General features: G+C 69.0%; 46 protein-coding genes and 2 pseudogenes. 22 read left to right on the top strand and 26 right to left on the bottom strand.

Annotated elements, in window-relative coordinates:
* Window positions 1-99 precede the first annotated feature (99 nt).
* Window positions 100-846: an IS5 family transposase gene (locus tag ACWDZ4_RS28335; RefSeq protein ID WP_451511227.1), complete on the bottom strand. Its 747-nt coding sequence runs from the start codon at window positions 844-846 to the stop codon at window positions 100-102.
* A 664-nt stretch (window positions 847-1,510) separates the two neighbouring features.
* Between ACWDZ4_RS28335 and ACWDZ4_RS28340 the strand changes: the two genes are divergently transcribed.
* Window positions 1,511-2,230 (top strand): IS6 family transposase, encoded by a 720-nt coding sequence (locus ACWDZ4_RS28340; RefSeq protein ID WP_451511228.1) that lies wholly within the window; start codon window positions 1,511-1,513, stop codon window positions 2,228-2,230.
* 40 nt (window positions 2,231-2,270) lie between these two features.
* Here the strand turns inward: ACWDZ4_RS28340 and ACWDZ4_RS28345 are convergent, their stop codons facing one another.
* Window positions 2,271-2,474, bottom strand: a complete 204-nt coding sequence (locus ACWDZ4_RS28345) for a helix-turn-helix domain-containing protein (protein WP_451511229.1) — start codon at window positions 2,472-2,474, stop codon at window positions 2,271-2,273.
* Window positions 2,475-2,801: 327 nt separating this feature from the next.
* Complete coding sequence (locus ACWDZ4_RS28350) at window positions 2,802-3,077, bottom strand: hypothetical protein (protein WP_451511230.1); 276 nt, start codon at window positions 3,075-3,077, stop codon at window positions 2,802-2,804.
* A gap of 462 nt (window positions 3,078-3,539) precedes the next feature.
* On the opposite strand from ACWDZ4_RS28350, the gene ACWDZ4_RS28355 reads away from it, so the two are divergent.
* The gene (locus tag ACWDZ4_RS28355; protein ID WP_451511231.1) at window positions 3,540-4,202 is read left to right on the top strand and encodes a transposase; all 663 of its coding nucleotides are present in this window, start codon (window positions 3,540-3,542) and stop codon (window positions 4,200-4,202) included.
* A 34-nt stretch (window positions 4,203-4,236) separates the two neighbouring features.
* Window positions 4,237-4,665 (top strand): DUF4259 domain-containing protein, encoded by a 429-nt coding sequence (locus tag ACWDZ4_RS28360; protein ID WP_451511232.1) that lies wholly within the window; start codon window positions 4,237-4,239, stop codon window positions 4,663-4,665.
* Between the two features lie 302 nt (window positions 4,666-4,967).
* On the opposite strand, the gene ACWDZ4_RS28365 is transcribed toward ACWDZ4_RS28360, so the two are convergent.
* From ACWDZ4_RS28365 to ACWDZ4_RS28375, 3 genes and pseudogenes are all read right to left on the bottom strand, one after another.
* Window positions 4,968-5,819 carry a hypothetical protein gene (locus ACWDZ4_RS28365; protein WP_451511271.1) on the bottom strand — a complete coding sequence of 284 codons (852 nt, stop codon included), beginning with the start codon at window positions 5,817-5,819 and terminating at the stop codon, window positions 4,968-4,970.
* A 178-nt stretch (window positions 5,820-5,997) separates the two neighbouring features.
* Window positions 5,998-6,168 (bottom strand): annotated as a pseudogene (locus tag ACWDZ4_RS28370) (helicase associated domain-containing protein); the annotation flags it as partial.
* Complete coding sequence (locus ACWDZ4_RS28375) at window positions 6,161-6,493, bottom strand: hypothetical protein (protein WP_451511233.1); 333 nt, start codon at window positions 6,491-6,493, stop codon at window positions 6,161-6,163. The gene ACWDZ4_RS28375 and the pseudogene ACWDZ4_RS28370, both read right to left, overlap by 8 nt.
* Before the next feature lie 55 nt (window positions 6,494-6,548).
* Here ACWDZ4_RS28375 and ACWDZ4_RS28380 point away from each other — a divergent pair, with 55 nt between their 5' ends.
* A complete protein-coding gene (locus ACWDZ4_RS28380) occupies window positions 6,549-6,821 on the top strand; it encodes a hypothetical protein (RefSeq protein ID WP_451511234.1) in 273 nt (90 codons plus the stop codon).
* Here ACWDZ4_RS28380 and ACWDZ4_RS28385 read toward each other — a convergent pair.
* Window positions 6,797-7,045, bottom strand: a complete 249-nt coding sequence (locus ACWDZ4_RS28385) for a DUF6207 family protein (protein ID WP_451511235.1) — start codon at window positions 7,043-7,045, stop codon at window positions 6,797-6,799. The genes ACWDZ4_RS28380 and ACWDZ4_RS28385 overlap by 25 nt on opposite strands.
* Window positions 7,046-7,361: 316 nt before the next feature.
* Between ACWDZ4_RS28385 and ACWDZ4_RS28390 the strand changes: the two genes are divergently transcribed.
* On the top strand, window positions 7,362-7,547 hold the full coding sequence (locus ACWDZ4_RS28390) for a DUF1737 domain-containing protein (RefSeq protein WP_451511236.1): 186 nt from the start codon (window positions 7,362-7,364) through the stop codon (window positions 7,545-7,547).
* A 172-nt stretch (window positions 7,548-7,719) separates the two neighbouring features.
* On the opposite strand, the pseudogene ACWDZ4_RS28395 reads toward ACWDZ4_RS28390, so the two are convergent.
* Window positions 7,720-9,306 (bottom strand): annotated as a pseudogene (locus ACWDZ4_RS28395) (Helicase associated domain protein); the annotation flags it as partial.
* Between the two features lie 972 nt (window positions 9,307-10,278).
* Here ACWDZ4_RS28395 and ACWDZ4_RS28400 point away from each other — a divergent pair.
* Window positions 10,279-13,026, top strand: a complete 2,748-nt coding sequence (locus ACWDZ4_RS28400; RefSeq protein ID WP_451511237.1) for a Helicase associated domain protein — start codon at window positions 10,279-10,281, stop codon at window positions 13,024-13,026.
* 29 nt (window positions 13,027-13,055) lie between these two features.
* Here ACWDZ4_RS28400 and ACWDZ4_RS28405 read toward each other — a convergent pair whose 3' ends face one another.
* Entirely contained in the window at window positions 13,056-14,198 is a 1,143-nt protein-coding gene (locus ACWDZ4_RS28405; RefSeq protein WP_451511238.1) for a hypothetical protein, read from the bottom strand.
* Between the two features lie 272 nt (window positions 14,199-14,470).
* On the opposite strand from ACWDZ4_RS28405, the gene ACWDZ4_RS28410 reads away from it, so the two are divergent.
* Window positions 14,471-16,816 carry a Helicase associated domain protein gene (locus ACWDZ4_RS28410; protein WP_451511239.1) on the top strand — a complete coding sequence of 782 codons (2,346 nt, stop codon included), beginning with the start codon at window positions 14,471-14,473 and terminating at the stop codon, window positions 16,814-16,816.
* Window positions 16,817-16,888: 72 nt separating this feature from the next.
* On the opposite strand, the gene ACWDZ4_RS28415 is transcribed toward ACWDZ4_RS28410, so the two are convergent.
* The 4 genes from ACWDZ4_RS28415 to ACWDZ4_RS28430 all read right to left on the bottom strand — a co-directional run bounded on the left by ACWDZ4_RS28415 (window position 16,889) and on the right by ACWDZ4_RS28430 (window position 22,403).
* Window positions 16,889-17,932 (bottom strand): ATP-binding protein, encoded by a 1,044-nt coding sequence (locus tag ACWDZ4_RS28415; protein ID WP_451511265.1) that lies wholly within the window; start codon window positions 17,930-17,932, stop codon window positions 16,889-16,891.
* 28 nt (window positions 17,933-17,960) lie between these two features.
* Complete coding sequence (locus ACWDZ4_RS28420; RefSeq protein WP_451511240.1) at window positions 17,961-20,360, bottom strand: integrase; 2,400 nt, start codon at window positions 20,358-20,360, stop codon at window positions 17,961-17,963.
* A gap of 20 nt (window positions 20,361-20,380) precedes the next feature.
* Window positions 20,381-21,139 carry a TnsA-like heteromeric transposase endonuclease subunit gene (locus tag ACWDZ4_RS28425; protein WP_451511241.1) on the bottom strand — a complete coding sequence of 253 codons (759 nt, stop codon included), beginning with the start codon at window positions 21,137-21,139 and terminating at the stop codon, window positions 20,381-20,383.
* A 379-nt stretch (window positions 21,140-21,518) separates the two neighbouring features.
* Window positions 21,519-22,403, bottom strand: a complete 885-nt coding sequence (locus ACWDZ4_RS28430; RefSeq protein WP_451511242.1) for a hypothetical protein — start codon at window positions 22,401-22,403, stop codon at window positions 21,519-21,521.
* A 319-nt stretch (window positions 22,404-22,722) separates the two neighbouring features.
* Between ACWDZ4_RS28430 and ACWDZ4_RS28435 the strand changes: the two genes are divergently transcribed.
* The 3 genes from ACWDZ4_RS28435 to ACWDZ4_RS28445 all read left to right on the top strand — a co-directional run bounded on the left by ACWDZ4_RS28435 (window position 22,723) and on the right by ACWDZ4_RS28445 (window position 25,541).
* Window positions 22,723-22,986, top strand: coding sequence for a helix-turn-helix transcriptional regulator (locus ACWDZ4_RS28435; RefSeq protein ID WP_451511243.1), 264 nt, complete (start codon window positions 22,723-22,725; stop codon window positions 22,984-22,986).
* A 156-nt stretch (window positions 22,987-23,142) separates the two neighbouring features.
* The gene (locus ACWDZ4_RS28440; RefSeq protein ID WP_451511266.1) at window positions 23,143-24,069 is read left to right on the top strand and encodes a DUF6083 domain-containing protein; all 927 of its coding nucleotides are present in this window, start codon (window positions 23,143-23,145) and stop codon (window positions 24,067-24,069) included.
* Window positions 24,066-25,541: a UvrD-helicase domain-containing protein gene (locus ACWDZ4_RS28445; RefSeq protein WP_451511267.1), complete on the top strand. Its 1,476-nt coding sequence runs from the start codon at window positions 24,066-24,068 to the stop codon at window positions 25,539-25,541. Before ACWDZ4_RS28440 ends, ACWDZ4_RS28445 begins: the two co-directional genes overlap by 4 nt.
* A 228-nt stretch (window positions 25,542-25,769) precedes the next feature.
* On the opposite strand, the gene ACWDZ4_RS28450 is transcribed toward ACWDZ4_RS28445, so the two are convergent.
* Genes ACWDZ4_RS28450 through ACWDZ4_RS28460 form a run of 3 tightly spaced genes read right to left on the bottom strand, consistent with a single transcriptional unit; the run spans window position 25,770 to window position 29,222 of the window.
* Complete coding sequence (locus ACWDZ4_RS28450; protein ID WP_451511244.1) at window positions 25,770-27,629, bottom strand: hypothetical protein; 1,860 nt, start codon at window positions 27,627-27,629, stop codon at window positions 25,770-25,772.
* Window positions 27,622-28,098, bottom strand: a complete 477-nt coding sequence (locus tag ACWDZ4_RS28455; protein WP_329538623.1) for an ABC-three component system middle component 2 — start codon at window positions 28,096-28,098, stop codon at window positions 27,622-27,624. Before ACWDZ4_RS28455 ends, ACWDZ4_RS28450 begins: the two co-directional genes overlap by 8 nt.
* Window positions 28,095-29,222 (bottom strand): ABC-three component system protein, encoded by a 1,128-nt coding sequence (locus tag ACWDZ4_RS28460; RefSeq protein ID WP_451511245.1) that lies wholly within the window; start codon window positions 29,220-29,222, stop codon window positions 28,095-28,097. The genes ACWDZ4_RS28455 and ACWDZ4_RS28460 overlap by 4 nt, the downstream gene beginning before the upstream one ends.
* A 521-nt stretch (window positions 29,223-29,743) precedes the next feature.
* Between ACWDZ4_RS28460 and ACWDZ4_RS28465 the strand changes: the two genes are divergently transcribed.
* Window positions 29,744-30,085, top strand: a complete 342-nt coding sequence (locus tag ACWDZ4_RS28465; RefSeq protein WP_451511268.1) for an effector-associated constant component EACC1 — start codon at window positions 29,744-29,746, stop codon at window positions 30,083-30,085.
* Window positions 30,082-31,230, top strand: a complete 1,149-nt coding sequence (locus tag ACWDZ4_RS28470; RefSeq protein WP_451511246.1) for a caspase, EACC1-associated type — start codon at window positions 30,082-30,084, stop codon at window positions 31,228-31,230. The genes ACWDZ4_RS28465 and ACWDZ4_RS28470 overlap by 4 nt, the downstream gene beginning before the upstream one ends.
* On the opposite strand, the gene ACWDZ4_RS28475 is transcribed toward ACWDZ4_RS28470, so the two are convergent.
* Window positions 31,224-31,445 (bottom strand): hypothetical protein, encoded by a 222-nt coding sequence (locus ACWDZ4_RS28475; protein WP_451511247.1) that lies wholly within the window; start codon window positions 31,443-31,445, stop codon window positions 31,224-31,226. The genes ACWDZ4_RS28470 and ACWDZ4_RS28475 overlap by 7 nt on opposite strands.
* A 213-nt stretch (window positions 31,446-31,658) precedes the next feature.
* On the opposite strand from ACWDZ4_RS28475, the gene ACWDZ4_RS28480 reads away from it, so the two are divergent.
* Window positions 31,659-34,079 carry a Helicase associated domain protein gene (locus tag ACWDZ4_RS28480; RefSeq protein ID WP_451511248.1) on the top strand — a complete coding sequence of 807 codons (2,421 nt, stop codon included), beginning with the start codon at window positions 31,659-31,661 and terminating at the stop codon, window positions 34,077-34,079.
* A 346-nt stretch (window positions 34,080-34,425) separates the two neighbouring features.
* On the opposite strand, the gene ACWDZ4_RS28485 is transcribed toward ACWDZ4_RS28480, so the two are convergent.
* From ACWDZ4_RS28485 to ACWDZ4_RS28495, 3 genes are all read right to left on the bottom strand, one after another.
* A complete protein-coding gene (locus ACWDZ4_RS28485) occupies window positions 34,426-35,781 on the bottom strand; it encodes a tetratricopeptide repeat protein (protein WP_451511249.1) in 1,356 nt (451 codons plus the stop codon).
* A 195-nt stretch (window positions 35,782-35,976) separates the two neighbouring features.
* A complete protein-coding gene (locus ACWDZ4_RS28490) occupies window positions 35,977-36,399 on the bottom strand; it encodes a hypothetical protein (RefSeq protein ID WP_451511250.1) in 423 nt (140 codons plus the stop codon).
* 585 nt (window positions 36,400-36,984) lie between these two features.
* Window positions 36,985-39,498: a hypothetical protein gene (locus ACWDZ4_RS28495; RefSeq protein WP_451511251.1), complete on the bottom strand. Its 2,514-nt coding sequence runs from the start codon at window positions 39,496-39,498 to the stop codon at window positions 36,985-36,987.
* 703 nt (window positions 39,499-40,201) lie between these two features.
* Between ACWDZ4_RS28495 and ACWDZ4_RS28500 the strand changes: the two genes are divergently transcribed.
* Window positions 40,202-40,678 carry a GNAT family N-acetyltransferase gene (locus tag ACWDZ4_RS28500; RefSeq protein ID WP_451511252.1) on the top strand — a complete coding sequence of 159 codons (477 nt, stop codon included), beginning with the start codon at window positions 40,202-40,204 and terminating at the stop codon, window positions 40,676-40,678.
* Between the two features lie 32 nt (window positions 40,679-40,710).
* Window positions 40,711-41,037, top strand: coding sequence for an HIRAN domain-containing protein (locus tag ACWDZ4_RS28505; protein WP_451511253.1), 327 nt, complete (start codon window positions 40,711-40,713; stop codon window positions 41,035-41,037).
* On the opposite strand, the gene ACWDZ4_RS28510 is transcribed toward ACWDZ4_RS28505, so the two are convergent.
* Complete coding sequence (locus tag ACWDZ4_RS28510) at window positions 40,994-41,185, bottom strand: hypothetical protein (RefSeq protein ID WP_451511254.1); 192 nt, start codon at window positions 41,183-41,185, stop codon at window positions 40,994-40,996. The two genes, ACWDZ4_RS28505 and ACWDZ4_RS28510, sit on opposite strands and share 44 nt — an antisense overlap.
* Before the next feature lie 275 nt (window positions 41,186-41,460).
* On the opposite strand from ACWDZ4_RS28510, the gene ACWDZ4_RS28515 reads away from it, so the two are divergent.
* From ACWDZ4_RS28515 to ACWDZ4_RS28530, 4 genes are all read left to right on the top strand, one after another.
* Window positions 41,461-42,543 (top strand): zinc-ribbon domain-containing protein, encoded by a 1,083-nt coding sequence (locus ACWDZ4_RS28515; RefSeq protein ID WP_451511255.1) that lies wholly within the window; start codon window positions 41,461-41,463, stop codon window positions 42,541-42,543.
* Window positions 42,544-42,740: 197 nt separating this feature from the next.
* Window positions 42,741-42,908 carry a hypothetical protein gene (locus ACWDZ4_RS28520; RefSeq protein ID WP_451511256.1) on the top strand — a complete coding sequence of 56 codons (168 nt, stop codon included), beginning with the start codon at window positions 42,741-42,743 and terminating at the stop codon, window positions 42,906-42,908.
* Window positions 42,909-42,942: 34 nt separating this feature from the next.
* Window positions 42,943-45,252 carry a hypothetical protein gene (locus ACWDZ4_RS28525; protein WP_451511257.1) on the top strand — a complete coding sequence of 770 codons (2,310 nt, stop codon included), beginning with the start codon at window positions 42,943-42,945 and terminating at the stop codon, window positions 45,250-45,252.
* A 1-nt stretch (window position 45,253) separates the two neighbouring features.
* Window positions 45,254-45,949, top strand: a complete 696-nt coding sequence (locus ACWDZ4_RS28530; RefSeq protein ID WP_451511258.1) for a DUF6308 family protein — start codon at window positions 45,254-45,256, stop codon at window positions 45,947-45,949.
* A 133-nt stretch (window positions 45,950-46,082) separates the two neighbouring features.
* Here ACWDZ4_RS28530 and ACWDZ4_RS28535 read toward each other — a convergent pair whose 3' ends face one another.
* The 3 genes from ACWDZ4_RS28535 to ACWDZ4_RS28545 form a co-directional block, all read right to left on the bottom strand.
* Window positions 46,083-47,765, bottom strand: coding sequence for a hypothetical protein (locus ACWDZ4_RS28535; protein WP_451511259.1), 1,683 nt, complete (start codon window positions 47,763-47,765; stop codon window positions 46,083-46,085).
* Window positions 47,766-48,212: 447 nt separating this feature from the next.
* The gene (locus tag ACWDZ4_RS28540) at window positions 48,213-49,235 is read right to left on the bottom strand and encodes a helix-turn-helix domain-containing protein (RefSeq protein ID WP_451511260.1); all 1,023 of its coding nucleotides are present in this window, start codon (window positions 49,233-49,235) and stop codon (window positions 48,213-48,215) included.
* On the bottom strand, window positions 49,232-49,546 hold the full coding sequence (locus tag ACWDZ4_RS28545; RefSeq protein ID WP_451511261.1) for a hypothetical protein: 315 nt from the start codon (window positions 49,544-49,546) through the stop codon (window positions 49,232-49,234). The genes ACWDZ4_RS28540 and ACWDZ4_RS28545 overlap by 4 nt, the downstream gene beginning before the upstream one ends.
* Before the next feature lie 739 nt (window positions 49,547-50,285).
* On the opposite strand from ACWDZ4_RS28545, the gene ACWDZ4_RS28550 reads away from it, so the two are divergent.
* Window positions 50,286-53,903 (top strand): hypothetical protein, encoded by a 3,618-nt coding sequence (locus ACWDZ4_RS28550; protein WP_451511269.1) that lies wholly within the window; start codon window positions 50,286-50,288, stop codon window positions 53,901-53,903.
* A gap of 282 nt (window positions 53,904-54,185) precedes the next feature.
* Here ACWDZ4_RS28550 and ACWDZ4_RS28555 read toward each other — a convergent pair whose 3' ends face one another.
* Complete coding sequence (locus ACWDZ4_RS28555; protein WP_451511262.1) at window positions 54,186-54,632, bottom strand: hypothetical protein; 447 nt, start codon at window positions 54,630-54,632, stop codon at window positions 54,186-54,188.
* A 259-nt stretch (window positions 54,633-54,891) separates the two neighbouring features.
* Between ACWDZ4_RS28555 and ACWDZ4_RS28560 the strand changes: the two genes are divergently transcribed.
* On the top strand, window positions 54,892-55,068 hold the full coding sequence (locus ACWDZ4_RS28560) for a hypothetical protein (protein WP_451511263.1): 177 nt from the start codon (window positions 54,892-54,894) through the stop codon (window positions 55,066-55,068).
* On the top strand, window positions 55,065-55,316 hold the full coding sequence (locus ACWDZ4_RS28565) for a hypothetical protein (RefSeq protein ID WP_451511264.1): 252 nt from the start codon (window positions 55,065-55,067) through the stop codon (window positions 55,314-55,316). Before ACWDZ4_RS28560 ends, ACWDZ4_RS28565 begins: the two co-directional genes overlap by 4 nt.
* A gap of 89 nt (window positions 55,317-55,405) precedes the next feature.
* Here the strand turns inward: ACWDZ4_RS28565 and ACWDZ4_RS28570 are convergent, their stop codons facing one another.
* Window positions 55,406-55,894, bottom strand: coding sequence for a hypothetical protein (locus tag ACWDZ4_RS28570; protein ID WP_451511270.1), 489 nt, complete (start codon window positions 55,892-55,894; stop codon window positions 55,406-55,408).
* Between the last annotated feature and the right edge of the window lie 600 nt (window positions 55,895-56,494).

A 56,494-nucleotide genomic window follows, 5' to 3' on the forward strand; every position in this document is an offset into this window, starting at 1 on the left:
CAGCCACCTCATCGACGGCTGCCTCACCGAGACCGGCCTGACCATCCGACCCGCCTGACCAGCAGCACGACATCCCGAGTTCAACCTCAGTAAGAGGCCCTAACAAAGGCGTTGGACGTGGCGGTGGGTGATCAGGCATGTGGCGATGCCGAGGAAAGCTTCGTGGATGTCGTCGCGTCGTTCCCAGCGGATCCGCAGTCGGCGGAAGCCGTGCAGCCAGGCGATCATCCGCTCGACCACATAGCGGAAGATGCCCAGGCCGGAGCCGTGTGGCTGGCCTCGTTCGGCGATGACCGGGCGGATGCCGCGGGCCCAGAGCAGGCGGCGGTACTTGTCGTGGTCGTAGCCGCGGTCCGCGAGGAGCGCGTCGGGTCGGCGTCTGGGGCGGCCGACGAGGCCAGCCACGGCAGGGACCATGTCCAGCAGGGGCAGTAGCTGCGTGACGTCGTTGCGGTTTCCGCCGGTCAAAGACACTGCGAGCGGGATGCCCTGTCCGTCGGTGAGGACGTGGTGCTTGCTGCCCGGACGTGCGCGGTCGACCGGGCTGGGCCCGCTTTTGGGCCGCGCCGAGCGGCCCGTATGTGGGAGGAGTCGATCACCGCCCGCGACCAGTCCAGCTTCTTCGCGGCCCGCAGCTTCTTCAGCAGCACCAGATGCAACTCGTCCCACACCGGCTTCGTTCCAGGCGGCCAGGCGCCGCCAGCACGTCATGCCGGAACCGAAGCCCAACTCCTGGGGCAGGTACTCCCACTGGATGCCGGTGTGCAGGACGAAGAGGATCCCGCACAAAGCCTGCCGGTCCGGTACCCGTGGCCGGCCCTCCACCAAGCTGCCGACCCCGAACAACAAGCCTGCCGGCGATTCCGCGAGGAACTCCGCCTCATCCGCCTGCTGCCCCGCGTCATCCGTGACATCCAGACACTCCTCACCCCGGGCTCCGAGACCGACGACGACCCCTGCGAACGCCTTGACGTACCTCTGGGACCCGAAGACCGGCGTGCTTCCCGCCGGCGTGAACTACGCGCCGGGTCGATCGGTGTGGCTCGTCTGAGGTGAGTTGACGGTGCGGTGAGTGCCTCTTTCTGAGCTAGTCATGACATGAACGGCCGTGGTGTTTCGGTGTTTGTCCAGCTCAGAATTCGAACGGCGGGGGTTGGGTGGTGAGGGCGGCTGGCCGACGGCTGACGGCCGGCCTCGATGTTGCCGGATGCCCCGATGAGGCCGTCGTGGTGGTGCGAGAATTGGGCTGGCTTGGGGGCCCGGTGACCTCTTGGTGGGACTGCTGACCGTCAGTGCCGGAACGATCAGTCGCGGTGGGCCTCGCGGTGGGCCGACTGTCCGCTCCTGCGGGAGTTTCGGCGGGTGATTCGCCTGGTCATAAGGGTGATCGCGGCCCAGGTGATGAGCGATTCCGAGTGCTGGATGAGCCGTTCGTAGTCGCGGGGGCGCTGTCACGTTGGCTGACCGGGTGGGATGATTTTCTGGTTGGTCGTGCTGGGAGGAGTCGTCCGTGGACAGCGCACCGCCGTCGTACAAGGGGCACCGGTACCCGGTCGAGATCATCGCGCACTGCGTGTGGCTGTACTTCCGCTTTCCGCTCAGCTTCCGCGAGGTGGAGGAGCTGATGCTCGAACGTGGCGTGGTCGTCTCCCACGAGACGGTCCGGCGCTGGTGCGCAAAGTTCGGGCAGGCCTACGCCAACGGCCTGCGCCGGCGGCGGCCCCGGCCCGGTGACAAGTGGCACCTGGACGAGGTCTTCATCAAGGTCAACGGAGAGCAGAAGTACCTGTGGCGGGCTGTCGACCAGGATGGGATGGTGCTGGACGTTCTCATGCAGGACCGCCGGGACACCGCCGCGGCCAGGCGGTTCTTCCGTCGCCTGCTGAAGAAGACGTGTTCGGTGCCGCGGGTGGTGATCACCGACAAGCTCCACTCCTACGGGGCGGCCCACCGTGAGGTCATGCCGTCGGTCGAGCACCGTGCCCACAAGGGTCTGAACAACCGGGCCGAGAACAGTCACCAGCCCACCCGGCAGCGCGAACGCGCGATGAAAGGCTTCCGCAGCGTCGGGACCGCCCAGCAGTTCCTGTCCGCGTTCGGCGGGATTTCACCCCACTTCCGACCCCGGCGCCACCTGATGGCCGCCGCCCGCTACCGAGCCGAGATGACCATCCGCTTCGCCATCTGGAACCAGATCACCGGCGCCATCGCCCCACCTGCCGCGGCCTGACCCAAAACTGCCACCCGGCCTCACCACACCCGACATACCGTCAAACGCTCACACACTCAACAACGTGACAACGCCAACGCCGCACACTCTCGGCACACACCCCCACCGCCCTCGCGATCTCCGCATTCGAGACGCCGTCCTCGAACAACTCGACCGCCCGAACACGACGCGCTTCCGCCAACTGAGGCCGCGATAAAGGAGGAAGGGAAGAGTCAGCAACCGAACGGGAAGGTTGATAAGCCACCCCGACAGCCTCCCACTCTCAGGCCCACCACAACCACCGAACTTACGAAAAGATCAGTAAAAGCAGGTTACGCCTTACGCCGTGCCCCCGTTCTGTATGCGGGGGCGCGCTGTGCTGCAACGAGTAGGTCCAGCAGGACGGCCAGGACGCCTGGGTGAAGATCTGTACCCATCAGGGCAGCGCCGCCGCGTGAACCTGACGGCTATGTCGTCTCAGTGGGGTTGCAGGGGCGATTGATCAGGGCGCGGCGCCCTTACGGGCGCCGCGCCGTCCCACGCGCTGACGTCACTTCTCGGGTCCTGGCACAACTTTTATGACGGTGCCCCGTCAGGTGGCAGGACGGTCCAGTTGCTTCGTATCGGAGTCGTGGACCAGTTCGGCAAGCTGGATGAGGAAACCATACGTCGCCAGACGGTTCTGGAGGCGGATGAAGTAGGACCTGCTTGAACACTTGAAGATCTCGCGGCGGCGCACCTTCCAGAGACCGTGCTCGTATGTGTGAGCCGCTTGCAGGAGAGCCGCTTCCGCCTCTTCCGTGCTGCCTTCGAACTCAGTGACGGTCCGCCCGTCACGATCTGAATCCGACACGCCGCTGACAGGCACGGCCAGGACTATCCACCGAGGCATCTCGCGATTCCCTATCCCCTCGACGTCGCATGTCGCGACGCGTACGGCGTCAGTCTGGCAGGAGGCGGCAGCGTCGGGCTGCCTGCCGCAGAAGCCGAGGCAGTGCCATTTCTCGGGCTCTGGCTCAGCTTCTGTGGTCTGGCCACGTTGAGTGATGGTGGGGTCGACGAAATGGGTCTGTGAGGTTGCCCGAAAGTGGTTCTCCGGCCGGATGGTTGGGCTGACAGTTCGGGGCCGTGGATGAGTTTGCGGTTCGGCTGAAGGATCTGTTGTTCCCGTCGGTGGCGGACGTGGTGATGCTGTCGGTAGACGTGGACATCGAGAGAGTGCGGGTTGACGTCCGGAGCACGGCCATAGGTGCGTCATGCCCGTGGTGCGGGACGTGGTCGAACCACTTTCACGGTTCCTACCTGCGGTTTTCCGCCGACGTACCAAGCAGTGCGGCAACTCGGCATGACCTACCGCACTGTCCAGCGTTTCGCCGACGCCGCACGGCCGGAAGATCTCTTCACCGGCCAGTGGCAGAACAGGTCCTCTGTTCTGGACGAGTACAAGCCCTACCTCGACGACCGCTGGAGCGAGGGCTGTACCAATGCCTGGAAGCTGTGGGAGGAGATCGTTCCCCTGGGCCACCAGGGAAGTTACGGGCGCGTCCGCGCTTACCTGCACCTCAAGCGAACATCACCACGGCCGGTGGCGGCCCGGCCGCCCTCACCCCGCTCAGTCGCCGGATGGATCCTTCGCCGTCCTGAGGCCCTCACCGAGTCCGAACAGCTCCAGCTCAAGAACGTCTGGGTCAACTGTCCTGAGATCGCAGCTCTCACTCGCCACGTTCGGTCCTTCGCAACCATGCTGACCGAGCGCCAGGACGAACGCCTGCCGGACTGGCTCGATGCCGTCCGCCAGGACGACCTTCCCAGCCTCCACAGTCTCGCCGCAGGGCTGGAGCGCGACTGTGACGCTGTCATCGCCGGCCTGACCCTGCCTTGGAACTCTGGCGTTGTCGAAGGACATGTCAACAGGATCAAGATGCTCAAGCGCCAGATGTTCGGCCGGGCCGGCTTCACTCTCCTCCGCAAACGAGTCCTCCTGAGCTCGTGAAGTTGTCACCGGCCCCTGGCATGCTGGCGCAGCCGTGATCAGCAACTTTCAGGAGAAGACCATGGGCACGTGGGGAACCGGACCATTCGACAGCGATATCGCCGGTGACTTTACTGATCGGCTCCGCGGGCTCTCGCCGCAGCGGATCGTCGGTGCGCTTGAGGAAGCACTGCGACGAGTCGCCGATTCCGGTCCTCATATCGATGGCGGAGACGGAGCCGAGGCAGTAGCCGCCGCTGCCTTGGTAGCCGCTCAGATTCCGGGCAGTGACATCATGATCGACCCCGACGACAGGCCGGATGAACCACTTCCCGAACTGCCAGACGCACTGCGTTCCCTCGCATGCCAAGCACTGCACAGAGTCCTCGAAGAAGGATCCGAGCTGGCGAGCGGCTGGGTGGACACAAACGAAGCAGACGAATGGCGCCAAAAAGTGCAGGCCATCCTCCGCGCGCTCGGCTGACAACGATTACTCAGCGTGCTGGGCCACAGAACTTGAGCCAGAACCACTGAAAGTGAACGAAGCCAGCTCACACGTCCACTGCTGCACGCCACTCAGCTGGTCCCACCCGAGCCTCACCGACGTTACCCACCGCCCCAGGTCCTCTCTCTGGCGACGGTCTCGCCCGCCTCGGTGAGCAGCGCCCCGTCGGCGTCCAGGCGCATGCGCACCAGGGGGAAGCACCGCTGCCAGGTCACCGGCCAGGCCGGGCGTCTTCGAGAATCACCCAGGGACCTGACCCAGGTGACGAGCGGATACCTCAGTCAACGAAAGGCGATGAAGGGCGCGGCCACGGCGAGGTACACGCCGGTCACAAGTGTCGAGACACCCAGGAGCAAGACGAACGCGGAGACGAACAGCCGGACTGTGCTCTGGTTTCCCACCTGGGCGGACTCGGGTGCCAGCGGGTCGTATGTGATTTCCGCCCGTTCCGCACCCCCGTCTGCGCTGGTGTGCTTGCGCGGCACGCCTTTTGCGTCGGTGAACGTGTACTCGTACTGCAGGGTGGAGCTGTCACCGCTGGGGACGGAGAATGTGGATCGCAGGTTCCCCTCGACCGTGATGCCCCGGGTGCGCAGGACCCAGGTCTCGCGGACCATCTCCCATCCGGCTCGGGTGAGCAGCCCTCCGATGGGGATCAAGATTGGGGCCGTTACCCAGAACATCACCGCCGAGGTCGCGTCGAGCGAATCGATATTGCACATGGCCGTCAACACCAGCGTGTAGGCGATGCCGACAGTCCACCCGGCAATGTGGCGCGGTTTTGGCTTCCACCGGGTCATCCGTTCCTCGGACACCAGCTCCGCGCCGTTCGTCCGCGGCTCTGCAGCGTCCCGTACCGGCAGAGCCCCGCGCAGGGCCTTCGCGAATTCGTGCACCGCGTTCCCGCTGCGGCTGACCAGGGTGTACACGGCCTGCTCACCCGCTTCGTCGGCGGTCAGCACGACGGCCAGTGTGCGGCCCTTCGGGCCCCGTGTTTCCACCCGCTCGATCGCCTCCACGGCTATCCGGCGGAACACTCCTCTGGACTCCCACAGCAGTGTTCCGCAGTCCAGCCGGATGCGGGATCCGTACCGGCCACGGAGTATGACAGGCGACGAGGTCGGTGAGGTCACCGCTGCAGCCTACTGGCCTGAACTGGACCGTGTACCGAGGAGTACCTGGTGCCCCACGTTTACGTCCAGCGCATGCCGATGGTGGACAGCTGCTCCGTCCACTCCGGGACAGCGTGGCGGCCCGGCTCCGCTGGTTGCTGACCCATGCCCCCAGACGGAATTGGAGCTCCCAGCCGTCCTGGGAGAGCACGGTCTCGACATGCTTGCGGGGCACCTGAAGGTGTCCCTCGCGCTCGAAGAACTGCCGGGCGGCCGCGAGGTTGGCGGTCCACTTGTCGGCCTGCGTACGGCGCGGCTTCGGCTCCTCGTCCTCGCTCGCGGGTGTGATCCCGAGGACCTGCTCACACATCCACTGCTGCACGCCACTCAGCTGGTCCCACCCGAGCCTCACCGACGTTACCCACCGCCCAGGTCCTCGCCCTGGCGCACGGTCTCGCCCGCCTGGTGGGCAGCGCCTCACCGGCGTTCAGGTGCATCCGCACCAGGTGGAAGCACCGCTGCCACGTCACCGGCCACGCCGGGCACCAGGATTCGTCGATCTCCTGCAGCTGTTCGCGCCGCATCTCCGACAGCGCCCCGGCCGACGACTTCACTGGCAGCCCCTCGGCACGCCGTCGCTCGATCTGGGCAGCCTTGCGGGCAGCGGCCCGCGCGTTCTTCAGCCAGATGCCCACCGCCGCGCCTTGAAACGTGGCGTCGGAGGTTGGGACGCGTGGACAGGGGGAGGAGTTGCTGCGTGGCCGGGGCTACGGCCACGCCCCTGACCCGGGCCTGCTCCCGGGTCAGGACTACGCCACGCTGATCGGTGGGTTGCTGGACGGTCTGTTGCTGGACGTGAGGGGCTGGCGGCCGGAGGACCTCGTCACCGGCGTGGCCTTGATGAGGGAGCTCGGGCAGTTCGGTCCCGGCGGCCGGGCCCTGTGCGGTCCGCGTCCCGGTGAGCCGTGGGCGGCCGGGCCGGGGGTGTGGGGCCGTTTCTACTGGTCCAGTGATACGCCCTGACCCGATCGGGCTGGGTGTTCGCCGGTGTTGGGGCGACGGGTGTCCGCGTACACCCGGGCCTTTACCCCGGCTTGGCCCGGGGTGCGCTGTACTGGCGTCACGCCGGAGGTGGCCCAGTGCTGTTGCAGGGTCTCCATCACCGTGCGGGCGGTGTCCTGGTCGGCGGCGGTGACGTCCAGGACCACGAGGCAGGGCTCGGCGATGTGCTGCGCATCAGTGCTCATGCCCGGCGTGACGCCGCGATGCTGTGATCTGGTTCGCCGGCGGCCGGGAAACCACCCGCAGGGGTGATCGCACCGATCAGCTCCGCAAGGGCGTTGTCAGAGGTCTGCGCTACGGCCGTCTCCCCTGGAAGGGGGTGCTCCGTTCCCGCCCGGCCTCTATCTCAGGCCGGGCGGGAACGGCACGACCATCAACCCGAAGATCATCCCACCGCACCAGCCAACGTGACAGTGCGTTACCGTGAGTTATCTGTGCTGGTGGTTGCCGCCCAGGGACATGCTCGCTTGGTGGGCGGGTGCGTCTGCGACTCTTCTTCTCATGAGCACACCACCAGACGGATTGCCTATTTACCGAGTCTTGACCGGACCGGACGATGCCACGTTCTGCCAGCGTGTGAGCGAAATGATTGGTCTTGGCTACAAACTGCACGCAGGCCCCGCCGTCACCTTCAACGGCGAGAGCGTCATCGTCGCCCAGGCGCTTGTCTGGTCAGCACGGCCGTAGGGACCTTGTGAGCCGCGCAGGCCGCGGTCCCCCGTGACGTGAGCTGAAGCTCCGACCACCTGCCCAACCACCCTTCAGACAGCGCGCCGCCCGGAAAGGCCGGTGCACGGTAACAACCCCGGACCCCGGGCCTCCAAGAGGTCCGGGGTCCGGTCACGTCGCAAGAAGGCGGTCAGAGGCTGTCCGGGGCGGTCTGGGGGATCGTCACCGGCCCTGCCCAGTCCATACCCAGCACCGCGAGTGCGGTGAGCTGGTCGGCGCTGAGTTTGTCTCGCCTCGATTTGGTGTTCGAGACCCACACACCGAGTTTCACGGTCACCGGCTCGGTCTCGCTGTTGACCGTGATCTCTTCGCTGTGGCCGCGAGGTACGGGCCGATCGGGGCCTTCTCGCTCTACCCACTGGGTGAGGGCCGTCAGGCCGCGTTGGAACGCCTGCTGCGCCCTCGTCGTACGCGTGGCCGCCGGGGCGGGAAACGGCACCTCAGCGGGCTTCATGCCCAGCTTGGTCAACCGTTCCTGCTGCTCGGTCGACAGCTGCGCCCAGGTGCTCGGCTGGGTCTGCCGCTCCAGCCATCGTCCGATGTCGTCGCCTTCGAAGAGGACGCCGGGCTGGATGTCGGGCAGGTGGCCGTCGGCGTCGACCAGGTCCGCGAGCACCTTGTAGTGGCGTTGCCAGTCGAGTGGCCACGGGCAGTCCCAGTCCGGGTCGATCGCCGTCAACTGCTCGGCACGGACCGCCGCTCGCTCCGGGTCCTTGCCCAGGCCGTTCTTCTGCCCCTTGCGCCGGAGGTTGGCGAGGTGCTGCCCGATGGGCACCAGGCCCTCGGCTTTGCTCTCGCCCCAGAGGGCGTCTTGCCGGGGTGCGAGGTGCCCGGTGGCTCGCCGGTAGGCCCGGAAGGCGGCGAGTTTGTTCTCCCAGGCTTCGTCGCCGGGCTCCCACACCATCCCGGCCTCGTCCAGCAGCGTTTTCCGGTGGGGGTCGAGTTCGCCGGCGCGCTGGGCGCGGCGCTGCTGGTGGACCCACCGGCCCAGGGGGTAGTCCTTCGTGACGCCGACGGTGGTTTCGGTGTCGTAGGGGACGGCGTACAAGCCCGTGATCTCGTTCTCGGCACGCCAGCGGATGAGGGCTTGGTAGCCCTCCAGCCAGACCAGGGATTCGGGGCGGATGACGCGGCAGCGGGTGAGGGCGGCGATGTCGGCGGCGTCGCGGGGGGAGGCGAAGTTGACCACGACCGAGGTGACCCGGTCGACCTCCTGCTGCGCCTCGCCACTCTCCTCACCGTCGTTCCCGTTCTGCGACCCGGTCGCGGGGGTGGGGTGTACGTGGATGCGCCGCCGTTCCTCACCGCGGGTCAGGGCGCGGGAGGCGAGCTGGTCGACCATGCGTTCCGAGTGCGAGCGCAGGGCTTGGAGAATGTCGACGAGGGGCTGGTAGCTGGCCGAGGCGACCATGTCCGTGGGGTCCTCGCCCGGGGCGAGGAAGACGGGAATGATGATCCGGGCGGTCTTGGTCGTGCCGTCGGGGTTGGGGCGCAGGGCGCGTCCGATGTTCTGGACGATGTCGACCTGTGAGCTGCGTGAGCCGACGATGCATACGGCTTCGACCCCGCGCAGTCCGGTGATGTCGACACCGACCCCGAGGGCGCGTACCGAGGACAGGAACGCCCGGTGTACCCGCCGGTTCTGTGCGTTGATGCCGTTGGCGAACCGCTGGATCACCGCACGCCGGTGCGCGATGGGATGGTCCCCGCACAGCCAGTCCGCCTGTCGATCCTCTCTTTAGTTACGACATCGAGATGGCTCTGACGTGCTGTGTTTAGAGTTGGTAGAGGAGATCTTGGTCCTGCTGCTGAGCTGGGGTGGTGTGCGTGTCTCGATCAACCGCGCTTGGCAAGTAAGGCATCTGACCTGCGGTGCTGTAGTTAGCCGAACAATGTCGTAACTAGAGAGATAACGAGCTTGGAAAGCGCATCAATGACGCAGGTAGGCCCATGCAGCGTACGTGGTGTTTGATGATGGTATGGGGTTGACTGGACAGCCCCTGCTCGACGGGACGTTCAGCGGTTCGGGCAGGCTCGTGGTGTCAGCACCTGGCAGCGTCTTGGCTACGGCAGCTACGCCTTCCTGCGCGTGTGCAGCGTGCGCGTTGTCGGTGGGAAGTTCGGAGCCACCTTCCATCTCCGCCTGAGCCCGTTCTCGCTGTGGTTGTGGACGCCGAGGTACGGACCGTTTTGGCCTTGGGGCGAGGACGTTCAGCAGCCCTTCGCCGGCCCGGGACGTGGGCGCCTTGGGGATCGGCGTCGTCGGTATGCGGATCTTTCGGGGTGTTCGCCGGCACTGGCCGCGTCGACCACCGTCGGGCCTCGCCCGGCGGCCGAGCCGGTCAGAGCCGGTCAGCGAATCGCTCCTTGGCCGGGCTGGTATCGCGCCGTTGCTTGAACTCGGTCGCAGTGGTGTGGTCTCCCGCGCCATGGCGGGGGAGCCGGGGGTCCGGCGCAGATGAGAGGCAGTCTCGTGCGGCCGGTGTGCCGCACGGTGGTAGCCGATTTGGGTTTCGCTCAGGCGGCGGGTCGCGTGACCGTCCCTCTTGGAGCGAGGGTCGAATCCCCCTGTGCTGTCCGCGGACCGGCGACCTGCCGCAGTCCCGTGGGATATAGCCTTTTCCTGCCCGGCCACGCTCTGCGGTACCTCAGCCTTCGCACGGCGCGGCCACCCGTGTGAAGGAGCGCGATGCGGTTACGTCCCCACCAGCAAGAGGCCCTGGCCGCAATCCTGGCAGCTGCGGGGGAGGGGCGGCGTCGGATGACGGTGGTGGCCGCCAGCGGCAGCGGCAAGACCCTCATCGCCCAGCGTGCCTGTGCCGAACTCGCCCCCCGAGGCGCGACGTTGGTGCTGGTGCCGACGAAGGCGCTGGTGGTGCAGACCGCCCGCAAGTGGCGCGAGGCCGGGTACCGCGGCCTGCTGATCGGCGTGTGCTCCCTGTCCCAGGACGACAGTGGCCTGTCGTCTCGGGAACTGACCATGACCAGCGACCCGGCCACTATCGCGGCCCGGGTGGCGGGGGCACCCGGGCCGGCGGTGGTGTTAGCGACTTACGCCTCCCTGCACCACCTGACGGCCGCCCACTCCAGCGGCCTGGGCGCCTGGGATCTGCTGATCGCCGACGAGGCCCATCGCACCTGCGCCGCGTTCGGCGAGGGCTGGGGAACCGTCCACGACGACACCCTGATACCCGCCGCCACCCGTCTCTACATGACTGCCACGCCGAGGATCTGGGCCGCCCGCGCCGACGCCGGCCTCCTCGACACCGAGGACCGCCCGCCCTTGGCGACGATGGAGCACCACGAGGTCTTCGGCCCCACCGTCTACCGCCTGGGCCTGGCCGAGGCCATCGAGCGCGGCATCGTCGCCGATTACCAGGTCCTGGTCGTTGTCGTCGACGACCAGGACCAGGATCTGCTTAGCATCCTCAATGATCCCCATCCCGCCCGCACCGCGCACCACGACGGCCTGCGCAACTCTGCCGTTCAGGTCGCCGTCTTGCGCGCCATCCACGAACACAAGCTGCGACGGATCCTGGCCTTTCACAACCGTGTCGAAGCCGCGACCGGGTTCGCCCGCACCCTGCCGCAGACCGCCGCCCAGGTCCACGATCCGCTGCGCCGCGACCACCTGTGGTCGCACGCCGTCTACGGCGAGCAGGACGACACCGTGACCCAGTCCCTGCTCGCCGCTTTCGACGACCCCGGGCAGGACGTCGCGGTCCTGTCGAACGCCCGCATCCTCAATGAGGGCGTAGACCTGCCCGACCTGGACGCTGTCGTTTTCGCCGCACCCCGCTACAGCACCATCGACGCCGTCCAAGGAGTCGCCCGGGGGCTGCGCCAGGCCCCGGGCGCAGGCAAGCGCACCACCTTGCTGATTCCCGTCTATCTGCCCGAGACCGGTGACGGCGCCGACATCCTCGAAAGCTCCGACTTCGCTGCCCTGATCGCGATCCTGCAGGCGCTGCGCTCACATGACGAGTCGTTCATGGACCGCGTCACCCTGCCCCCGCCGACCCGTCACAACACCGTGATCACCCGCGACCTGCTCTACAGCGACCCCGAACGCGCTACCCAACTCGCCCGTGTCCTGGGCCTGAAGGTACTCGTCCCCGCCGCCGGGTCCTGGACCGAGGGGCTGCGCTCCGCCACCGATTACCATCGCTCCTTCGGCCACCTGAACGTCCCCTTCGAGTACACCGACGAGGACGGTTTCGGCCTGGGCCAATGGACTGCCGGCCAGCGGCTTCACCACCTGCTGGGTGCCCTGCCCACCGAGCGCCGCACCGCACTGGAACGCTTTGGCATGAGCTGGACGCCGCCCACCCTCGTCCAGGGCATGCTCGACCACGCCCGCCTGTTCGCCCGTACCCACGGCCACCTCGCCGTCCCCACCACCACTGTGGTCGGCGGATACGCGTTGGGTAAATGGCTGGGCACGTGCCGCACCCGCACCGGCTCCGGGAGCCTGGACGTCGAGGTGCAAAGGGCCCTGGACCGGATCGACCGGTGGTGGAACCCGCCCTGGGCGCCCGCCTGGCAGTCCTACTACGCCCTGGCCAAGTCGCTCTACCGCGGCCGGGGCCAGATCTGGAACCTGGCCACGCGTACACCTTCCCGGCACGGCCTTGCTGCCGCCCGCTGGCTGGGGAACCAAGAGAGAGAGTTCTTCCGCCTGACGCCCGAGCAGCAGGACCTCCTGCTGCAGATCGGAGCGCAACCCGACACCGAGATCCTGCTGCCTGGCGAGAGTGCCAGCAGGAGGAGCCGTTTCGGTCTGGGGCTGTCTTACGCGGCCCGTTTCCTGGCAGAGCAAGGTCACCTGAACATCCCCGCGGGCCACCAGGTCACGTGGAGGGGAAGTACGAGCGGTCCCGCCGGCTCCTTCCCGTTGGGAGCCTGGTTCCACGAGCACCTCGATACCCTGGCGACCCTGCCTCCCGACGAACGCCGCGCTCTGAACGCGATTCGGGAACTGGCCCGCCGCGCAGCCGAGTTCGGCCAGGATCCCGGCGAGTCCCGTTCCTCACAGGCGCGGAGCCGCACTGCAGGAGCCAGCTGGCAGGATGCTGTCGCAGACCTCACCGGCCGCCCCCACGCGTTGGCCGCCGCCTACAGGAAGGCTCGCCGGGACAAAACCCCACTCGCGCACGTCCTGGAGCGTGCCGATGGATGGAGCGCCCGGGTCGACACCTCCACCACCAAACTGGTAGTCGTGCGGCACGGACCCGCCTCTATCCTGCAGGCCATGATCGACAAAGCAGTCCGCACGGGCGAGGCGGCGTGGGGGAGTACCGGGCCCGTCCATTTCTCGATCGGTGGACTGCCCGACGAGGAAACCGCCCGCAGCTGGGCAGTCCGCCTGCACAGCGTGACTCATGAGCACCTGCGTGACGTGCTCGGCTACTACGGCTTCGCCGAAGCCGTGCGGTGAACCACCCTCCGGGCGGACGCGGGGAGTGGTCACGCACGGCCGCCCAAAGACCAGCCGCGTGGCGCCGGCTGCAGCTGAGTGGTGATCAGGTCGCCCAGCCGCCAGCGCAGACAGGAGCGGTCCACGAACGTTGCGTCCGCACCGGTCACAGGGGCGGTGTGCGGGGCGTGCAGAGACAGACGCCGGTAGCGGCCGCGGGCCGGCCGCTCCGCGTCGGTCACCGTCTCCTCAAGCACGGCCCGGCCCGCAGGCCCGGGACACACCGGGGGGTGACGCACCATCCACTTCTCGACCACGGCCAGGCCCTCCGCCACAGGGATGCCCCACTCCTTCAGCAGCGCCCCTACATTCTCCAGCCAGGCCCGGTCCGCTTCCTCGGTGAGGGTGCGGCGCTGCCGCTGCCGCTCCCGCGCGGCCAGACAGTACGCGAGGTGTACGGCCTCCGGGTAGAACACCAGCGGCGCGACGCGCAGTTCGTCCCGGCCCGCGCTGCCCAGCGCCCGTCTGCGGGTGCGCCACACCGGAGCGTTGAGCACGGGGATGTTCCACCAGCACGATGCGATGGCGTAGGCGTCGGCGAATATCGCCCGCCCGCCCGCGCCCAACCGGCGCTCCAGCAGTACCCGTAGACGGTGGGCGTCGGCGACCTCGGGCACGGCTGTCATCGCGATGGCCGTGGTTCCGGGTTCGCGCCGGTTGTCCAGCCACCGCCCGTGCGCGGCGCAGACCTGCCACGTCGCGTCGGCGGCCAGGTAGGAATCCCACGCCGTGCCCTTGATGCGGGCGCATACCTCGCACATCCTCACCAGGAAGCAGCCGCGGGTGTTCCAGGGCCAGTCCCACGCCGGTCCGCCCGCCGCGGTCAGCAGTCGTTTCGTGCGCAGGTTCGGCAGAGCGGACTGCAGCTCGCCGACGGAGCGGCCCGTCATCACGGCGAGCCGGTCCAGCGCGGCCGCATTGAGATACCCGTCGCGGTAGCGCGGATCGTCCGGTATGCCGTCCTTGCGTAGTGGGGTGCCGAACATGGGCCAGAACTCCTGGTCGGGGATGCCGTTGGCATCCGCCAGGCGTCGGATGTAGGAGCCGGTCGACTCCCCGCCGATGAACCGCACCGACAGCGCCAGCCGCTGTGCCGGAGGCCAGGGTTTTTTCCGCCGTGGCCGGCCGGCCACGGCGCCTCCCGTACGAACCACTCTCACGTACCCCTTTCACTGGCCACCCTTGGGTCAGGGGTGACGCCCTCCTCCGGCACGGCATCGGATTTTCACACCGGATACGGTCAAGCCCGTGTACGTCCGGCGGCCGTCCCGGTGTGGGCCGGCGGTCCCCACCCTTGTCGGCGCGGGCCGTGTCTTTGGCCGAAAATCTTCGACGCTCCTCCGGTCGGCCAGTACATTCCGCGCGATCCGATGCAGGGGCGCCGCCCCGAGAGGGGGAGACGCCCATGGAATTGCGGGAGCACCAGGTCGCGGCCCTGGCCGCGATTCAGGCCGCAGTGGCAGCCGGTGAGAAACGTATGACGGTCGTCTCGGCGTGCGGCACGGGCAAGACGCTGGTCGCCCAGCAAGCCGCGCAGCGGCTGGCACCGCAGGGCACGGTGCTGGTGCTGATGCCGACCAAGGCTCTGGTGGCCCAGACCGTCCGGCGCTGGCGTGAGGCAGGCCGGAGGGGGCCGGTGCTCGCCGTTTGCTCCCTCGGCCAGAAAGAGAGCGGCCTGACCCGAGCGGAGGCGGTGCTGTGCCGCGGCCCCCGGACCGGGCCTCGGACCGTCGCCCGTACCGCCCGCATGGCCGGCCCGGTCACCGTGTTCTCGACCTACGGCTCCCTGCACCACATCCGCGACGCCCAGCTGCACGGGCTGCCGCCCTGGGATCTTGTGATCATCGACGAGGCCCACCGCACGTGCTCCGCGTTCGGAGACGGCTGGGGAACCATCCACGACGACGCCGCCGTCCCCGCCAAGATCCGTCTCTACATGACCGCGACGCCCCGGGTCTGGGGCGCGTCGGCCCCCACCGGGCTTCACCCGCTCATGGAGCGCGCCCCCCTCGCCACGATGGACCACCGTGAGATCTTCGGCCCGACCGTGTTCGAGCTGGGTATGGCCGAGGCCATCGAGCGGGGCCTCCTCGCCGACTACCAGGTCGTGATGCCCGTCGTGGACGACGCCGACCTGCACGACATCCTCGCCGACCGCCGCCCCGCCAACACCGCCCACCACGACGGCGTGCGCAACGGTGCGATCCAGGTCGCGGTCCTGCGCGCGATCGTCGAACACGGGCTGCGCCGCGCCCTGGTCTTCCACAACCGCATCGCTCTCGCGCAAGCCTTCGCCGAGTCCCTGCCGACCACCGCGCAGGAAGCTGGCGAGCAGCTGTATATCGAGGGCCTGTGGTCCCGGGTCATCCATGGCGAACAGCCCGGCGACCGGCGCCGGGACCTGCTGGAGGACTTCGCCGACCCCGACCGCGGGTGCGCGGTGCTGTCCAACGTGCGGGTCCTGAACGAGGGAGTCGACATGCCCGACGTCGACTCCGTCGTCTTCACAGCTCCCCGCTACAGCATCATCGATGCTATCCAGGCCATTGGCCGCGGCCTGCGCCAGCCACCTGGCGCGGGCAAGAAGACCACCCTGGTCATCCCCGTCTACCTCCGCCACGGTCTGGACCCCAGCAACCTGCTGAAAGATTCCGCCTTCGCGAACCTCCTCACCCTCCTGCAGGCCCTGCGTGCCCACGACAGCTCCTTCATGGACCGCATCGCCCTGCCGGCCCGCAGGGAAAGCCGCACGGCACCCGCCCGCGCCACCTACTACGCCCGTCCCGAACAGGCAGCGCAACTTGCCCGCGCCCTTGGCCTGGAGATCACCGTGCCGGCCACCGGCACCTGGGAGGAATCCCGTACCTCCGCCCACCGCTACCGCACCTCCTTCGGACACCTAGACGTTCCCGCGCACTACACCGACCCCGACGGCTTCGCCCTGGGTGAGTGCGTGACCAACCTCCGGCTGCGCCACCTCCTGGGCCGCCTGCCCGCCCAGCACAAACACGCCTTGGACGCACTGGGCATGGTGTGGGCGACCCCGACCCGCAGTTTTGATTCCATGCTCGAACACGCCCGAGCCTGGGCGGCCGAATCCGGCGACCTCTGCGTTCCCGTCAAGAAGAAGAGGGGCGGCCATCCGGTCGGCTCCTGGCTGGCCACCCAGCGCCACAAAGCCAAGACCGGACGGCTCCCGCCCGAGCACCGTCAGGCGCTCGATGCGATCGACCCGGACTGGGATCGGCCCTGGACGGACTGGCGCCGCCGCTATATCCGCGCCAGAACGCTCGTCACCACCACCGGCTGGAGGCCCGCGATACCCTCCACCGCCCCTGGACAAGAGCACCGCCCCATCGTGAACTGGACTTTCGCCCAGCGGGTGACGTTCTTCCAACTTCAGCCCCGCCAACAGGAACTGCTGATCGGCCTGGGCATCCCACCCCTGTGTTACGTCATGCACTACAACCGCGCCTACGACCCCCAACACCACGCCTTCTACGCGGGCCTCGCACACGCCGCGGAGTTCCTCAACCGCGAAGGCCATCTCGACGTCCCCCGCCGCCACAGGGAACCCGCTCCGCCCAGCTATACGGACGTCCCCGCCTTCGCTCTGGGGCAATGGATCCACCAGTGCCGCAAGCACCCGGAAGCCCTCACCCCGGAACAACGCCGCGCCCTCGAAACACTGAGCATGGTCTGGAACCCCGCCCTCCGCGCCCGCAGACGCCCCGGCCCGCCGCCGGCGTGACGCTACGGGCCGTGCGAGAGGGCACCGGGCCAATACCAGAAACCGCCGCACCCTGCCCGCTCGGCTTGCCGGTCACAGATTCACGACACGGCCGAGCGACACCCTCTCCAGCACCTCCTGCGTGATGCGCTCCTCGCCCGAGCGGATCGCGATCTGCGCGGCCTGGCAGATCATCTGGGACAGCGACCGCATGTAGCCGCGGCTACGCGTGTGCAGATACTCGGCCACCTCCCGCAGATCATGCTTCTGGTGCCGGTACAGCACCAACTCCGCATCGAACAGGTCGATGACCCGCGCGAAGACGATCGACTCCTCCGGGCTGAATCCCATCCTGCTCGTACGCAGCACCATGTGGTCGCCCCGCAGTTGCTCTGTGTCGTCCAGCTTGGTGTCGTTGTCCCGTGTGAGGGGGTCGACGATGAACTGGGCACCACGCCCGCAGTAGACGAACGTTGCCCCGGTCTCCTCGCTGATCACATCCAGGTACTGGAAAGCCAGCTCCGCGTCCGCGGCTGTACGCAACCGCTCGATGCCGTCGATGAGGACCAGGAGCGTCCGCGCGTTGCGCATGGCCCGGATCACCGACTCGGTGGGATCCCCGCTCTCCCGCTCCTGGCCCAGGAACCGTGCGAACGCGCCAGGCCAGTTGCGCATGCTGCCGCGTGTCGGCGGGGGCACGGTCAATGCGATGACCGGAATCCGGTTCTCGTCCGGCCCGTACAGCGACGACAGCCGTCGCTCCCAGTGCACTCCGATCGCCTGCAGCAGCGTGCTCTTACCCGTCCCGCGCGGCCCGTCCAGGATGATTCCGGCCTTGCCGTGCCGGCGCTGTTGGTTGGCCATGATCTGCTCGGCCACCAGCCGCTTCGCCTTGGTAATCGCGGGGGTGCTGACCGTGCGTAGATGGCCGTGGAACAGCAGCCGCGGGTCCAGACTGCCGACCTTGGACCCTTCAGGGGCGCTGTCCTCCAGCTTCGGGGCGTGCAGCGCCGACTGGGCGAGCGCCTTCCACGCATGACAGTCCTGCGGCCACGACGGTGTCGGCGGAGCCAGCAGCAACGGCCCGGCCGCGCTGGTGTCGCGCAGCAGCCGTTCTTCCTCGAACGTCAGCTCCATCTTCACGGCGTTCTCTTGTTCATCCGTGTCATGTCCCTTCCGCCACGTCGTCGGCGACGCCATCCTGCGCCTGATCGAACTCGGCGAAGATCTCCTGGTAGCGCTCTTTGAGACTCTCCACGTTGCCTCCCGCCCCGCCAGCACGTGCCCAGGCGTCGAGTGCGGGATCCGGCGCCATCGCATCCTGCTCCCAGTCGATCTCCGCCGGCCCCTCGTCGCCTTTCATCCCGCCGTACAGACCGGTGTCGTCCAGACCGAGAGGATCGCCGTCCGGGTCCGGGACGGCCCCGGGAACCTTCGACCAGTCGATGGGACCGCGCCCCGCGTACGGGTCGAATTCCCGGCGTGGAGCCGGTTCGGGCAGCGGCGTGTAGCCGTCCGGCACCAGCACCCGCCTGGCCTGCTCGGGCCCCCGTTCGGCCCGCTCCAGCAACTCGGCGAGAGCGTGGGCGATCGCCTCCTCGTCCTCGGTGCGCCCGCCGCGCTCCAGATGCTGGGAGACGGCGATGTCCCACAGAAACTGTGTGAACGGCGCCCCGACCACAGGACTGTGCACCCATGTGGCCTCCACCCACCGGTTGGTGCTGTGATCACGCAGCCACACCCGGGACAGGTCGTTGGGGGAGTACCGGACCTCCCAACGCCCCTTCCTCTTACCACGCAGGTCCGATCGCACACGCCGGTAGGGATTCAGCCCTTCGCGCGGATCCCGGGAGGGATGGTCATAGGTGCGGTTGTACAGGCGGATGCCCTGCTCACTTACCCCGACCCAAGCGGTCGGAAGCAGCCGCAGATAATCCTCACGGGTCAGCGGGACCGGTAGATAGCCCTCCACCGCCACGCACGCCGCGTACATCTGGTTCGGCGTCAAATGGGGCAGGTAGGCGTCGTAAGGGTCGGCGAGCTCCGGATGAGGTGTGTTCTGCCACTCCAGGGCGATCCACTGCTGGAGCAGATCGTCGAGCTCGGCAAGCGTCCACAACTGCTCGCCGTCCACGGTCCGCCGCACCCGAACAGGATCCCGGCCGGTGTAGCTGTTCACGTGCTGGCTGAACTTCGACTTGATCGACCCGAAGCTCCGTTCGACGACAGCCTTGTCCTGGCCGGTGCGCTTGCGAGCAGTCCGCACCGAGATACCCAGGTACTCGCAGGCATCGAAGAACGTCCGCCCCGCGAACACCGTTCCGTGGTCGATGATGACCAAGTCGGGAATGATCACCGGCCGCGCCGCAGCATGCGCGAACCGGGGGTCGACGGCCACCAGTTCCTCATACGGCAGGTCTGAGGAACTGGCGTGGACGGCCGCGTCATACCCGGGCCGCATCGGAGCCGGGACCAACGCCTGCGCCAGCAACTCGCAGGCGTCCACCGCTTTCGTCGCCCGCCCCTTGGCACGTGGCGCCGACACCAGGCCGCCCTGGCCGACCGTTCGCTGCCTGCCCCGTCGACCAGGCTGCTTGGGCCGCAGCACCGCGGCGATGATGCTGCGTGTCGCTACGCAGATCGCAAGTGTCAGCTCAACCCGAGCGGGCTGGCCGTCGTCCCCCAGCACCCACACATCCAGATCGGTCGAGTCGATCTGGACCAGCTCGCCCGGCATTGTCGCCTTCGTCACCGAAAACGGCGGCCCCACCCGCGTTCCCGCCGGACGCCCACCCCGCGCAGAGTCCCAGTCCCTGGGATCGATGCCCAGCCGTCCCAGCAGCTTGTACAAGGTCGGCTCTTTCGGGACCTTGACGTTCTCCCCGTGCGCGGCACGCACCACCCTCCGCAGCGACTTGAACAACTTCCGCGCGTCCGACGGCGCATCCACCCGTTGGCGCTGGCGGTCGACCAGCACCAGAAGCTGCTCGACCACGAGCGCGTCGGTCGCCCCGTACAGCCGCCGCCGCTTCGTACTCCGCCCGTCCACGAGATCGACCACGCTGCGCCGCTTGTAGTAGGCGAGCCGCTTGGCCTGCACCGTCTGCCAGGACACCGATCCGCCCAGTACCGCGCTCATCTCGGCCGCCTTGGCCTGGTACCGCTGAATGAACGTTGTCGTCGCCGGATCGAATGCCGGCCGCGGCCGCGCACCCGGCGCCGCCCCAAGCGGCAGCCCGGTCTGCACCTCAATCACCGCGCGCTGCCACCGCCGTGCCGCCACCGCGGCATGGGTCGGAACGCCCTCCAGTTCAGCGAAGTCGGGCATCTCCGACTGGATCAAGGGATGCCCGGCCGCATCGAGCACAGCAAAGTCGTCCGCCGCCGCCAGCACCGACAACAGCACGGCGGCCGGCACCCCGCTGTCGACCACCGGGTCCAGCACCACCGTCATTCCGTCGAGACCGGCCACGTGATACCGGCTGCCGCGCCACCGCACCTCGTCCCCGCGCGCCAACACCCCGCGCGGCGCGCTGCGCACCTTCAGTGACGCCCGCTCCGCCATGGGGGCCGGCCCCGGCCGGTTCACGGCTGCTCTTCTGCGAACGGGCGGCCCATTGCCTGCGGTTCGCCCACAGCCATCGGCGCCACCAGTGAACCAGGGCCCAAGGGGACAGCCCAGTCCACGCCCAAGCGCCGGCTCCACAGCATGTGGTACAAGCGGGGCAAGGCCAGCGAGCGCGGCACCCCGCACCCCTTGACACCCTCCGCCAGCGGCCGCGGCTCCGCGAACGTGTCGGCCAGCGCGGACTCCACGTCCGGACAATGGAAGCGCGGATGCCGCCGCCGCGACACCCACCGCAGATTCGCCAGCGCCGTCCTGTTCGGCAACTGCGGCGTCGCCAGTTGCCAGCCGGCCTGTCCGCACGCCTCGCGACACACGGACATCTGCCGCTCGAACCTCTCGCCCGGCTCCTTCGCCGGCCGGGCGACCACCATCACCGTCGACCCGGAAGCGGTGCGCACGAAGAAGTCCGGCACCAGCCGCCGCTCACGCCCCCGCTCCCGCCAGACCAGCTGCGCCGACCAAGCGCCGAAGTCGACCACACCGGGATGGAAGTCCAACAACATCGCAGTCGACAGCCGATCCAGCGAACGACACCCCACTAGCCGTCGGTTGGTCGCAGCCCACCACCAGGTGACAATGCTGCGCTGTGAGGGATGCCGCGTTGGCTTCCACACTTCACCCCGCTCCGCCAGAGATGCCCCTGCCAACCGGTCCGCCGGCAGGGTCCGGCGCACCCCGTTGGTGTCAAAGTGAAGGACCCGCAACTCTCGTGCCATGACGCCTCCCTGGCATCACGTCGTACTGTCTGCGACGCGCCGCAGACAATGGACAGCCAGACCAATAGCACAACGACCACCGCGCCGGAGCGGCAGACAATGCGATCCAGACAGCCGTGCTGCCCGTCGCGGTACCGGTGCAAACGACCGATCCGAGATGCTGGTCCTCGCGTTGGTGCAGCCCGACAGCATTCAGGGCATCGTGCCCTCGTCCGTCCTGGAACACGGCCTGCCTCCGACACTCCACGGACACGATCGCTGCAATCTCACGCTCTCTATGCAGCCAAGCGATTCCAAGTGCTCGTCCACCCCCATCGAAGAACTCTTACGTTCGAAGCCACACCCCCGAGAGATCGAGTCACTGCCCTGTCGCGACTCGTCATCGGGCGAGTGGGGCAGGCGACGAAGAGAGCGCCCACCGCACGTCTCCGGAGACAGCCTCGAACGTCCATGACCGCAAGAACCTCGTGTCGACCAACAGGTCAAGAAAATTGTGCAGTTGAGGCAGGGCAAGACCGGACAGGCGGCCGAGCATGTCTTGATCCACGGCGGCGTCAGCAGAGTCGACGGTGAGATGCGCGCCGAGCACCAGCGCGAGCAGCCTGGGGGCCGTGCCGAGCAGGCGGAGCTGACGCCCTGCGCATACACGCAGAGCCCAGTCGGCTGCCCGGGCCCGGCTGTGCCGTCCGGGCGCCTGCGTACGCACGGTGGGACCCAGCAGCTGCGCGGCAAATCCCCGCTGCCGCCGCTCTGGCTGTACGGCCTGGAGGCACAGCCAACCTGCCGATTCCAGCGCTTGATGAGGGGCGGCATCCGAACCCAGCCGCATACCGCGCACCAGGCCGGTGGGGATGCGTACGTCGCCGCTGCAGGTCGAGCGCAGAGCGCACTGCAACGCGAGCAAGCGGGCAGCCGCGGACGCTCCTGAGGGAAGGACGACAGAGAGGTAGCTGAGCATCTCGCGCACTCGAACCTCTTCAGCAAGACCGTTCGGCCGGCGGCGCCGGGACGGGAAGGCGGAGGGCGCGCTGTGCGGTGCATTGTCCGGAACGACCGCCGCGTGTTCGGTGGCCCCCGCGCATGCGGCACAGGTATCGGCGAGGCGCCACTGACGGCCGCCGCGCTCCCAGGCCAGGACGAGCAGGATGCCCCCGGCGCAGCCGCGATGCCTCGGGTGCCACCTGCAGCCGCGCGCGTGGCACTGACAGGTGCGCAAATGGGCGGGCAACGCGTCGCGGCGCGCGTGCTGGGCCAGATGCGCCATCACCTCCTGCGCCGAGGAACGAACGGGCGCGGTGCCAGATGAAGGGCACCTCGAGCAGACGAGCACGGCACCGCCGCGCTCGGGGCGTAGCTCCACCATCCAGGTGCGTTGCACTGGCTGCATCGTGCACTGCCTCATGGGGCGCGTCCTCCTCCGTCTTCCTCGCCGTATTGCCAATGAGTCCGTACCTCCCGCCAGGGCGAGACGGGTGAACGCACCGTAGTGCAGACCTCTGCACTACGGTGCGGTGTGGTGACCTGCGGAAATAGGGCAGAAGTCTGCACTGACAGGGCAGGTGTCTGCACCTTCGGATGGTGGAGTGACAAGCTTCCCGCCCGACCCGAACCTCACCGCCCTCCGCCTGGAGCTGGCCCGGCTGAGGAGCGAGCGCGGCTGGACCTACGACGAACTCGCCGACCGTACCGGCCTGGCCAGGCGCACTCTCATCGAAATTGAGCAGGGCCGAACCGTCGGATCGCTCAAGACCTGGCACGCCATCGCCCACGCCTTCGGCGTCCCCGTCGACCACCTCATCGCCCGCCTCTGCGAAGGCCACGAGCCGCCGGTCGACCCCACCGCCTGACGTCCAGGTCCCATCGCGGAGAGATCACCCGATCCAGTCCGCAGGTGGAACGCACGTGCGATGAATCGCACGTGCGTTCCGTAATGTTGGGCCGTTCGCGGGACACTCCGGCACGTTCCCCGCAGTCCGGGCGTGTCCTTTGGCACCTTCGCGGCCATGTGCTCCGCCACGGCCTCATCCGGCCGCAGATGGGACGGCGCCCCCGTCCGCCCCTCATGCTCCCGCGCCCTGCGCGTCACCCACGACAGCCCCACCCGTCTTGTCCGCAATGCGCAGCTCGGACACTGCCGCGACTGCGGGAACAGCATCGACCGGTACCCACGGGCGGACGCTGCCCACGGCGTCCGCGTTGTCCCCCTCCACCCCCAGGAGGTCCCCGCCGCGGCCATCCCGGTCACCGCCCGCTGGCACGTCAGCTCGGGCACCGCTCACCCCTCCCACGACGGCACTCCCTGGTGCCGAATCCCGCACACCGCCCTGTGCCCCGGACGCCCCGCCCCCGCAGCCCTCACCCCACAGATCACCACGCTGCGCCGCCACCTGGCCCTGCACACCCGACGCCTGATCAACAATGGCGCCTTCACGCCCCCGGCCGCCTCGTCCCCATCATCGCCCACCGCCCCCTGCGGGCATGCAAAGCCCGTCGTCCGTCTTCTGTGCTCCCGCTATCTCGCCCCGCACCCGATCGACACCATCCGATGCGTTTCACAGACCCGACAACGCCATCGCTGCACCCGCCCGGTCCTCGACCCCAGCACCCCCAGCGGAACCTGGACACTTCGCCCTGGACCAATCCCAGAACTGCACCCCTTTTCCCCGGCGAGCCTGATGGCCGTCTACGACCTCACCCACCTGCCCTACACGGAGCAACTGCGATGGCTCCACCAGCACTGCCCTGACCACGCCACCTCAACGGCAGTCGACCTCAGCCTCGCCGAATGGGAGCCCTTCGACCCCGTCCTGCACCGCCAGCACATCCATCCCCGCCTGCCCCGCCCACAAGCACCACCACCGCATGCGACTCTGCCCAGCGTGCCGCGTTCCACCACACACCACCGACCCACGGAGCCTCCCCGGTGCTGACCCTCACAGACGAACAGACCTCTGCAGCTGACAGGTTTCACGCTGGCGACCACCTCGCTCTCCAAGCAGGCGCAGGCACCGGCAAGACCAGCACCCTGGCACTCTTGGCCCACCGCACCCACCGCACCGGCCGCTATCTCGCTTACAACAAGGCCATCGCCCAGGACGCTGCCGCGCGCTTCCCCGCAACGGTCACCTGCAGGACCGCCCACGCCCTTGCTTACGCCGCGATCGGTCACCGCTACCGCACCCGCCTCAACGGGCCCCGCCAGCCCAGCTGGAAAACCGGGCACGACCTTGGCATCACAAAAACCATCCGTATCGGGGACAGGAACCTCTCACCCCGCGTCCTGTCCTACGCGACCCTGCGTACCGTCACCCGCTTCTGCCACTCCGCGGACCCAGCCCTCACAGACCACCACGTTCCCAGACTGCGGAGCCTCGAAGGCGCCAACTATCACAGCCAGTTGGTCGCCACTGTCATGCCTTTCGCCCGCAAGGCATGGGCTGACCTCCAGAACCCCGATGCTGGCGCTGCCCGCTTCGATCACGACCACTACCTCAAAATCTGGGCACTGACCGATCCGAAGATCTCCGCGGACTTTCTCCTCCTCGACGAAGCCCAGGACACCAACCCTGTCGTCGAGCAAGTGTTCAACGCCCAACGAGACCACGCCCAGCTCGTCATGGTCGGAGACTCAGCCCAGGCCATCTATCAGTGGCGAGGCGCCCGCGATGTCATGACCGCCTTCCAGGGCACGACTCTCACGCTGTCCAAGTCCTTCCGCTTCGGCCCCATGCTCGCTACCGAAGCCAACCGCTGGCTCCGCATCGCCGACGCGCCCCTGCGCCTGGCAGGCACCGAGGCGATCCCCACCGGCCTGGGAACGGTTGAACACCCGGACGCCATCCTCTGCCGCACCAACGTCGGCGCCATGCGCGAAGTCATGCAACTACTCGAGGCAGGACACCGCGTAGCCCTGACCGGGGGAGGCGCATCCCTGAGAGCGCTGGCCCGTGCGGCCGATGACCTCAAAGACGGCCGACGCACCTCCCACCCAGAGCTGCTCCTCTTCCCCACCTGGGGCGACCTGCAGGACTATGCAGCAAACGACCCTGCCGGCGGAGACCTTCAGCCACTCGTCGATCTCGTCGACGCCCACGGAACCGGCGCCATCCTCAACGCCGTCCACCGCCTCGACAGTGAAAACACCGCCCACGTCACCGTCTCGACCGCGCACAAGGCCAAGGGCCGAGAATGGAGCAGGGTCAAGATCGCCGACGACTTTACTCCGCCCCGCGACAGCGAGGAGAAAGACAGGAACGGTGAGCCCATCCCGGGCCGCATCGACGAAGCCGAAGCCCGACTCGCCTACGTCGCCGTGACCCGCGCCCGACACCAACTCGACCTTGGCGGACTGGCATGGATCAACACGCATCCCGATGGGACGTCACCGCAGAACCAGCTATGACTCCCTTTTGGGGCGAGGGTCCCTAAGGCCCTTGACCCCTGATGTTGAACACACGAGACACTGGATCCTGAGGACGGACATCTCGTGGTCATGAAGAACTATCCGCCGGAGTGGCTGCGGCGCCCCGGACGGCGATTTAATTGCCTCGCTGGTCAGGGCGCCCGGGTTGGCCACCCACGGTGGGCTATCACCGCACAGGCTCTGGCGCCACCGACCGGGCGGGTCGGCTCAGCTCTCGTTCACGTCATCGCTCTCAGCCGCTGCCCCGACGGGGAAGAACCCGAAGCGGTGGTCATCGGGGTCTCGGCTGAACATGTACACCTGCGCCTCCTGGGCGATGTCGGTGGGCGGGTCGGTGTTCTCCACGACGATCGCCTGGCCGGTGAATCGGTGGAGCAGGTCGCGGTAGAAGTAGTCGCTGACGCTGTCGGGCAAGTTCTCGTCGTCGGTACGCCGCGCGGCGACGGGCTGCCGGTAGGTGACCAGAGGGGAATCGAGGATAACGAACCCGGGATGGAGGTGCTCCTCGCCAAGGCAGTAGTCGGCCAGACCGACGGCGAATGCGGCGTGGAGAACCGCCCGCATGCCCTTGCCGTGGCCGGCGCGGCCACGGTCGCCCACGAACAGTTCCGCGGTGTACTGGTCGTAGGACACGCTGCGCATTTGGACGTGCCAGGCCTGAAGGGCCCGCTCGATGGCGCGGTCGAACGCCGCGACGGCGCCGGCGGGGATGCTGCCTGTAGGGCGCCCGCCGGGCACAGCACCGTCCGCGACCAGCTGGTCGCGGACTTCCTGAAGCTCTAGGATCCGCTGGTGGAGGCCGAGTTCCTTCTCGACTCGGGAACGAGCGGCCATCGCTTCCGAGGCCAGGTGCTCGACGGGGAGCAGTTCTTCTGTGATGCGGGCGATCTCGAGATCGGCTTGCTCGGCCTGCGTGGCGCAGGTCTCGCGCTGTCCGGCGACGTCCTCGCGCTGGCCCTGGAGATCGTCGATGGTCAGTCGCAGGTCGGACAGCAGATGACGGGTTTTGCCGTTCTCGGCTGCGACCGCGGCGTGCAGGGCGGTCGTCTCCTGATCGTGCTCTGCCGTCTGGTGCTCTGGATCGGCACCGCAGAAGACACACGCCCCGGTGCGGAAGTACCCCAGGAGGTTGCCTGCCTCACTGACCATGGCCAGGCGAGCAAGGTCGGACTCGTACTGGCTGCGCAGGAGCCCGAACCGTCCGAGAAGGTCGTCGATCTCCGCCAGGCGCTGGTCATACTGGCCGAGCGCGATGGCAACGTCCGCCCGGCGCCCCGCGGCGGCCGCGTGCCGCAGGGTGATCTCGCGCAAGGAACTCGCGACGGTGTCCTGGTGGGCGAGCAACCGGTGCAGCTGCGCTGCAAGCTCGCCCTCGTTGCCGCCGTCTGGATCGAGCTGGCGCTGCAGGTCGAGGATCAGTTCGTCCAGCAGCCCGATCTTGCCCTTCTGCAGCCGCCGCTGGGCAGCGTTCGGCCGGGCGTCGGTCACCGGCTCTCCCTGGCCGGTCAGAAGCAGCTTCAGAACCGATCTGAGGGCGGTCTGCCCGCTGGTGCCGGTGGAGCGCAGGACCGGCGGAACCTTCGACACCATCCGCGTCTCGCTGATGAGACACAGGTGCAACAAATCACGGAACCCCACCAGCTTGGTGCCGCCGGTGTCGTTCGTCGCGATCAGCGTGCCCTCGAGCCCGAGCTTCTCCAGCAGATAACGGGAAATGTTCTTCGAGCCCCTGGCGCTCACACTCAGCTCGAGGTCCGGTGCCCGGTAGACCAAGTCCCGAACATCCTCGTCGAAGACATGGATCCGGCTTGCCTGAGGGCCACGCATGAGCGTGATGACACTGCCGTCGGGCAGAGCAAGGCCGAGGAGGATCTGCGAGTACCCCTCGGCCTCGGGGATGAGGTCGAGCTTGCGCGCGCCCAGCATGTAGTCGATCGCCTCGGTGACGAACGACTTGCCGGTGTCCGAGGCGCCGTAGATGACAGTCAGCTTCTCGCCGAAGACGACCTGTGCCCGCTCCCGGCCGGAGCCGGCGAACGTCAGGTGCAGGAGCCGGATGCTAGGCATGGTCACTTCCCGAAGGCGGCAGTTGTGAATCGAAATCTCGGACCCACCGGTCGGTGATGGCCCTCGTCGCAGCACGCACATCCAGTCCGGAGGACGACCGGGCGGCGATTACCCACGCGGCCCGGTCCCTAAGAGCGGCGACGTAAGGAGCTTCAAGGAGGTCGACGAAACCAGGCCCCTCCTCGCTCGCCCGATACAGCAGTCCTTCCTCACCAGCCTCCACGTCGGCCAGCCCGGCCCGCATCAACACGCGCAGGCCCTGCTCGATCAGATGACGCCGCATCGCCAGCTCGCCCGGCCCCGCCGGCAGCGTGGGATGGAGACTGGGCGGACCGTTCAGCTCACCGCTGTGCAGCATGACGTGATCCAGGTACACCAGCTCGGCCAGGTCCAGCGGCTCGGGGAACCTGGCCGTGAGCAGGACCAGGGCGCGCATGCCGACTTCGAGCGGACTGTTCAGAGGATTCACAGCTCCTCCTGCACCCACGTGAGACGGTCCTCATTGGCGAGCTGGTGGCAAATCCCCTTACGGTCCTCGGGCTTCACATAGTGGATCAGCACATTGGGCCCCAGCGGCATGTCCCGCGCGGCGGCGAGCACGCCCTTCAACCGCGCGTATCCGGTGGGGAAGTCGTCCTCCTCCACCTCCGAGACACCGCTGTACACATCGCTCTGCAGGGACTCGAACGTCCCCTCAGGCACGCTGTCACGGGCGAACATGCGCAGCTGCTCGGCGCAGTAGAACGCCTCCCGCTGCCGCCGAAGGTTCGGTCCCGCTCTGTGATGGGCGTGTGCCTCGGCCGGGGAGCTTGGCGAGCACCCCCACTTCTCGTAGTAGACATCCAGCAGCTGCTGGATGTACCGGGTCTCCTTCGGTGCATGCTCGGGCGGCGCCGCGGGGATGGCGGGCCGGTCGGGCAGGCGCGTGCCGAACCGTCTGACATGCTGCGGCGTCCTGGAATGCACCTCCAGGATCCTGTCGAGGTTGCCGGCCTCGAACCGGGAGAAGTCCGACCGGCTTGCCAGGTCCAGCGCTCGCTGCAGGGGATCCTCACCGTACTCCTTGTCCAGCTTCTCCATGTTCTTCGCCACCCACTCGAAGAACCCCGTCCGAAGAGCTGACGGCTTTGTAAGAAGTTGCGCGAACGACCCCCCGATCTTCGGAGCGACGAAGACGTACCGCTCAGGCAGCACCTTGTACTTCTGCTTGGCCACCGCAGAGTGGATCTTGAGGATCTCCGGGTACGCGGTAGCGGCGCCGATGGCCTTGCCGTAGTGCTTGCACTGGAAGCAGTGCCAAGGACCGTCGGTCTTGTCCCTGGTCAGGAACGCGGCGATGTCCGCACCCCCGTCGTTGGCTCCCCCCATGCCTACCACGTCCACGTACTCGGCCTCCTTGAGCGCGCTCACCCACTCGTAGACGAACTCCTCCCACTGGTCAGCCGAGTGGTGTACCAGGATCTGCTTGGGCGTCAGCGTGGGCGGCATGGCCATCATGGGGGCCACCACTGTCACTGGCGTCTGCGCAGGCTTGGGTAGCTCATGAAAGAGAGGCTCAGCATGGAACGCAGAGAACCGCTCCGACGTGCTCATCGACCCCCCGGTCGTACATGAAACGGAACCCTGACCCCGATGTTCCTACCACCAGTCACTACGCCATGGACAGAGGAAGTTCAGCCAGCAACAGCCGAAAATGTCACCTACGCACCCTCTTCGTCTGCTATCAGCAACTCCGGGTGGGATTCCGCCCCCCGTTCTTCAGACGGCCTTGGCCAGGTCATTGCGGGCGCAGACTTCGGTGACCTGCACTATGCCGCCACTTAGCAGTAGTACAGGTGTGGGGGACACCCCACCTATCGGGCCACGTCCCGCTGTGGTGCACGGCTTCGCCCGCCCGCGTCGGTGTTGCGCTGGCGTCCTGATGGCGGCGGGCGAGGTGGAAGGCGCCCACGGACCAGGCAGGGCACCACGTTGTCGGGCAGATCTCGGCATCGGTGACGATCTTGCGGATTGCGACGCGAAGCACGGTCCGGTGCACGACGATGGAGGCAGGTCCGTCAACAAGGCGGCGTGCAGTTTAGTCACAGGAGGCTTGGGTGCGGGTAGAGGTGCGGGTGCAGTCGGATGCGAGGGAACTGCGTTCGTTGCACGGGTGGCTTCGTTCGGACCCGGACGTGCGCCGGACTGCTGTGACCGAGGTGCAGGGGAGCGCGCCCCGGCCCGGGGAGATGGGCACGGCACTTGACGTGCTGGAGTTGGTGACGGGGAACGGATGGAGCGCGGCATCGTTCGTACTGACGCTAGTGGCATGGCGTCAGACCCGGCCGCAGCGGCCCCGGGTGGAGATACGCCACGGTGACACGGTCATCATCCTCACCGACTGCTCGCCCGAGGAGATCGAGCGGGCAACCACAGCACTGAACAATGCCGCTGACGAGGAGGACGGCGACCGGTGAGCGTCCTGCCTGACCCGGGGGCCTCACGGGCTGTGCTCATCGGAACGAGCCGATACGACCACCTTGAGCAGCTGCCTGCCGTCTCGAACAATCTGACCGCCCTAGCCGAACTCCTGGGCGGCCCGCTGTCCCTGCGGATTCCAGCCTCGCACCTGGCCGTCGTCGAGAACCCGCCCACCCCATCCGCTGTGATGGAACCGCTGCGCCAGGCGGCTGCAGAGGCCACCGACACTCTGATCGTCTACTACGCCGGCCACGGACTCATCGACCCTCACGACACGCTCGCTCTGGCCATGCCGCACACGCAGCCGGACCACATCGAGACCAGCCTGGACTACGACTGGCTGCGCCAGACCCTCCTGAACTCCCGTGCACAGCGGCACATCGTCCTCCTCGACTGCTGCTACAGCGGCCTCGCCCTCGGCAGGATGAGCGGCCCCCAGGGCCTGGCCGACCACGCCGCAGTCGAAGGCACCTTCCTCCTCGCTGCTTCCGCCGAGACCCGCACCGCCCTCGCCCCAATCGGCGACACCCATACGGCTTTCACCGGGGCACTCCTCGAGACGCTGAGCCACGGCATCCCTGGAGGCCCACCCCTGCTCGACCTGGAGACGGTCTATCTGCACCTGCGCCGGACTCTGGAGGCCCGGGCGCATCCCGTGCCGCAGGCCAGGAACCGCAACAGCGGTTCCCGCGTGGCGCTGGGACGCAACCAATCGGACCTTCCCGCCGCACCGCTCGCTGGCGCAGCCGACCCCAGGCAGCCGGACTATCGCCTGTGGCCCGACCCGTCTGCGATCAGCACCGTCATCGGCTTCTTCACGAACCTCGCCACCGTGCGGGAAGTCAGCGGACTGACCCAACGGGAGGTCAGCACCCGCTCAGCCGGACGTATCTCCACAGGGACGATCAGCAAACTGGTCAACGGCGACACGCTCCCCACCACTTGGACCAGCACAGCCGCTTACCTGTCCGCCTGCGGCGTCCCCGACGACCAGATCCAGCTTTGGCACGGAGCCTGGCAGGAACTACGCCGCAACGCGCCTGCGGCACAAGAGCGCACCGCTACGCCCGGCGGAGGCACCGCTGAGGCCGGGAAGGCGCGGCGGCGGCTCTCCGCCCTCTGGCGCGGCCGCGGTCACTGACCAGGGTCAGCCGGGGCCGATACTCCGGACGGGCGGGGCTGAGGCATCTTCTCCGTGTCGCCGGAGTCGTTCCCGACCAGGGTGTTCCACCCGGCGATGGCCACGACGCAGAGCACCAGGACCACGCCCGCAGACGGCTTCTTCCACCCACTGGACGCCGAGGAGGGCTTCACGTAGTGCCTGGCCCGGTAGTACCCCTTGCGCTGCTGTGCCACGGCTCCACGTCCCCCGCCCTGACCGATTGACTGACTGACGCAAGTCTTCCAGCAGTGCTCCGGCTCCGCTCTCGAACGGCCAGGCACGTCCGAATCTCGCCAGTCGGAGGCTCGTGACGTACGTTGAGCCGGAATGTGTCCAGCCGCTTCCTTCGAGCAGGCAGGTCACGACGACGTGCGGCGCTGTCGTTGCTCTGCGACAGAATGTCGGCCATGGTCACACCAGCCGAGGTCGCTCCGCCCCACCATCCACACCGGCCCAAGCTGCGTTCGGACCAGGTGCAGGGCCTAGGGGCGGTCGTGCGCCATCTGCGCCGACCTGGCTCGCGTGCGTTGTATGTCGCGGCGACCGGTACGGGGAAGACCCTGGTGTCGATCCGGGCAGCGGACGAACTCGAAGCAAGGCTGGTCCTGGTCGTCGTCCCGACGCTGGACCTTGCCGCGCAGACCGCCCTGGCCTGGCGCAAGGACGGTCACCTGGAGCACATGGTGATCGTGTCCTCGATGGACACCTCAGCCCACGACGCTCTGGCAGCACACCGGATCGGATCGACGAGCAGTTCCCAGGCGCTGGCCGCACTGATGTCAGTGGTGGGGGAGCGGCAAGACCAGGTGCCCGCGCTGACCGTCATCTCCACCTACGACTCTCTCGACAAGATCGAGGGCACACAGCACACCAGCTACCGGGTACCGCCGTTCGATCTCGCGATCATGGACGAGGCGCACCGCATCGCCGGCCGGGCGGACAAGAAATGGGCCGTGGTCAACGACGCCCAAAGGACCCTCGCCGACCGGCGCCTCTACATGACCGCCACCCCCCGCAGCTTCGCCGCCCCCGACCTGGCCGCCTCCGCGAACATCTCCCGCCCACGGCGGCGGGGGAGCGGACCGCAAGGTCCGGACGCCGCGGCGAACTCCATGGACAACGAGACTGTTTACGGCAGGAAGGTCTTCGAGTACCCCCTGGCCCAGGCCATCACCGACGGTGTGGCAGCGGACTACCGGATCGTGGTTCCCACCGTCACCGACACCGATCTGCGCGACCGCCTCAATCTCCCGGCCCCCGGCACCACCGACCAAGCTGGCCCCCAGGATGCGCTGCGCACGACCGCCCTGCACCTGGCCATCCTCAACGCGATGGCCGAGCACTCCATGCGCAGGGTCCTGCTCTTCTTCCACCTCGTCGAGGACGCCACCCGGTTCACCAGCGAACTCGGCCACACCCTGCGCACCCTGCGCCGCACCGCCCCGGAGAGTTTCCCGGGGCTGGATCCGGAAGTCTTCACCGTCCACGGCGACCACACCCCCGAAGAACGTGCCGACATCTTCACCCGCTTCGCCTCCTGCCCGTGCGCGATCCTCACCAACGCCAAAGTGATTGCTGAGGGCCTCGACATCCCCAGCGTCGATGCTGTCGTCTTCGCCGACCCCACCAGCAGCATCGTCCGCTGCGTCCAGGGCCTCGGACGCGCCCTGCGCCTCGACGTGTCCGGGAAGACCGCCAGCCTCATCGTCCCCGTCTACATCCCGCCCGGCGCCGACCCCGAGAACATCCTGGGCACCCCCTACGAACCGGTCTGGGCCATCACCGCAGCTCTGGCCAGCCACGACCACCGCATCCTGGAACGCCTCCCCAACAAGGCCAACCGCCTTCCCACGGAGACCAGCCGCATCATCGCGCACCGCTGGCACTTCGACTTTACCGTCCACCCCGAACGCATCGCCCGCTCCATGGACCTCGTCTCCTTCAACCCTCGCGGCCCGCTCTCACGCGCCCGCCGTGAAGGCCTCAATGCGGCCCAGACCTTCCACGACGCCCTCGGCCACCTCGACGTCCCCGCCGACCACCTGGACTCCGTCGGCTTCGAGCTTGGCCGCTTCATCACCACCATGCGCGACGCCTATAACGCCGATCGCCTCGACCCGGACTTCACCGCCGAACTCGAGGCGCTCGGCATGATCTGGGACAAACACCAGGCCGCCTGGCGCGCCCGCCTCACCGCCGCCACCGACTACCACCGCGCTCACGGCCACCTCGCCGCCCCTTCCACCACCCCACTCGGTGCGTTCCTCGCTGAACAGCGCTCCCTGGCCACCCACGACCGCCTCGACGAGACCCGTGCCGCCGACCTGACGGCCATCGACACGTACTGGCAGCTCCCCTACGGCGCCGACTGGCACCGCAAGTACCACCTCCTGCGCGCCCACCTCACCGCCGGGAACGACCCCGCCACCCTGACCACGGACACCACCCTTGACGGGGTGAAGATCGGGAGCTGGCTCGGCCGCCAGCTCACCCAGTGGAACCACCTCGCCCCCGGCCAGCACCACCTGCTGACCACCCTCGGCCTCACCCCCACCACCAACCCGCTCACCCCACCCCGCCGAACGCGCCGCACCTTCGCCCAGACCATGCAGCTCCTCGAACTCTTCGTCCACCGGGAAGGCCGCGCCCCCACCGCCCGCGAAGCGATCACCGTGGACGGCGAGAAGGTGCAGATCGGCCCGTGGCTGGCCAAGGCCCGCACGAAGAAGCGTGCGGGCCAGCTGCCCGCCGAGCACGACCATCTGCTCGCGCTCCTCTTCGAGGGCGACTGGGCCGACGACACAGCTCAGCCCGTCGCCCTGGCATAGCCCGATGACACCGCACCGTCGTCTAGGGAACTTCCTGCACCCAAGCCCCCGCCGCAGTGGCCCCCGTCCGGAGGATCCGAGGACGCCGCTCTACGAGTGTTCGGGCCGGCCCCGGCCATGCCACGCCTCTATGCCGCGACCGAGGGCATCATGGGATGCGGAGCCCGTCCGGCGCCCTTCGCACGTCGGGGCCGCACCGCTGGCCGCCTCAGGCGGGCCCCAGCCGGACACTCGCGAGGCAGCACCCCACGTTCCTGAGTGCCCAGCCGCTGGCTGCCGTCAACCGCATGGCCGCCTCCTCGGCCAGCGAATGACAGGGTGTCAATGCCTGTACTGGGTCAGGGCTTCAGAATGGTGGCTCGTCGGCCCACAGGTGTGTCGTCGGCACGAGCGGTGGCAGGGGACTGGTGTGCAGGAGGATGGTCACAGCCTCCTCAACGCGGCCGAGGTCGACGAGGTAGCCGGCGAGGTCATGGCTGTTCCCACGGTCGTGCTGCTGCATGACGGTAACGGCTTCCTCGGTGCGCCCGGCACCGGCGAGGAGGTGTGCCAGGTGCTCCGCCGCGTACCAGGTGTTGCCTTCGGGGTGAGCTTGGGCCCGTTCAACCGCCTCGTCGACGCCCCTGCAGGCCGCGATCAGCGACAACCGCATCCAGTACAGCTCCCACTCGTTTTCACTCCCGCGCCGGACGTCGAGGGCGTCGAGGTGCGCCAGGCCGTCAGCGGGGCGACCTTGGTCGAGGCACAGCTCGGACAAGGCGTGGAGAATCCAGTCGTCGCTGGGGTGGGCGTCGGCCTGGGCGCGCATCACGCCGATCGCATCTGCGCCCCGTCCGTGTCGGGCCAAGAGCTGCGCGAGCTCGTAAGCCGCGTTCGGGTCCCGGGCCGCGGGGCCGTCGGCCTGCCCGTATACGGCGATCGCGCCCTCCACGTCGCCGTCCTCCTCCAGCAGCTCCGCCAGCTGCTGCACGGCCTCCTTATGTCCGTCCAGCGCGGCGTAGGCGCGCAGTTCCTCGATCCGGCCGTGCCGCGCCAACAGGCCGGCGAGTTGGTCTCGGCTGTTGACCGAGGTGATCTGTCGGCGGCGGAGCAGGGCGATGGCCTCAGCGATGTGGCCCTGGCGCTCGCGGATCGTCGCGAGCAGGCCGAGCGCCGTGTCGGGATCAAGGCCGCGGCAGCACCATGGGCCGTCGCAGCAGTGGTCGGCCCGAATCCGGGCGGCGAGCAGCGCGGCCGCCTCCTCGTCGCGGCCGGCAACGGAGGCGACGTCGACCAAGGTGGTGGCGAGAACCCAGTCGTCGACGTGCGGCACGAGCAGGTTGAACGCCTCCTCGGCGCGGCCGTGCCGGGCAAGCAACCTCGCGTAGGCATCCAAAGCCATCGGGTGCCCGGTTTCCATACGGATCCGGGTGATGTCGATCGCCTCGTCGATGCGGCCCCAGCCCTCCAGCAACTCGGCCGCGGCAACAACAGCCGTCCACCAGCCCGTTGCCACGTACGGGGCGAGCACCTCCCACGCGTCGGCCTCTCGACCCTGACCACTCAGCACCCGAGCCCACGCCAGCACGCAGAACCACTCCCCACGTCCGGCCTGCAACTCCACCACGTCGGCATGGCCTCGTTCGAGCAGCCGCGAGACCAGCTCCGGCGGGATGCAGCCGGACCTCGTCCGGGCGCGGTAGTCAAGATCAGTAGCGTCCACGGCCAAGGACCATAGCGTTCGCCCTGAGCCAGGCCGACACCACCGCCAGTTTCGAATACAGCACAGATGGAATGGCGCTCCCCGCCACTCGCGCCTACGACTGGGCCCCGCAGCGAGCATCTGCCTGCGCAGGTCCACCGCCACCTGCTGATGCAGAGGCCGCTTCACTCCCGGTCGCGCAGGCTCCGGTCATCGTCATCCCTTTGTTCCCTCGGCGGCGTGGTGACGGCTCGGCCGGTTCGGTGCCCGCCCGATCTGCTCAGCGACGCCTTGAACCTCCTTCTCGCCGTAGGCGGTGCGCACACCGGAGAAGCTGTAGCCGGCGTGCCGGGCGAGCTCCTCCAGCCCGTACGGGCGGTTCCCGAAGAACTCCCTCCCGTAGGCCAGCATCCAGCGGATCCGCGCGTCGACGGCCTCCTTCTGAGCCCTGAGGTCCTCCAGCGCCAGCAGCAGCGGATCCACCCGCAACGCCTCGCTCGCGGCCTCCAGACGCAGCGCCTCTTCCTCGCGCTGCTCGGCGACCTGTTCGCAGGCATCGATGAAGCAGTCCGCAGGGGTCACCGAGCCGGGCTTGGGCAACGGGTGCCGCAGAGCGGCCAGTTCCTCAGTCGGATTCATATTGCGAGCATCGCAAATGATTGCGACAATCGCAATAGATGGGCGCCGGGATAGTCCGGCCTCAGCGTTCGACCGGCGCTGTTGGTGCCGGACTCTCTGCTGGGCATGGCCCGCTCCTGGAAACGACTGCACGAGCACCTCGGCGCTGTCCCCGCTGGACTTCGACATGATCCGGCAGGCCACAGTGGACGCCCTGGAGGAGTCCGGCGACCTGGGCTGGAAGGAACAGCTGCCGCCAGTAGACGGCGTTCTGGCGTCAGGCGGCCGTTAGGGCATTTGGGCCTGTCCGCCCGGCGGAGGCGCTGGACGGAGAAGGCCAGGCGGAGGCCGGTCACGACCGTTAGTCCCAACCCAACAGATCCGACCCCTGGGCCGCCTGCGGAGGCGTTGAAGCGGCCTGATGCCCGATGTGCTGGAGGGCCTCGTGCCGCTGCGGCGTAGCGCTCTGCTCCACCTCCCGGGCCCCTGGTTTCGTCCGGCGTCCAGGGCGCGTGGCCTTCTGGGGAGGAGCAAGAGGGCGGGCCCCTGTCAAAGCCTTCGAGGGGCCCGCCTATACAAGACGAACGCGGGTTTCTACCGCACCGGTCAGATCTGCAGGACCAGCACTTCCACCTGCTCCAGCGTCGTCACGCTGGCCTGCGCGGCGGCCCGGGCTTTCGTCAGCGTCTCCATCCACTCGATCCGCTGCTCGGCCGACAGAGATTCTTCTCCGAGCTGGGCACGCAGGCGCCGTGCCTCCTCGAAGTCCGTCATCAGGGTGTGGGCGGCGTCCACGGCCTGCTGGTAGCTCCCCCCGACGAGCTCGACCCGGGCGGGCAGCTCCCGCCGCAGCACTGCCAGCTGATCGCGCGGATCGGCCAGCGGCGCCCCGTGCGCCGTGGTGGCGAAACCGGGGTCCGTGAGGGTGCCGACGGCCATGGAGGAGCTGGTGCTGTTCCCGGCTGATGCCGGGTTCGGGCGGCCGAGATCCACAGGGAACGTCTCGTCGAACCACCCTTTGTCCGCGACATGATGGGTGGGCCGGCCCTCGGTGTCCGGAGCCACCACCATTCCCGCGGTGATCGCTGTGCGGTCCCCTTCCGCCAAGTGCTGCTCGCCATAGCAGACGAGAGGCTTGCCATCTTCCGCCTCGGGCGGCTGCGTCGCGTCCGGGTGCTCCAGCACGGCCTTCGCGAACGCGATGAGAAGGGCCCGGCTGACGCCCGGAGCGGTGTACGCCATCGTGAGGGCGGCGAGTGCGCTCTTGGGAGTGCGGCGCACACCCTTGCGACCGCCTCCCGCCTCGCTTCCCTGCCCAGGCGTGATGAACGGCTGCGGCGCGTGAATCAGCGCTGGAGCCATCCGCTGGACCAACGCGGCCCACGCAGTCGCGTCACCGGCCTCAGCCCCAAGGAGAAGCGCTGGCAGAGACCGCGGGTCCTGCCCGGCACCCTTCGCGGTCTCAGCAGTGCCGAAGAAACCGGCCGCGGCGAGGATGTTGCCCCGGTGTAGGAACAGCTGCGCGACGGCAGCGGACCACAGACGCGTACGCGCCTCGGCCGTCTTCGACCGGATCTGGCTCCACGCCGACTCCTGCAGCGCCCCCCTGACGACCGGCCAGAACCGCCCGGTGTCGGTGCGCCCGCCCGTCTTCTGCGGGCCCTCGGGCGGGATCTCGGGAAACACGAGCGCGGTGATGGCCCGCACCGCGATGTCCCGCAGCACGATCGGGGAGACCGCGTCGCCCGCCGGAACGAGCGGCTCGAGGGGGTCGAGCGGCCCGTTGGCGGTCAGCGCGTCGCGTACCCCGACCAGATCGAGCAGGTCCGCGCCGCGCGCGTCGGGGAAGGCCTCGGTGAGCGCGTCCGCGAGGAGGGACTCCCGGGTGTAGGAGTCGACGAGCGTCGCGAACAGGGCGATCAGGCGCGCGTCCTCGTCGTAGGGCTGAATGCCGCGCAGATGATCATTGACGTTCAGCGCCCGCAGAACGTGCTCCAGCTCTGCTGGCTTGGTGCAGCCGATCACGATCTCCGCGGACACCGTGGCGATCTTCCCAGCCCGGATCGACGGGTCGTCGGGACTCGTTTCCGGCTTGGCGCTGGCCTCGTTGAGCCGGACGGAGAGCCGGTTCAGGATTTCCCGCATGCTCAGCAGCAGCAGCCCGGGATTGGCTTTGTCCTTCGGCATCGGCACGAGGGACTGGGGCATCCCCGTGACCAGGTGCTCCGGACGCACGTGGAAGACGTTCAGCCGGGCCAGCGCACGGTTGTTCCCGGTCACGGCGGCCAGCCGCCACAGCTTGGACACCGTGCCGTCGGGATGGGCGATCTGCCACTGCTGCAGGACACTCATGCCCTTGGAGAGCTGACCCGCGTCCACGAGGGACTCGGCCAGGTCGTAGCCCCGGGTCTTTCCGGCGCGCTCAAGGCAGTCAGCGGCATACCGCTGCAGGTGGACAGCCACCTCGTACGGCTGCTCTGCGAGGACGAGCGCTGCCTTCGCCTCCCCGTCCTCTTGCACGGCACGGACCACTGGACGCGGCCTGCGGTGGCCGAGGGCGCCGAGCAGCGTCCGACGCTGACCTTCGAGTTCCCTCACATGGCGGACGGCGTCCTGGTGCTTCTGCGTGGCCGCCGTCAGGGCCTGTGCGGCGTACGTGTCATCCCCGGCCGCGCGGCGCAGGTTCTCCCGCGCCTTGTCGGCCAGCTTCACCCTCTTCTCGGCTTCCTGGAGCGCCATCTCGGTGGCGACCAAGTCCTTTACACGCTGGCTGGCCTCCGGGACGGGCTGGGACCAGGAGCTGACGGTACGGTCGTTGAGATCCCACGGGGCCACGGCGGCACCGTGGACGTCGCACGTCAGCAGGAGCACCCTCTCGGCACCGGCCTGCACGATCCGGGAGGCGGAGGGCTTGAGAACCTTCCGGCCGCGCTGGGTCGTGATCAGGGCCTTGATCTCGGTGTCCGGGAGAGAGGCGGCCAGACCCTCGATGATCGCCTGCCGGGGCGGTGGCACGACCTCATGGTCCGCGCAGGTGTTCTCGATCGCGTCCGCGAGATTCCGGCCCCAGATGTCGGTGCCGATGCGCGGGTAGATGCCATCAGGTTGTTTCGCGACCACGACGTTGTCCTTCCACCCGGCCGTGCCGGGCGAGCACAGAAGCTCCCGTCTCTCGGGAGCGACTCACGCGCCCGAGCCCGAAGCCTCGTGCCGACAAGGAACAGGCCGACACCCGCGAAAGGGTGTGCGGCGGTTCCCGCCCCATACGGTCCACCTGCCAACGTCCGAAGAGCGATCAGCCCCAACAGCACCGGGTGGTGCCTGGACATCTCGCAGCTGGTTCCTGCTCCGCCGACGGCGGCATGAGGCGGACGCCGGTGACGAACCACCGACGTGCACCACGGAATCTGCCACCCCTGCTGACGCAGCGGCGAACCGAACTGGAAGGGTTCACCAGATCGGGTGAACAGACCTCCAACCAGGCTGTTTCCAGGGCACATTGAGGTAAATGCGCTACAGCCGGAGAGAAAGCGTTGGCCTCCAGGCACAACTGCCGCGCGCCGCTCCTGGCTCGTCGACCCCTCCTACGTCGAGCTCGACGACCTTCTCCCCTCACCTTTCACCCGACCCGGCGAGAGGCCCATCGGTCCGGCCTGGTAGGCGGCACCGAGGCCGCCGGCGATCTCACGTGCGCGCTGGTGGGCCACGCGGTCGCGGACGGCGGGCGCCGCCTGTCGATGCATCTGGCGGACCAGAACCACCAGGCCGGGTGATCGTGGTGAGATGCCTCTTCGTACTGCTCGCAGGGAGGTTGACCTGGGCCATGCGCGAAGCCATCGACGAAGGCGGACCCTTCACCAGTCAATTCGGGACCGGCCGGTTCGTCTTCCTAGTGGCCAAGCACACGCCAACCGCGCGCATCGTCGGCATCTCCTCCAGCATCCCGCCCCTATCCGTCCTCGGCGGCATGGAACGCGACGGAGCAGACCCCACCGCCCTTGGGGCGACCGCGATGCCGTACGTCAAACTCCGGGCCCTGGCCGTCGCGGACGACCACCGCCGCCAAGGCATCGCCTCCGTGCTCCTCACCAAGGCGGTGGCGATCCACCGCGATCACCGCACGTTCTTCATGTACGGGCAGTTCACGGCCGGTGATGCCACCCTGACCCGGTTCTACCGGCGCCACGGGTTCACCATCCACGCCCCGGGCGAGCCGGTCATCCTCGCCGGCAGTTCCCAGCACCGTGATGTCGGGGCCGCACCGCTTCCCGGCGAGCAGATGTTCTCGCGCACGATCTGACTCGAAGGCCCTTCACCACCCCCCTACGCGGCGTGCGGCACACCTACAGCCAGGGGTACATCGCCAACCTGGCCGCAGGAACCGTCCTCGACCTCGTCCGCGATCACGACAACCCGTCTGATCCAAACACCATCCGGGTCGAGCACAACGGGCTCCCTCTCGGCTGGATCGCCAAGGCCGCTGCCCGGCCACTCGCGCTGGCCCTTGACGATCGGCCCGCCCCCTTGGTCACCGCTGTCCTGCACACCGACCCCCGGTCCTTCGCCGACATCGGCCAGCTGGCCGGCCACGACCAGGTAGAGCTCACCATCACCATCAGCCCAGCATCAGGAGGCCGCGGAACGTGCACATCGCGGTGACCAGCCCCCTGCCCGGTTGCGGGAGCCCATCCGCGGTGGCCAGCGGCGGCGCCCGCAGGGACAGCAGCAGCTCGGGCGCCGCCACCGCGTCACCCAGAGCGCGGTGCCTGCCGCCGAGCCCGAGGCGGGTGGTGGTGCTCGGCCACATCGAGCGGCGTTGCTCACGAACAGAAGGATTTCGGCGGCGCTGCGCCCCGGCCGGTGCGAGAAGGCCAGCAGCCCCAGATGATGGCCTCCCGTCGCCGACGAGGCAACGAGCCGGTGTCAGTGGCTGCTGATAGACCACCGGCCATGACGGACGTACCGGTAGCCGCGACCGACCATACTGTGGTGCTTCCTTGCCTCTTGAGTGACCTTGCCGAGGCCGCTGTGTCGGAGAAGGTCCAACTGGCCAGGTCATGGCTTCGGAGCCAGGAGCGGGCGATGGCGAAGGCGTTCCTGGAAGAGGGGCGCAGGGAGTTGCCCGTGGACGGCGACTACACCGCCTGGCGTCAGGCCCAGCAACGGCGGCTCGGGGAAGCTCGGGAACGCTGGCTGCGGACGCTGGCGGACGCGGGGTACAACGCCCTTGGTGCCGGCGGCCGATCGCTGGCATACGTGCGTCCGGATCTCCTGGATGAGTACGACTCCAGCCACCCGGAGAATCCGGTCGATCTACCGTTCACTGCGCGGGTGACCGCGTCACAGAGCGTGTGGTGGCGCTGCCTCCGGGATGAAAGCCACCAGTGGAGGACCTCGTTCAACAACCGGCATGTCGCAGGGACAGGCTGCCCCCGGTGCGGAAAGAAGGGAGTCTCCCGCCGGGAGCAGGAGATCTTCACCGCCCTGCGCGAGCGCCTGCCCGACCTGGTCAGCCCAGGCTCCGCGCTGCGGCACAAAGCGCCGCAGGATGGCCGCCGCCTGAGGTCGTGGCGGGTCGACATGCTGCTGCCGGGCACTCCACCGGTCGCCGTGGAGTACGACGGTGCCTACTGGCACAAAGACGCCCTCGGGAAAGACCAGGAAAAGGCCACCGATCTCATGGCCTCGGGGCACATCGTGATCCGCGTACGCGAGCAGCCGTTGCCCACCATCACCCCCCACGACATCGTCTGCACGCCGGAGCAGCCGGCCGACACGGTCGCCGAGCTGGTGTACCGCAAGATCGTGGAAGTGGCGCCTGAGCTTGTCCCGGAATCCTCCGACGACCCGGAGCCCACAGAGGGGACCCAACTGCAGCTCTTCCTCGATGACACCCCTGCTCCCGGGACCGCGCACAAAGACGTACGCAGCCAAGCTCAGCGCATCGCTCTGAACGCGCTGGTGATGGAGGCACTCCTTCAACTCCAGACCATGTCCGTTAACAGCGATCTGGCCTTGGGGGAACAGCTGGTGTGCGGCCGGCCAGCAGAAGACGTGTTGACCGTGCTGAGGCAGGATCTGGGTGGAGTGCTCGCCTTGAGCCATGCAGCACAACGAATCCTCGGGCCGGCCCAACCCGACGCGGGCGCCGTTCACCCACTCTGACAGCCCGGTTGACGTAGGCGCTGCTACGCGTCGCCCTTGGCTCGGATCTTCCCGATGGGGCGGAAAGCTCCGTGCGTGAAGGGGGCGTCCGACGGCTCTGGCCGGTATGCGACGCGAAGGAGCGCGAGACGGCGACGAGAGCCCAGAAGGCCCGCGAACCGGCGTGCATAGCGCGGGAACGCGAGTGCTACCGGCTGATGAAGAGCTTCGCCGAAGTCCGCGCCGGTGGACGGCATCGACGCGGCGATCGCGCCCACCCCGACCTTGGCCTGCGTCGGCAGCAGCAGCTCTACCGTCGCGCCTTCGATGCAGCAGAGGTCACCATCTTCACAATCCACTCGTTCCCGGCCAGGACGGTCGCCTAGAGTTCGACCGCTACACCTGGAGTCAGGAGTCGAGATGGACGCTCAGCCAGCAGTTCTCAACGCGGTGAACAGCGGAGCCGACTCCTGCGAACCACTGCGCAAGGTCGGGCGGGCCCTTCGCGCTGGCTACTTGAACACGAACCCGGCCGAGGAGGAGCATGAGCACTTCGCGGCCCTGTGGGCGGCCATGGAGTTCCGGCTGCAGGACGACACCTGGGGCGTCGTCCTCGGACCGTTCCGCACCACCGACGACAACGGTGACCTGGTTCCGAGGGCCGTGGAAGACATGGCGCCCGCAGTCTTCCAGGCCTGGGCCGCCTACGCCCCCAAAACGACCCACCACCTGGTCCGGGCCCGGCTTCACCACTTGCTCTGGGAGGCCCGGCACGGAACACGGCCCATCGAACACCTCCGCTCCGGGGTCCACAGCTACCGAGCTGGAGCCCGCACGCAGCTGACGAAGGCCGAGGACCACCTAGAGGCACTCGCCCACCCTCCGGAGCCTAGCGCCGCGGCAACCTTCGAAAGGCAACTGGCCCGACTTCGTGCAGCGGACGCCCTGGCGCTCGCCTACGGCCTGGCTGCCGCTACGCGGCAGCCAGAGCGTACTGACATTGTCGACGAAATGATCGCCTTGGGCCAGGCCGCGCTCGACTGGAAGCCCCCGTCGCCGGGCGTGCTCGGCCTCATGACCGCCCCGCTCGTGGCCAGCACACACGACCGGCCCGTCGTGCGCCCCCTGCTGGAACGCGCCGTCGACGAGTACTGCGGAGAAGGCCAGTTCAACTACCGGGTGGAGTTCCTCGAAGAGCTCCGCCGCGTGGTGCTCCCCGACGAGCGGCGAGACGTGAACGAAAAGATCCACCGCGCTCGTATGGAACTGGCCGACAGCAGTACCGGGCTGCGAAAACTCCTCGCCCTGGAAGACGCTGCCCGACATGCCCGCGACAGCGGGCTGACCGACGCCCTCGACGAGGTGCGCCGAACGCAGCAAAAGATCGGGCGGGACGAAATTTCCATGGACACCATCCGCACCCCGGTCCCCCTGCCGCCGGGCTACCTGAAGGCCGCGAGCGCGGCCATCGACGCCGCCCACAGCATGGAGCACGCACTTCACTTCATCGCCACCACTCCTCCCACGATGAGTGACTCCGCAGTTCTGCCGTCCGGGTTGCTGTCCCTGCCGACGGTGTACGTCAACCCCAACGGCCCCGTCGTGACGCGCACCGTCGAGAGCGACAGCACCGCAGGAGAGGGTTTCCTCTTTCGGCAGCACGTCTTCGCCCTCGACATGCACGGCCTGGCCGTCGAAGCCCAACTGGACCGAGTTCGCGACCGGTTCCGCCCGACGGCGGAGGACCTCGCACCGTTCCTCGCCGGCCCCCAGCACGCTTTGGAGACTCGGATGCGCGGTCTCGCCCGCGCCTTCGAAGCGTTCTGGGAGGGCGACGTCGACACGGCCCTGGCCCTGGCGCTGCCGCGCCTCGAAGGCACGCTGCGCCGCCGACTCCAGGCAGCCGACATCGGCGTGATCACGCACGCGAAAGGGGAGACCATCGGGCAGGTTCAGCAGCTTGGCTCCCTCCTCGACAAGCTGGACGAACTCGGCTTCCCCGAGCCGTGGCCCCTTGTCCTGCGGACAGCGCTGGGCAACGCCGAGGGGCAGATGAACCTCCGCAACGACGTCCTGCACGACCTGGTCGACACGCCCTCCCGGCACCGGACAGCGCTCGTGCTCCAGATCGCCCTCGCCGTGATTTTCCTCGGGGAGGAGCCACCTGCCGCAACGGCGCCTGCCGACAGCACCACCCGGACGCCGTTGCCGTGGAACGCTGCCGCTGATCAGCACCTGCCGTTCCCCGTGCCCGACCCCCGGGCCCACCACTTCGTCACCCAGTACGCCGACATGCACGACGTCGTCGCCGGCTTGACGGTGCCCTCGGGCATTCCGCAGTCCGCGGCAACGGTGCTGCACACCGCCCGCGAGCTCCTGCGCCACTCCTACTTCTGCTACGAGTTCTCCACCGTGGCCCTCCTGCACGCCCTGATCGCGATGGAGATCGTCCTCCGGGCCAAGATCCCCGACTCCGGCACGAGGCCGCTCAACGCCCTCATCAAGCAGGGCAAAGAGAGTGGCCTCCTGACCGAGCGGCAGACGGAGTTCCTCCACGAGGGGCGCAAGCTCCGCAACCGCATCGCCCACGGCCAGAGGGCTCATTCCGTCATGCCCCCACGCTGGGGGGCCGGGATGCTCACTACGTCCTTCACCTTGATCAGCGAGGTATGGGCGGCCCAGCCGACGCCACCGGCCAAAACTGACACAGATGAGGGCACAGGTATCTGAGATGAACGACCCCGTTGCAGAGCCTGGCCCCTCCAGCGGGGAGCCGTTCCTGGTGGGGCAGCGCCTGCACGCCGTTCTGGGCGGGGACCGGGTGGTTCACGACCTACGCCGCTACTTCGGGATCGGCTTGCCCCCGGGCGCCAGCGTGTTCACGGGAGGCCGGTTCGAACACCTCGCGGGCGGCGGCGACCGTCGGCAGGTCGCGAACAGGTTCACCGCAGAGGACCTGATAGCTGTGCAGACCCTGTCGGTGACCGTCCCCGCACCCGTCGCCCTCGACCTGCTGGAAGGCCCGCTGGGCACCCACCTGTCCGAACTGCTGCGAGACATCCCTTCCGACACAGACCTGTCCGACGCCGATGCCTTGCTCGTCGCGGACGGCTCGCCGGCGCACCGAGCCTGGTGCTTGTTGGAGGACCAGTACAAGGTTGGGTGGGTGATCGCCGGGAAGCTCTTGGCCCGTAAACGGCCCCGGCTGCTGCCGGTGTATGACCGGGTCGTGCGCTGTGCGCTCGGCCACCCGCCGTCGTTCTGGACCGAACTGCGCACCGCCCTGCGCGAGGACGACGCGGCCCTGCACCACCGGCTCCTCGGCCTCCGGCAGAGCGCGGGCCTGCCCGAGACGGTCAGCGCACTACGGGTCGCCGACGTCGCGGTATGGATGGCCCACCCCGCCCCGGGCCACTGCTGCCCCTGAGGATCCACCGCCGGGCCGGTGGGGTGCTGGCGCTCGGAGGCGGGGTCACCAGCGGCTGGACCTGCCCTCGCGAACGCACTCACCGAATGACGCGTCTTCCTGCACATGCGCGGGCCCGTATCCTCACCTCGGGTCAGCGAGGTTCGGGGAAGTCGGGCAGTCCAAGCGGCACAGGAACCTGTTCGGCACTGGCTGCGGCGTTCTGCAGCAACAGCCGAAAGCGTTCCCCCTCCATCGGCCGGACGGTGACCTTGCACCCGTCACCGCGACCGGCATCGAGAGCGGCCAAAGCCCGCTGGCCGTCCTCTTGCTCGGTGGCGACACGGGGATGGAAGACGAGCACAGGCCCCAGCCGCAGACACCGCCCGGCGAGCGTGATGGCGAACTCCTCAGTACTGCATTGCATAGCCTGCTGCTCCCCACTGAGCAAGGCGCGCAGGCCGGGGGAGTCCTCACCGCTCAGCGTGAAACTCAGGCGGGGCAGGAACGGGGAGATCACACAGTGCCCATCCACCAGAAGACGCGCCATGCGCAGAGCGATCCGGTCGACCGGGGACAGCTCGGCCGGAAGCGGGAAGTGCTGCTCGCAGTGACGCTGCACCACGTCCAAGTCCTCGACATAGCGGCACAGCTCCGCCACCTCCTGGTGTGCCGACCCGGACTCCGCTGGCAGCTCGCCGCCACCGACCGTCCCCGTGCTCGTGCGAACCTGGAAGGCACCGCCGGTCATGATGCGCTGGCGCATCCGCAGCAGGCGCAGCGCCGCAGCAGGCTCCAGCCGCTCCAGCGAGAACGTGAAACGCATCGAAGCCGGCGCCCCGGCCTCACGGGGAACCAGCAGCTCCAAATTCCCGCCCGGCAGCTCCACATGGACCGAACGGCCGATACTGCCAGCGCCCAGATGACCCAGCGTTCCCGGGTAGGAGGCGGTGACCTGCTCACCGTCGAGGAAGACCACATCCACCCCCCTCTCACCCGGCGGGACAGCAACTACCGGCCGCCACCGCACCTCGATGTCCCGGTGCTCCCCGGACAGCCACTCGGGCCCGTCCACCGTCAGGCTCTTCACCGCCTCACGCGGCAGCACCACTTCCTCCGGCACACCGAACCCCAGGCTGCGCCGTACCGCTGTGGTCAGCTCCGGGTCCCAGGGGCCGTTCCCTGTCAGCGTGAGTTCCACGGGGGAGATCTCCTGGGCTCGCGGGTGCTTGCCGCGCAGCGTCTGCACCACGGTCTCGCCCTGCCGGGCGAAGTCCACCGTCCAGTGGTCGTCCAGCCCGTCGACCTGTCGCCCCAGCCCTGCGACCCGTGCGCGAACATCGGGCAGGCCACCCATCAGCATCGCCCGCTCCTGCCCGAAGACCTTCGCCGCGTCGTAAAGCTGGTCCCGGGTGAAGGAAGCTTCAAGATCTGCATGCGTGGCCATCAGACCGTCCAGCATCGCCCGGTCCCATACCCGCACCCGCACACCCTGCCCGGTCGCCAAGGAGGCGACGAACTCCCGCTCGGCAGGCGTCAGCGTGCACGGCACCACAAGAACCCACTCCCACGGGTTGTGCGCCATGGCCCCGGTGAAGGACTCCTTGATGGAGTTGCGCCGCCCTTTGAACGAGCCGGCCGGAAACCCGTCCGGATAGTACTTGAGCTGGAAGATCCGCACGCGTGACCCGCTGGTCACCTTGATATCGATACCAGCGTCCCCGCCGCGCCCGTTGACGGCTTCCACGCTCGCGGAGGCGTTGTACATCCGGTGCACCAAGGCTTCGACAATCCGGTCGAAACCCGGCTGCCCGATCCGCTCCCACTCGATGGCCACAGGCCCCCCGTTTCACGCCGGTCTGGCTTACCCCATTCTCCCACCCGGTACTGACACCACCTGCGGCTCGCTGTCCGGCCGCCCGGTGGCCCACTTCTGGTGGAAGCTGGAGGCCACCGAGGTCGGCCATGGCGCCCTGACCTGAGGGTCTTGCAGGGCGGGCCCGACCTGGCCCGCCCCAATCCCGAAGGAGAGCGGCGGTGCTGCGTTGTTGCGTCGCTCGCCAGGAGCGGGCCATAGCGGAGGAGGGGGCGCAGGGAGTTTTCCGTGGGTGGCGATTACATCGACTGGCGTCAGGCCCGGCAACGGCGGCTGGGGGATGGCCCGGGACGCTTCAGCGGGCCCTGCCCGCCCCCTCCGGCATTGTCTTGTTGTCGCCGGCCTGGCTGCTGGGCTGTTCCCGCGCCCGGGCCTGGCCGACGACATCGGCCAGGCCCGGGGCAGGGGCTACCGGGCGGGCGCGGCCAGGACGGCCGCTACCTCCCTGTCGTAGTCCCTCGCCCGCCGCGCTTCGGGCTGGTCCGGTGCCGGGGCGCGGCGGGTGCCGAGCCACCAGCCGGAGGGCGAACTGCTCGGACGGCTCGGCTGAGTGCCGACGCCGGGAGTGTGCGGTGGGGGCTCGGGGCGGCGGTAGTTCTTGCACTGGATGTCCATGCGGTCCCCGGCGGCGGTGCGCATGCTGATGTCGACCCCGGTGTCCTGGGACGGGGATGAGGCGATCCACACGTCGGGCAGGCCGGATCCGTTGCGCTGCGCCTCGCGCGTGATCGCGGTGAACAGAATTTCCTCGAGCACCTCAGCGGGGAGCTGGCGGGCGATCGCGGCCGCCGTCCCGGTGAGTTCGTGGCGCTCCGAGCGGGCCTCGACGATGGTCCGGATGTCATTGCGCCGGACGCGCGGGGGCGCGGGCCGGACGGGGTGGGCGGCGGTGACGCGCCGGTAGGCGTCGGTGTACAGGCGCTGGACTGCCGGGCTGATACCGCAGGCGGTCAGGAACGTCACCAGCTGGGTGACGTTGGCCGGGAGGCCCTTGCGCTTGACGATCCGCCACGCGGTGGTCCGCGGCAGCGGTTTGCGGTCGCCGATCAGGAGCCGGTCGCCAAGCGGGGGAGCCCCGGCCCGTTCGTAGGCGACAGCCAGGGCGACGGCGAGGTCATGCCGGTCATGAATGAGAGTGGGCGCCGGGGCGTTGAGTTCGCGGAGCCGGCCGCGCTGGACGGCGCGGCCGTGGACCCGAAGACGGTGGGCCCGCTTGACGGTCCTGGAATCTGCCCCGCAGGCCTTCAGGTAGGCGTCGAGGAGGAGGGTGGAGGGCGCGGTGCGCCCGGACTCGGCCTTCTGGACAGTGCCGCGCGAGATGTTCGCGCGGGCGGCCAGGTCGCGCTGGGACAGGCGCGCGTCCCGGCGCAGAGCGACCAGGAGCTCGGCGAGGTCAGCAAAAGACCGCGCGGTGGGGGAGGGAGAGGTCATGACCGGCCTCCCGCCGCAGACCGCGCGAGAGCCTCGGCGAAGGCGGTGAGCAGACGGCGACCACCGCCGGCCGCGGCCAGGGTGGCCGCCCCGATCGCCCCGAGTCCGCCCAGCAGCATGAACACGGTGCGCAGCGGGGTCCCGGCGAGGAAGAGGACGCAGCCCAGGACCAGGACAGCGATCAGCAGGATTAGCGCGTGGGTGGCACCGAACCGGCCAGCGGACTCCGCCGCGCCGCCCGCGGCGCAGTCCCGGCAGGGGACAGCCGGGCCGGGACCGGCGACCGGGAAGGAAAGAGGGATGTTGCTCATGGTGCGCAGGACTCCGTCCTGACAGGGGGCCCCGGCGGATGCCGGGGCCCCGGGCTACGGTCGCAAGGTCACGCAACTCAGGGGCAGTTGGACCTGCCCACGGCGAGCGGCGCTGTGACCAGCCTTCCATGTCCCCGGCCGCCACCGCCCGCCGCCTGGTCCCTTTTGTGCCCTATGAGAGTTTCTGGCTCAGAGGGTGTTCCTCGGTCCGCGAGGAAATCCGAGCGGGATCCGACCCGCCAACAGCACGGTGTGACCGATGTGTTGTGCGTGCGGCACGGACCCGGCGGCCTATTCGTTGTTCCGCCCGCCTTGCGGCCTGAGCCACTTCAGAAAGACGCTCCATCCCAGCACACCGGCGGTTCGCCGTGCCGGTGCATCCTGACGGCTACGGTCGCAAGCCAACTCGTCGCAGGACACCCCGGAGACCGCGTTGGACCGCGGCCTTCGACACCAGGCCGAGCACCGCTCACGGTGCTCGGCCTGACGTGCTTTCCAGACCGAGGACGTTTACCAGCGCGACAGCCGGGGACCCGGGCCCGCCTGGCGCGAACTAGCCGACGGGCGGCTGCGGAGCTGCTGAACGAGGCCGGCGAGTTCTACAGGGCCCGCGACGAGGAGTGACCCGCCCGCGCGCGCGGCCCTGCTGCGCCGCCGGGCCACGCGCGCGGGCGGGTTGCCGGGTTGCGCGGTTCGCCCCCGGGCGCCGGATCGTTCGTCTTACGGTTCACCGGTGAACATGGAGATGCCGCCAGCCGGCGGCGCACTGCCCGGGCTGGAAATCCCGGTGGTGGACGAGGTCCTGGCCGCCGCGCTCCGGGCGCAGGGTGAGGCCGGTGTCCGGGCTCTGGGGCTGCTGCGGGACGCGCACCGGATCCTGTCCGGGGCCGGTGGCCTGGAGCGCCCCGGGGAGATCGTGGAAGCGTGCGTACGCAGCGCGGCCGACGCCCTGCTAAAACTGCCCGGAGCCCCGAAGAACCCGGCCGGCCTGCAGTCGGCGGCGAAGGACCTGCTGGCAGCGGTGGACGCCCTCGGGCCGCCACCCGCCGGGAGCACGGCCCCCGGACGGCAGGCCCCGGCGGGCAGCCCAGACTGGGAACTGGTGGCCCAGGCGGCCGAGGTGCTGCGCGGCGAGATCCGGAACCCCGGCGGCCACAAGCGCCGTCAGGCACGAGGGATCGCCGAGCGGCTGACAGGTCTGCGGCTCGGTGCCGCGCAGGACAAAGCCCTGGACACGTGGGGGGCTCTGTACTCGAAGGCATCGGGCAGCCTGCACGGCGCCGGTGCCGAGGAAGCCCGGCCCGCCCGTCTCTACACCGAACTCCTGCACGCGGCAGGCGAGTTGCTGGTGCCGCTGCCCGGCCGTGCTGCCAGGGTCCTGGAGCTCACCGCCCTCACCGACCCTGGCCCTGACGACGCGCGGGAGCTGGCCCGATGGACGGACCCGCGCGCGGAGGCGTTCTTCTTCCGCTCCGGCCCGGCTCCGGCCTGGCTTAAGGTGCTGGACGAGCACGCCGGGCACCTGCTGCTCGCCGACGAGGAGAACGGCGTGTGGCCGGCCGCCCCGTTCCTCGAGCACCTGGCCCACACCGCCCCGGACACCGCCCGCCCGTGGCTGGCCGCCCACGCCGAGCAGGTCGCCGCCAGCGGCCCAGGCGCACTGGACGCGCTGCTGCGCCTGGCCCTGGCCGACGCCCTCACCCCGGCCGGTGTCCGCTCGCTGCTCCCGTACATCACCGTCCCGGCCGGGCCCGGGGCGCCGCCCGGCCGGGGCGGGTTCGCGCGCCGGCTCGCGGCCCGCTGGGCACGCACCCTCCCGGTGGTGGCCCGTGACGGGGACTGGGTGGTGGTGCCCGAGACGCTGCTGAAGGACGCGGTAGACGCCGAGCACACCGGCCATCTGGCCCTGCAGGCGGTGCTTGAGCGCGCGCACGCCGCCCAGGACGCCGCGACAGCCAGCCGCGCACCAGGGGCCGGTGCCGAGCGCGCCGCGGCACTGGCCGATCTGGAGATGGAGGAGGCGATCGCCCGGCAGAGCACCGACCGCCTGCCCGGCCACGATGTCGCGGGCCTGCTGCAGCAGTTGGTGACGACTGTCCACCCCGCCGCCGGGGGAGGCCCCTTCCAGTGGGCACGTGCTGTACGCGGCGCGGTGGCGGGGCTGCTGCGCCGCGACGTCGAGGCGACCGCACAGGCCGGGCGGCACTTGGTCTTTGAAGTCGACCTCGACGAGGTCCGCCTCGGCGACCCGGCGGCCTTCACCGGCCCGGCGCTGGCCCGAACCGTCCTCGACCTCGCCGCGGCGGACGCCGCGGCCGGCCTCCCGCTCGCCGAGCGGCTGCGCGCGTGGCCCCGGATCGCCCAGGCCGACGCGTACCTGCACGCCCGTCTCCTCGCCGTACACCTGGCCGCCCACCCGCCCCACACCCCGGACCCTCACACCGCGCCGGACCCGGGCGCCCCCGCCCTTGCCCTCGCCGAAGCGGAGGGAGGGGAAATGGGGGAGTGGTGGGACCGGGCGGTGGAGGCCACGGAGCGGCTGCTGACCGGCCGCCCGACTCCGGAAGGCGCCCGCCTGGCCGACCTCGTCCTCACCACCTGCCCGCCCGAGCGCGCCGAAAGCCTTCAGCGGCGGGCCCGGGCGGCGCTCGGCGCCGCACCCGCGGCCACCGAGGTGGAGCAGGTCCTGCCCTCCGGAACCACCCGGGTCGACGGCACGGTGGACCCGCTCGCGTCCTGGCTGCGGGTATGGGACTGGTCCCCGGTGCTCACCGCACCGCTGCTGGAAGGGTTCGGCCCACTGCTCGCCGCGGTGCGCCGCCTGCGCCCGACCGGGCCGCCCGACCCGCGCGCCGCCGAGCACCCGGTGCCGCTCAAGCGCACCATCACCCTCACGGAGGAGGAGTTGCTGGAGCTGGCCGCCACGGCCGGCCCGCTCGAAGCCGCCGCCGTACTGGCCGCCGCCGAGGACGCCGGAGCCGACGGGTACGCGATCGTGCTGCACCGCCTCGTCGAGGCCGACCCGGCCGCCTGGACCGCCGACGTTCCCGCCGTGCTCACCGCCCTGGACCGGGCGGAGCTCGGCGCGTTCTACCTCGCCGCCACCGCGAACGCCGGCCACCGCCCCGGAGCCCTCACGGGCGGCCCGGCCCCGGCCGCACGGGCCGCCCTCGGCCTGCGCCGCACCCTGCCCGCCCCCGCGCTCGGCCAACCGAACCCCACCGTTCTTCTGTTCGCCGACCAGGCACTGTTCGACCTGCTGACCCTGGTGTGGCGCACCGGCACCGACCTCGCCGAGGACCTCACCCCCGCCCTGGACCACCTGCACGCCCTCGCCGCCCCGCTCACCCACCCCACTGCCCAGCCGCCTGCCCTGGCCGGAGACCTGCCCGGCTCGGACCCGGCGGTGCGCGCACTGGGCTGCCTGCTGGAGTACACCGCCGCCCAAGTCCGTATTGGCGCCCCGGTTCCCGGCGACGTTCTCGACCTTGTTGCCCGGGCCCTGGCCGCGCGCGGCGGCGAGGAGGCGCTCACCACCGCCATCGGGGTGGCTCTGCCGTTCCTGCACCGCCACGCCGCCGAGTTCACCACAGCTCACCCCGGCCTGTACGTCCTCACGCCGGGCCGGCCCACCCCGGCGGCCGCGTGGCTGCGCTGGGGCGGATACGACTCGCCGCTGCTCACCGCCCTGGGCCCCAGCCCACTCCTTGACGCCGTACGCGCGAACCTGCCCGGCGCCGACCGGCACCTCGCCCACGCCCTGCTTATCCGCACCGGCGACGCCGACGACGTCCTGGGCGACCCACGGGCCGCCTGGACGGCGCTGGCCGCCGGACCTGACGGCGCGCCTGCGGCATCCCGGCTCCTAGCCGCGCTCGCCGCACGCACTCCGCACCGGACCCAGTCCGGCGACACTCCGCCGGACCCGGCCGCCCACCGCGTCCTGGCAGCGGCAGCACGGTGGTGGACCGCAGCGCTGGACGCCGACCTGCCGCCCGGCGCGCTCGCCGCCGCCGGCGACTTCGCCGACACCGCCCTCGACGACACGGTGTGGCTGCCGCTGGCCCGCCGCAGCGCCGCCCACACCCCGGCCCAGACCCGCGCCGGCGACATCGCAGAACGGGCCGCCGCCCACCCGCGCGACAACGACGCCCTGCTCCTGGCCGCACACCTGCTCACCCGATCCGCCCTCGCCCCCTGGCACGACATCGAGGTCCGCGCGCACGCCCGCACCCTGCTCCTGGCCGCCGAGGCCCAGCCCGCCCCCGAACACCCGGCAGCCACCGAGCAGCTGCGCCGGGCGCTGGTGGAGGCCGGAGAGGTGGACCTCGCCCGGACGACGTGGACAACCAGCTGACCTCACCGGTCCCGGGCCGGGAGGAGGCGGCTTGTGGCTTGGGACCGAGGGCGGCCCGCGCTCGGCCCGTCTCCCCGTGCGCAGACGGGCGAGGAACTGGCCAGGAGACGGGGAGGGGCCTACGACTTCGCGGCGTCCCGCTGCGCCCGCTTGTCCGGAACCGCGTGCGCTTGCTGACCTCCGCCGGTCCCGCACCTCTCTGGATCCGTGATGCGTTCAGTCGTCCCCGGGGCCGCCCATCGGGCGGCCCCGGGGCGGAGCCGTCGCTTCTCGGGACCGTCCCTACCGCATCGCCGCGTAGTCGTTCGGGGCCTTGCGGAGGATCTCGATCATCTGGGCCTCGGTCAGCTTCCGGAATGCCACCGCGGACGAGTTCGCGATCTTCCGGAAGAGGATGTCAGAAGGGATCGGCGGAAGGCCGGCGAACAGGGCGTGATGTTCCGTCCCGGAGCCTTCGCTGAACTCGCGGTGCAGCAACCACACCGTCTCGGCGAACAGGGGGTACGCGGTCTCGTGCTTGCTCCACAGGCACCGCAGCGCGTCGCCGCCGGAGTCCCGGTTGATGAAGCCCCCGACGTACGACATCTCGGCCGTCTTGGCCGGGTACTTGTCGTCGTTCAGGTAACGGACCCACTCGTTCAGGATGTCCCAGCGCAGTGCGCTGACGATCACGCTCGCCGGTGCTTCGCTCGGCCGTAAGTCGGAGGACGGCTCATCAGCAAAGGTCATCCGCTGACCGTAGCGAGAGAGACCACCGCCGCGCCACGGCGCCCGCGCGTTAGCACAAACGAGCGCCTCCCCGACGCTCCCCTTGACGCTACTTTGGCCTTCCGGGGCACGACCGCAGGAGGGGCACATGGCGCACGAGGACTGGACCGTGGACCGGCTGCACGTAGCGCTGCCCCACTCGGCATCCCGGCAGCAGCTGCTCTAGGACGTCAACCTCACCCCGCTCGAGGACCTGCCCGCCGTCCTCGACGGATGGGCTTTGGCCGCCGAGCAGCTCCAATCAGCCCGGCCCCGCATCGAGGCCGCCCGCGCCCACATGAAGCTGCGCGGTGTTCTCCCTGACGACCTGGAGACCGGGGACGTCACCGCCGACGTGCTCAGGGACGCCGAGCCGCGCCAGGGCAACCGGGACGACCACGGTCGGGGAGCGGGGTGACCTACCGGCTCAACTTCCCCATCGACGTCTTCGACACGTACAAGCAGCTCCCCGAGCTCGCCCGGCGGGACCTCGCGCTCGCCCTGGTCGACGCACAGCAGGACCCGCTCGCGTACTCGGAGCCCTACGGGCAGGACGACGGCATCATCCGCACCGTCGCCCAGGGCCACGTCACCGCGGTGATCCTCCTCGGCCACGACACATCGACGATAACCTTCCTCACCATCGCGTACGCCGGAACGGCCTGACTACTCCCGCGAGGACAGCTCATAAACCGGGGCGGCCTCTGTGCCGGCTCTTTCGGATCTTGCTGCGGAGGCCCCTCCGGGCAGGCGGATCACATAAAGCCGAAGAACCGCGTCCACCAAGTGGGCCGCGCTTCGAAGTGCTCCAAGGCGGTGGGACCCTCATAGTCGCTTTCCAGCAGTTCCTCGGGGACGCTCACGTAGCCGAGTTCGGCCAGCGCCCGCTCCACGCTGGCAAGGTCGGAGGAGTCCAGCGCGCCTTCCTCTCGGGCGTCGTCCGTGCCGAAGTAGGCTCCTGGATTATCGGCGCAGACCTCGGCGAGGGAGCCGAACTTGCTCACGCAGACCACGATCCGCGTCCCGCAGACGGTCACCTCGGCCGGCACGCGAACACGCCCGTACTCGCTGGAGTCCTGCGTGTCCTGCTCGAACTCGCACTGGACTCCGAAGTCGGTCTCGAGCCGGCGCACCAGCCCGCCAAACGCGAGGCTGGCCGCGGCGCGGTCGTAGTTCAGCGGCCGCTCCAGCCGCTCTGGGTCGTCGAGTTCACGCAGGAGGGCCAGCAGTTCCATCTCGCTCATCGTCACCCACCCATCCTGCCGGGGAGCGGGAGGGAACAGAAAGGCCGGAGAAAGCCGCGACAAGATCTCGAAAGAGACAACCTCGGCTCGTTGGACATTGAGCCCCTGAGCGACCACGCAGAGCGGACTTGGATAGTCGTCCAACGAGGCCGGACGACATCACTCAGGAATCTCTCGCCCGCACTCTCCACCCTCAGAGGCACTACCCCTAAATCCAGATTCACCCAAAGTTCTCACCCAAGGAAGCACCCCAGCCCCCACCCCGACAGCCAGCCCCGCGAAGCGGGTTAGGGTCAGGGAGCGCAGCGGACGGACCCTCAAGGTTCCGGGGACCGGAACCGCCTGAGGCTGCGTTAGCAGCCTCAGTTTCCTGGAGCAACGCGGAAGGAAATCATCGGACTCGAAGCGCAGCGGAGAATCCGAGAGCCCCCAGCGCAGCTGGGGGCTGCCACTTCGTCAGATCTCGCGCAACGCGCGAGATTCCTCTCGGAGACTGCGAAGCAGTCTTCTACCCGCTCCGCGGGGCTGGCTGTCGGGGTGGGGGCTGGGGTGCTTCCTTGGGTGAGAACTTTGGGTGAATCTGGATTTAGGGGTAGTGCC

This window comes from Streptomyces sp. NPDC003016 (assembly GCF_053591455.1).

Coding starts and splice junctions, on each gene's coding strand:
- ACWDZ4_RS28530 (WP_451511258.1), top strand. CDS start 45,254: ATGAACGACCCCGTTGCAGAGCCTGGCCCCTCCAGCGGGGAGCCGTTC.
- ACWDZ4_RS28430 (WP_451511242.1), bottom strand. CDS start 22,403: ATGGCGCATCTGGCCCAGCACGCGCGCCGCGACGCGTTGCCCGCCCAT.
- ACWDZ4_RS28450 (WP_451511244.1), bottom strand. CDS start 27,629: ATGCCTAGCATCCGGCTCCTGCACCTGACGTTCGCCGGCTCCGGCCGG.
- ACWDZ4_RS28415 (WP_451511265.1), bottom strand. CDS start 17,932: ATGGAGCTGACGTTCGAGGAAGAACGGCTGCTGCGCGACACCAGCGCG.
- ACWDZ4_RS28390 (WP_451511236.1), top strand. CDS start 7,362: ATGAGCACACCACCAGACGGATTGCCTATTTACCGAGTCTTGACCGGA.
- ACWDZ4_RS28460 (WP_451511245.1), bottom strand. CDS start 29,222: ATGAGCACGTCGGAGCGGTTCTCTGCGTTCCATGCTGAGCCTCTCTTT.
- ACWDZ4_RS28500 (WP_451511252.1), top strand. CDS start 40,202: ATGCGCGAAGCCATCGACGAAGGCGGACCCTTCACCAGTCAATTCGGG.
- ACWDZ4_RS28520 (WP_451511256.1), top strand. CDS start 42,741: ATGAAGAGCTTCGCCGAAGTCCGCGCCGGTGGACGGCATCGACGCGGC.
- ACWDZ4_RS28385 (WP_451511235.1), bottom strand. CDS start 7,045: ATGAGCACTGATGCGCAGCACATCGCCGAGCCCTGCCTCGTGGTCCTG.
- ACWDZ4_RS28400 (WP_451511237.1), top strand. CDS start 10,279: ATGCGGTTACGTCCCCACCAGCAAGAGGCCCTGGCCGCAATCCTGGCA.
- ACWDZ4_RS28510 (WP_451511254.1), bottom strand. CDS start 41,185: ATGTGGCCGAGCACCACCACCCGCCTCGGGCTCGGCGGCAGGCACCGC.
- ACWDZ4_RS28525 (WP_451511257.1), top strand. CDS start 42,943: ATGGACGCTCAGCCAGCAGTTCTCAACGCGGTGAACAGCGGAGCCGAC.
- ACWDZ4_RS28425 (WP_451511241.1), bottom strand. CDS start 21,139: ATGGCACGAGAGTTGCGGGTCCTTCACTTTGACACCAACGGGGTGCGC.
- ACWDZ4_RS28420 (WP_451511240.1), bottom strand. CDS start 20,360: ATGGCGGAGCGGGCGTCACTGAAGGTGCGCAGCGCGCCGCGCGGGGTG.
- ACWDZ4_RS28440 (WP_451511266.1), top strand. CDS start 23,143: ATGTGCTCCGCCACGGCCTCATCCGGCCGCAGATGGGACGGCGCCCCC.
- ACWDZ4_RS28540 (WP_451511260.1), bottom strand. CDS start 49,235: ATGACCTCTCCCTCCCCCACCGCGCGGTCTTTTGCTGACCTCGCCGAG.
- ACWDZ4_RS28570 (WP_451511270.1), bottom strand. CDS start 55,894: ATGAGCGAGATGGAACTGCTGGCCCTCCTGCGTGAACTCGACGACCCA.
- ACWDZ4_RS28545 (WP_451511261.1), bottom strand. CDS start 49,546: ATGAGCAACATCCCTCTTTCCTTCCCGGTCGCCGGTCCCGGCCCGGCT.
- ACWDZ4_RS28480 (WP_451511248.1), top strand. CDS start 31,659: ATGGTCACACCAGCCGAGGTCGCTCCGCCCCACCATCCACACCGGCCC.
- ACWDZ4_RS28555 (WP_451511262.1), bottom strand. CDS start 54,632: ATGACCTTTGCTGATGAGCCGTCCTCCGACTTACGGCCGAGCGAAGCA.
- ACWDZ4_RS28550 (WP_451511269.1), top strand. CDS start 50,286: ATGGAGATGCCGCCAGCCGGCGGCGCACTGCCCGGGCTGGAAATCCCG.
- ACWDZ4_RS28490 (WP_451511250.1), bottom strand. CDS start 36,399: ATGAATCCGACTGAGGAACTGGCCGCTCTGCGGCACCCGTTGCCCAAG.
- ACWDZ4_RS28410 (WP_451511239.1), top strand. CDS start 14,471: ATGGAATTGCGGGAGCACCAGGTCGCGGCCCTGGCCGCGATTCAGGCC.
- ACWDZ4_RS28515 (WP_451511255.1), top strand. CDS start 41,461: ATGGCGAAGGCGTTCCTGGAAGAGGGGCGCAGGGAGTTGCCCGTGGAC.